This window comes from Mucilaginibacter aquariorum (assembly GCF_024498135.1).
Taxonomy (GTDB): Bacteria; Bacteroidota; Bacteroidia; order Sphingobacteriales; family Sphingobacteriaceae; genus Mucilaginibacter; species Mucilaginibacter aquariorum.
The window spans coordinates 57,672-115,342 of the sequence record NZ_JANHOH010000008.1; the positions used below are offsets into that span (position 1 = coordinate 57,672).

The window sequence follows — 57,671 nt, forward strand, 5'->3', positions numbered from 1 at the left end:
CAAGTTTAAGGTTGTGAATAAGCTTATAAATAAGCTTTATTTTAGAATATATATACTTTTCTATAAGGTAGTAAAAAACAATATAACTGGTGATAAAAGTAACCAGGAAGGTTATCATCATATCATACCATTTATGCTGAAAGTAATAGTTTACTGCCGATAGTGTTATGGCAACCGCGGCAGCGTTGATAAGGATTAGGACGCGCAATTTCATAGCATAAAGTTACTATTTGTAAATGGTTATAATTAATACAGAAGCAGGCTGCTGTGTTAATTAATTATTATCATTTAGCGCGGAAGGAGAAAGCAGATTATTTTGTTGCCTCGGCCTCAAAATTAATGGTAACCTCGTCGCCCATGGTCATGCTACCGCCACCTACGCCAAAATCTTTACGGTTAATTTTAAAACTGCCTTTAAATAAGGCCCCGTCGTTTATGTCGGTATAAGTAAAAGGCACATCAACAAGTTTTGTTTTTCCTTTTATGGTGATATTAAACTGGCCTGTGTAATTATTGCTATTTTTCTTTTTTAATGACACAGACGACAGGGTGATTTTAGGATAAGTATCCGCATTAAAATAATCTTCCTTTTTCAGGTGCTCGTCGCGCATGCTGTTATCGGTATTAATGGTAGTAGCATCTGCGATTGCCTCTATTTTGCTGGTTTCCAGTTTATTGGGATCAAAGCTGACAGTTCCCTGTACGCCACTAATGGTGCCGCCGGTTTTAATCCCCAGGTTTTTTATCTCGAAAGATATTTTAGACCGGGTTATACTGTTGTTAACCTGGGCAAATGCGCCCGTGCTTATTACTAATAAAGCTATAGCTGCGAAAATTATTTTCATGTTTGGGTATGACGCTTTTTACCGAGCGAGGTTTAATTTATTATGCAATTTACTTTTGCCGATATTAAAATTCTACGTGCGCCCTTAGCGAGAACACATTTACCGGCCCACGGTCGCGGTTGTAGGCCGGGTTGGCTATAAATTGATAATCGGGAGAGAGCCATAATTTATGCTGATATGCATTTAGTTTATAATATACTTCGGCTATCAGCTCGGTCGAGTAGTTTAGCCGGCCATCGCCAATAATAAAGCCATAACCACCTGCTGCCAGGTAATCTTTGTGGTCTTTTGAAATACCGTTGCCTACAAAGGCCAGTCCTAACTCGTCATCCTTACGGCTCCATGATGTTCCTTTTAACACCGCGCCTAAACTTAACGAGCGGTCAATTTCGGTAAAAGCCCAGGTTTCGGTTTTGCCATCGTTATAACTCGCTTTTGCAAACACGCCAAAATCATTTGTCAGGTATTGATCGGCGCTTATACCAAAACCATACTTATGCCTGCCATATGCCTGGGTAGCATCAACATCGGGCGCGGTAGGGTTTTGAGTTATGGCATCGCGATATACCCCCATTTTCCCATTGTTCCTGAAAGCCAATAACCGTAAGGTGCCTTTGTGGCCGCTAAGTTGATAGCGTTTTTCGTACTCTAATGATTGTGTGTTGGCATGGCCGATGCGCTCATCCCAAATAGCGCCATTGGCCGATGTGGTGGTCATGGTATAGCCAAAACGTAATGCCCAATTGGGTTGCCCCAGTTCTGCTACCGCCCCAAAAACATAACCCCGGGTATTGGCAGGGTAATCCCAGGCGGCGTTATCCATCAAGCTCCAGTTCATGAACTGCGAACGGGCATCGTGGCTAAATTCGTTACCATCAAAAAAATCGGCCATGCCAAATTTACCAACGGTAACTTTAAGGTAGCGCTTGCTTTTCCATCCGGCCAGTTGGTTTACATCATCTTCAATGTATGCTTTATCATTACCCCATTCAAAATTTTGGGTAAAATACAGTCGGGCTATATAAATTTTAGGTTCGGCGCCACCTACCCGGAAGGTTTCGCCATTTGGGAAACCGGCAATACCCAGTGTTTTGCTCAGGCCCGAGCCACCGCTCATTTCCGGGTTAAAATAGGCCTCCATACCTTTCCATAAACGCGCGCCGCCAAAAAGTGTAGTGGTTAACGATGTTTGGGTTTCCTCGCCGGTAAGCAAACTGTTGTTGCCGGTATAAGGGGCGCTAAAGCCGGGCTTATATTGTGTAATAACCGTTTGCTGGAAATGAACATTAAAACGCTGGTTTTTAACAGTATCCTGCGCAGTAGCGAATTTGGTTACAGTAAATAATATAGCTAATGAAAGTAGAGGTTTTTTCATGCTCTTAAAACGGGATGATAAATATTTAGTTTACTATACCTCCGAATAAAACTGCTCTAAATAGCTTTCCATAAAGTTATGGCGTTGCAGGGCAAGCTGTTTACCGGTTTGGGTATTCATCTTATCTTTTAACAACAGCAGTTTTTCGTAGAAATGATTAATGGTAGGGGCGGTAGTGTTTTTGTATTCTTCCTTATTCATGTTAAGGTTGGGCTTAATATTAGGGTTGTATATTTCCCTATCCTTAAACCCGCCGTAAGTAAAGGCGCGGGCAATGCCAATAGCGCCAATGGCATCCAGCCGGTCGGCATCTTGTACAATGGCTAATTCTTTTGAGTGGAAGGTTGCTTTATCAAAACTGGCTTTGAAACTCATGTGCCTGATTATTTGTTGCACATGGACAATGGTATCGGCATCTATATTAATGCTTGTTAAAAATTTACCCGCCGTGGCAGGGCCAATTTCTTCGTCGCCATTATGAAATTTACTATCGGCAATATCATGCAATAAAGCGGCAAGTTCAACCGTAAGTATATCGCAATCTTCGGTACGGGCTAATAGTTTGGCATTGGTCCAAACACGTTGTATATGCCACCAATCGTGTCCTCCCTCGGCGTTTTTTAGGGTTTCTTGAACAAAGGTTACGGTTTTTTCAATTATAGCGGCCTGATCCATATCTGCAATTTGGGTGCAAATATAACAGGTATACTAATATTCCCCTGATTTAAGTTGATTAGGCAGCTTCAGCCTTTTCTACGTTTAATAGTTCAACTATTTCGGTTTCTAATATATCCGCGATCTGAAAAAGCCGCTCCACCGTTATTTTTGTGTAGCCTAATTCAATTTTACTGTAGGCGTTTTGTGATATATTTAGTTTTGCAGCAAGGTATTCCTGCGTATAATTTAATTCGATGCGCTTGCTGCGAATATTAGCCGCAACCGCTTTGGCCCTATAATTAAGCATATTATTATATATATTATTATAATTCTTTACAATTGATAATGATATACTTACGATATTGTTTGCGGCTTGGATGTAAAAAAAATAATTTAAAAGTAATTTTTTTGCGTTAATAATACTATTAGTGCAATATTAAATCCGTGCAGATAGATTATTTCATTATAAAACCCATTAAAATGGCCTGTGTATAAACAACAAAGCCGGCATTAGCCGGCTTTGTTGTTATTCCTGAAACGAGTAGAAAGATTACTGGATATCGTATTTTATTACAACTGTTGGCAGTAATGTGGCTGCGTTTAGTGGTATTTGGTCTGTTGCTACAATTGGCCTGCGGCGTTTATAAAACTCGTAGGCCGCCTTTTGTACCTCGGCCCCACCGGTAGCCGGGTTATTAAAGTTGATAGAGAACGGGATAATAAAATCATGAAACTTCTCCTTATTAGGGATGATCCATTTTTTAGTCGATTTTTTTAGGGCTTCAATCACAGGGATGGTCAATAGGTAATCATCGGCATAATAAATTACGAATTTTTGAATATTACCTTTAATATCAGCCGTGAATTTTATTACCGCTACCCCGGCAGCTTTTTTACTAATAATATCCTGGCTCACTACAAGGCTATCTTTAAAAAAGCGTGTCATAACGGGGTTACCCCCTTGAAAAGGAAAAGCCAGGTCTTCCTGCGCTTTGCAATAAAAAGAGGAGGATAATAATAATGCAGCTATGATGAGTTTCTTCATTCTGTTTCTTTTGGTTCGCGTTTGCTGCCTTCATACAGCTCGTATTCAAATAAGCGGCAATCTAATTTGCCATTATAAAATTCAACTTTGCGGGCCGCCCTTAAACCTATCTTTTTAGCCAGATCGGGGTTGCCGGTAAATACATAACCACGGTAGCCTAAACATTTCTTTTTCAGGAAATCGCCAACACGTTTGTAAGTTATCTCCAGTTTGGTGTGTACGCCTAAACGTTCGCCATATTCGGGGTTAAACATTACAATGCCTGGTTCGGCAGGTACTTCGGTATCTTCAAAGTCACAAACGTAAAATTCTATTAAATGTTCTACACCGGCTGTATTTGCGTTCTTGCGGGCAATGTCTACAGCGTCTTCAGAAATATCTGTAGCGATGATTTTAAAGTCGACCGCTTTCTTGGCTTTATCCTTTAATTTACGGCGTTCAACAAAAAATTCCTGTTCGTCGTAACCCATAATATGCATAAAGCCATAGTTCATCCTAAACAAGCCGGGGTGTTTATCTGTAGCCATTAAAGCAGCCTCGATAGCCAGCGTGCCCGAACCACACATGGGGTTTATGAATGTGCTGTTCCTGTCCCAGTTGGTTGCCATAATGGTTGATGTGGCCAAAGCTTCCAGCATGGGCGCCTTGCCAGGTATTTTACGATAGCTGTGTTTAGCTAAGGTTTCGCCTGATGTATCTATATAGATATCGGCTTTGTCATCCTGCCAGTAAAGGCTCACAACTGTTTTATTATTATCGGCGCCAGAGTTAGGGCGGATGCCTTTTTTCTCCTTTATCCGGTCAACAATAGCATCTTTTACCTTAACGTTGGCAAACAGCGGCGTAAGTATATGCTCGTTATTTACGTTTGAGGTTACCGAAAAGTAGCCCGAAAAATCGATATACTCTTCCCATTCAATCTGTACCAGCTCGTCGTACAGTTGTTTTGGGTCGGCAGCTGTAAAGCTTTTTAACAAATAAAGTACCTGGCTTGCGCAGCGCAGGTTAAGGTTTAGCGCAATGGTATCGGTAACGGTACCCATTAGCTCAACGCCGGTTTGGAATACGCGTGTGGGTTTAAAGCCTAATGCTTCAACCTCTTGCTGCAAGTAAGGCGAAAGCCTTTTGTTGCAGGTGATAATGATCTTACTCTCAGTGTGGAAAACTTGCATAATTATTTTGCGAATTTATGAATTAAATACGCCGCTATTTAATTTCATACTATTAACTTTACATTTTAAATATTTTCTGAAACTATGGAAGTCAAAGGTAAGGTACATGAAGTGTCGGCAACCCAACAGGTTACCGAGTCACTAAAGAAGAGAGAATTAATACTTGAATACATCGAGAACCCACAATATCCCGAGTATTTAAAGTTCGAAGCTATACAGGATCGTTGCAATTTATTGGACAATGTTAAGGTTGGCGATGATATTGAAGTGTTTTTTAACCTGAGAGGCCGTCCATGGACAGATAAGGCAGGTAAAAAAACTTATTTCAACTCTCTGCAATTATGGAAAGTTAATATGTTAGGCGCTGCAGGCAGCGGTTCTGCCCCAGAATATGCACCCCCTGCTGATATCAGTTCAGCGCCCGATGATGACGATTTGCCGTTCTAATACAGTTGGCAGTTGCCGGTAGGCAGTTTGCACATGGTAAGAAATACAAAAGCCCTTCTAAATATTTAGAAGGGCTTTTTTTATGCAAACTGCAAACTGTCTACCGCAAACTTATTCCTTAATTATCTTTTTTACCGCTGTGTTTGCGCCTTGCTTTACTTGCAGGTAATAAACACCATTTACCGGTAAGCTAATTTTTTTGCTAAAAGTTCCGGCTGATGCTTTATCTGTCCATAAAACTTTGCCTTCGGTATCGGTAAATTTTACATCGGCAGTGGTTTTTGCAGGCAAATTAAACGATAACGTGGTTTTACCGGTAGAAAACTCCGGAACCAGGTTTAGGTCGTTCAATACCAGTTCGGCTTTTTCGGTACCGGCAATGCGTTTTAACTTTTCTTTTGATGGCTCAGAAACCCGGAAGCTGATATTGGTGCTGATGCCGTCGTTATCGGTATTGGAATAATTAAAGGTTTGGCTGTTGCGGCTGCTAAACTCAAAGCCTTGTTTATGGCGAGGCATGTTAAAACTAAACGTTTTCATACCCATCTCCGGTAAGTCGGTGTCAAAACGGTAGGTGAAGGCTTGTACGCTATCGGCGCCTTTAAGTCTTTTTAAACGTACCCTAACATCTTTACGGGCGCTGTCTTTAGTATCAAATTCGGCAATTAATGGCTGGTCGTTGCCATCGGTCATACTTCTTTCAATAATGATGTTGTTTTTTTTGCCGTCGGTATTTACCCGCTTTTTAATAATTATCCTGTTGCTGGCTTTACCACCATCGTTTAACATGGGCGTTTGCGGCAGGTTGTCCATTTCGGCAAGGGCATCTTTACGCTCCTGTGCCGATAGCTTTTTAATATCTTTACCATTAATGGTGGTATCGCCGTTAACTATCTTTATTTCTATGTTTTTTTGTGTTTGTGCCAGCACCAAAGGCGGCAACCCAAGTATGGCTATTAAACTAACCGAGAAGATAAACTCGAAGCCGGGTTTTATAAACTTTTTCATGATGTATGCTGATTTAAGTTTGAAGAGCAAATTTAGGAAACTCTTATTAATCAATATATTAAAAGCTTAAAGGTAAATTGTTAAAAATTGTTAAAAGCAACTATTCTCATATTATTTAAAATATTTTTGTTGTTGGTATGAAAAGAAGAAGCATAGGGCTTATCATTGGTTTAATGGGGTTTGCACTTTTGGGTGTGGTTGTTATGCAATTGTACTTTTTGCGGCAATCGTACCAAATGCAGTCCGAGCTTTTTAACCGGTCGGTTAACGAGGCATTGAACAATGTTGTGGCAAAAGTTACCAAGCAGGATGCCCTTAATTTTTTAAACGCTAAAACCAGGGAAACGCATAAAGTTAGAGATACTGAAACATTTGACAAAAAGAGTGAAATAAGCATTAACGGCAGCAAAAGCATTATTGGCGATGCCCTGGTTATCAAGAAAAAACAAACCAAACGCGAGCGTAAACTGGCCATTCTGCGCGATAGTTTGAAGCGCATGATCCTTCATAAAAAGATGGATGATGATCTTAACGCAATGATACAACAGGGTTCGCTTAACCTGCGCATCCGTATTGAACAATACACAGATGAGTTTGGTGAGGTGCACGGGCGTTTTATCCCCGAGTTTGTAAAGACACCTGCCCGGCCGCCTGTTAAACAAAAACTGCATAAATACGACACCCTGCGATATACCTACGTTGACCCGCAATTTGGCCCGCAGGTTATGTCTGTGCGTAACCTTAACCCCGAATGGGTAAAGGAACAGGAGCGTATTCAAAAAGAAAGGCAGTTTAAGCAGGTGAAAAAATGGCTGGTGACCGACTCCTTAGAAAACGCGCCGCATAATACCCAAAAGCCAAATGTAATTGAAAACCTGGCCGAGGAATACCGGAAATCTAACGAGCCGCTTAATAAACGCCTCAATAATTTTTGGATCGATTCCTTACTTCGGTTCGAACTGCATAACCGCGGGATATTTTTGCCCTTTAGTTATGAGGTAAGCACCGCCAACAGCGATTCGCTTATATTTTCGAGCGCTATGGATACAAAAGGTATTAAGCCCGAATTTATCCCTGCAAATACGTATCAAAAGGCTATCTTTAGCAACGAACTGATCAACGACCCGGGCAAGATCAAAATATCCTTCCCACAAAAAAACTCCTTTATTTTAGGCAACATGACGGCTACCATGGGTACAACGGCCGGTTTGTTATTTGTGCTGGTATTTTGTTTCGGTTATACCATTTTCTCTATCCTTAGGCAAAAGAAAGTTTCTGAAATGAAGATAGACTTCATTAACAACATGACCCACGAGTTTAAAACCCCGGTATCAACAATAATGATAGCCAGCGAGGCTTTAAAGGATAATGAAATAGCCCAGGATAAAACCCGCGTTGCCCGCCTGGCAAATGTTATATATGAAGAGAATGTGAGGCTGGGCAGCCATATTGAAAGGGTGCTGAATATTGCCCGGATAGAAAAGGATGACTTTAAGCTGGATAAAAAACCGCTTGATGTAAACGAAATGATAACTATTGTGCTGGATAGCGTGCAGCTAAAAATGCAAAAATGCAACGCGGTTACCACGGTTAACCTTGACGCGGAACGGGCCGTTATTATTGCCGACGAACTGCATTTTAGTAATGTGATATTCAACCTGATAGATAATGCTATAAAATACAGTACCAATGCACCTGAAATTGCAATTAGTACGTTAAATAAAAATGGCCATGTGTTGATACGGGTTGCCGATAAGGGAATAGGCATGAACCGCGATCAACAAGCCAAAATATTTGAACAATTCTACCGTATACCCACCGGCAACCTGCACGATGTTAAAGGTTTTGGGCTGGGGCTAAGCTACGTGAATACTATTGTTAAAAGGTTAGACGGCACTATAAGCGTTAAATCTGAAAAAGAAAAGGGCTCGGAGTTTGAATTGAAATTTCCTGTTGTGTAACCTATTATGAAAAAAATATTACTTGTAGAAGATGACCCGAACCTTGGCTTGCTGCTACAGGATTACCTACAGCTAAAAGGGAAATTTGACGTTGTGCTTTGCAAGGATGGCGACGAAGGCCTGCGTGCTTTTACCAAACAAAATTACGACCTGTTAATACTGGATGTAATGATGCCCAAAAAGGATGGCTTTACATTAGGGAAAGAGATAAGAAAGATAAACGCCCACGTGCCTATCATCTTTGCTACGGCTAAGGCAATGATAGAAGATAAAACGCAGGCCTTTAACCTGGGCGGCGATGATTATATTACCAAACCTTTCCGTATCGAAGAACTTCTATTGCGAATAAATGCTTTGCTAAAAAGATCGGATGTTACCGAGAAAAAAGGTGATGACAGCCCGTCACAATTTAAACTGGGCAGTTACAACTTTGATTATACATCGCAACTGATAACCCATGGCGATGTGCTGCAAAAACTATCTACAAAAGAAGCTGAATTGCTGCGTTTGCTTTGCATCAAAAAGAACGAAGTGCTTACCCGCGAAGAAGCCCTGCTGAATATTTGGCACGACGATAATTACTTTAACGGCCGTAGCATGGATGTGTTTTTAAGTAAGATCCGCAAGTATCTAAGGGACGATCCATCGGTTGAGATCATTAACGTGCACGGCCGGGGATATAAGCTGCTGATTAATTAACATAGTTGTAGTTTCGATCAAGCAGTTACCAAACTATCATTAACCAACCTAATCATCAGCAATGACTTGCGCTATAAAAAATCTTTTCAGACCTGCTCTCTGCCTTACAATATTCCTTAATAGCAGCGCAGTTGACGCACAAATTTCCTCTATTCAAAACTTAATTGATAAGGTTGAAAGCCATAAGAACTTTAGCTATCAATCCATAAGTAAACTAAGAGACATGAGCGCCGACACCATAATTGCGCTCAATACGGAATTATTTTTAAAATCGGCTAATGACAAGCCATTTGGATACCTCTACAGTATAGAACGCGATTGCAAAACGGAAACGTTTCATAGAATAGATATGTATAATGGAGAAAGTGTAAATATTTTATCACCTGAAGACAGTACATATTTCCCGGAGAAAGGGCCTTATATTGCCTATAGCAAATCACTCATCGGCAATCTGAAATTTTTGAAAGATCGCTACACTAATAAACCATTTAAGATAACAATGCTTAAGGACACCGTCATCAATGGTGTAGCCAATTCGCATTTTATTGCAAACGTGTATGACACGCTCGACAATAATGAGCATCTGTATTCAAATAGAGACTATTACATTGATAAACAAACAGGCTTACCCGGCTTGGTGATAATTAGGGGGAGGTATAAATATAACGGACTGGTAAGTGAGTATTATGACGAGACTAAGTATTTTAATTATAGGCTGGATAGAGCGGATATTACCGATGCAAGTTTCGTTATACCAAAAAGCTTTAAGCCCCGTAAGAAACAAGCCGCACCACCGGCTGTATTAGCTCCCGGCACTACCGCACCCGACTGGACGTTATATGATGTAAATGGAAAAAAGGTGTCGTTAAGTCAACTAAAGGGTAAAGTAGTATTGTTAGATTTTTACTTCATTGGGTGCTCAAACTGCATGCAGTCGCTAAAACCACTGAATGCTATTTATGAAAAGTACAAAAACAAAGAATTGGTTATTGCAAGCCTAACTGAAAGGGATAGTAAGAAGGCTGTTCTCGACTTTGAGAAACGTTATAAGATCAAATATACAGGCTATATCAATGCCGCCGACGTTGTGAAATCGTATCATGTCACAGGCTTTCCCACTTTTTATTTTATTGATAAAGAAGGAAAAATAGGAAATGTATTTGTTGGCTATAATGATGATTTTGAAGATAAAGTAACCTCGGTGATTAATGACCTATTAAGTAAGAAATAAAGAGAAATTTCCTTAGATGTAGGCAAACCCCAGCCCATCATTCAAGCCCACCCCGCCCATTCAAGCGTCCACGCTTGAATGTTAAACAACGTAAGCGTCCACGCTTACGGCAGCGAGGACGCTGCCAATCTTGTTAGTTCAAGCGTTGACGCTTGAACCGGCGGTTTATTTAATCTTCATCTTCACCAAAGTGGATAATGTTGCCATCATTATCTAATATGCTGAATTGGCGCATTCCCCAGGGCATGTCCGTTAAATCGCCATTGGGGTGAACGATGCCTTTCTCTTTTAACTCGGCGTACAGTTTATCAACTTCGGTTACATGGATGTAACAGCCGGTTACTTTTGGGTGCTCGGGATCTTTAGTGGGCCACATGTGGATAAAAACACCGTCGCGACTAAAAATCAAATATCCATCCCAGCTGGAATGGAAGGTAAAACCCAGTTTTTCGGTATAAAACTTAACACTGGCCTCCTCATTTAACGAGGCTAACATGGGTACGGCTGATTGTAACATATTATGAATTCAAATTTTCCAGTTCATCCAATCTTTTGGCCTTCCATTATCTGGCTCTATAACTGAAAGCTGTTTTATCCATTTTGGGTGGATTATTTTCAGGATAATTATAAGCGATGCTGTTTAAATAATTAGCAATCCGAAGTCTATCCTGCCAGGTCAATGTTCGGAAATAACCACCTTCATTTCCGCATTGCTTAGCTTTTTGTATGTGATAGGCTGCCCAGTGTAGCTGATATTCTCTCATATTCAAGATCTAAATTTAAAACTAATATCACTTGTAACAACTTTGTTAAATCGTTGCTAAAGAATTTATAAGACAAATTAGATAAGTTTGCTTTAAACTAACTGACTCATTATGAAATTAAAATTACTTTACACCTGTATGGCCATTACGGGTTTAGCAGGAACTGCATTTGCGCAGGAGACTGTTGACCAGGCCGCCACCCAAAAAATTCGCGAGGAGGGTTTAAACCACTCCAAGGTAATGGAAACCGCTTTTTACTTAACAGATGTTTCTGGTCCGCGTTTGGCAAATTCACCCGGACTAAAAAAAGCACAAGCTTGGGCTGTTAACCAGTTAAAAAGCTGGGGCTTATCAAACTCTAAATTAGAGCCATGGGGCAAATTTGGTAAAGGCTGGGAAGTTCAAAAAAACTACGCCGCTGTTACGCTGCCTTATTACCACGCTATAATTGCTATCCCTAAAGCCTGGACACCGGGTACTAACGGCGCTATTAAAAGCGAAGTTGTTTTGGTGAAAGCTGATAGCGTAGCCGAACTGGATAAATACAAAGGCAAACTGGCTGGTAAAATTGTAATATTTGATACACAAAACACTTTAAAACGTATAACCAAGCCCGATCTGGAGCGTTATACCGATGAGCAATTGGCCGAAATGGCTGCTGCTAAACCGGCGGCAGCTGGTCAGCGCAGGGCATTTGACCCTAACTCACCGCAGTTTGCTGCCATGCGTAAGGCAAGGGCAATGCGTACTGCCATAAGCCAGTTTTTGGTTGACGAAAAAGTTGGCCTGATCATAAGCCAGGGCCGGGGTACAGATGGTACCACCTTTACTACAAACGGTGCTTCGTATGCAGATACAGCCAAAGCGGTTGCGCCAGAATTAGAAACAAGCGGAGAAGATTATCTGCGCATTTTACGTTTGGTAAAAGCCGGCCAAAAAGTTGAAATGGAGGCCGATATTAAAACTCAGTTTATTACTGATGACCTGCAAGGTTACAATGTTGTAGCTGAGATACCGGGCACAGATAAAAAACTAAAAGAACAGGTTATAATGATAGGTGGCCATCTTGATTCATGGCATGGTGCAACCGGTGCAACTGATAATGCAGCGGGTAGCGCGGTAATGATGGAAGCTATGCGCATCTTAAAAGCCATTGGTTTTAAACCGAAACGTACCATTCGTATCGCTTTATGGAGCAGCGAAGAGCAGGGCTTATTTGGCTCGCGTGGTTACGTGGCCGCCCACTTTGGCGATCCTAAAACCATGGAGTTAAAACCAGAGCAAAAAACATTAGATGCTTACTATAACCTTGATAACGGTACCGGTAAAATACGCGGTATTTATTTACAGGGTGATACAGCTGCCGGCCCTATATTTCAGGCTTGGTTAGCGCCATTTAAAGATCTGGGCGCTACAACGGTTACTGCAAGCAATACCGGTGGTACAGATCACCAGTCGTTTGATGCGGTAGGCTTGCCGGGCTTCCAGTTCATTCAGGATGCTATGGATTACGGTACCCGTACCCACCACAGCAACCAGGATACTTACGACCGCCTGAGCGAAGACGATTTGAAACAAGCCGCTACCATCGTAGCATCGTTTGTTTACAATACATCAGAACGTAAGGACATGATCCCACGTAAAGCATTGCCAACTCCTCCGCCTGCTGCAACAGGAACGAGGTAACGCACCAAAACCTCAAAAAGAAAGCCGGTTGGATATCCCAACCGGCTTTCTTTTTATCTAAAATTTAACCTACTTACGAGGCTATAATATGTGTATTGTCTCTTTTAATAGCAAACTTTTTAACCTGTGCTGTTATGCCGTTGGCATCGTAACCACATTCGGCCCAAAGCTCGGGTTGTTCACCGTGTTCTACAGCATGGTCCGGGATACCTAAGCGGCTTACCTGTGCTTTGTAATTATTATCGGCCATAAACTCTAACACAGCGCTGCCCATGCCACCTTCAAGGCAACCATCCTCAACCGTAACAATGTGGTTGAATTTTTTGAATACCTCGTGCAATAAAGTTTCATCAAGCGGTTTCACAAAGCGCAGATCGTAATGTGCGGGGTAATAACCTTCGGTATTTAAATTGGCGATAGCTTTTACGGCTTCGTTACCAATTGCGCCTATGCTTAATATAGCAACTTCTTCTCCATCGCAAACCATGCGGCCTTTACCAACCGGGATAGCCTTCATTGGGCGTTGCCAGTCGACCATAACACCGTTACCACGCGGGTAACGTATTACAAACGGGCCCATGTTGTCCTGCTGTGCAGTGTACATCAGGTTACGCAGTTCTTCCTCGTTCATTGGTGCCGATACCGTCATGTTGGGTATACAGCGCATGTAAGCAAGGTCATAAGCGCCGTGGTGTGTTGCTCCGTCGGCACCGGCAATACCGGCACGGTCAAGGCAAAAAACAACGTTTAGCTTCTGTAAAGCCACATCGTGTATCACCTGGTCATATGCCCTTTGCATAAAGCTGGAGTATATGTTACAGAAAGGTATTAAGCCCTGTGTAGCCAAACCAGCCGAAAAAGTTACGGCATGTTGCTCTGCAATACCCACATCAAACGCGCGGGTAGGCATGGCCTTCATCATCAGGTTTAATGAACAACCCGATGGCATGGCGGGGGTAATTCCCATTATTTTAGGGTTAGCCTCGGCCAGTTCAATTATAGTATGGCCAAACACATCCTGGTATTTAGGAGGCTGCGGCTTTTCGTGTTTTGTCTTTTTTATTTCGCCGGTTATCTTATCAAATAAACCGGGAGCATGCCACTTGGTCTGGTCTTTTTCGGCCAGTGCATAGCCCTTGCCTTTTACAGTAACGCAATGCAGCAATTTAGGGCCGGGGATATCGCGCAGATCGCGCAGTAGTTTAACCAGGTGTTTTACATCATGGCCGTCAACCGGGCCAAAATACCTGAATTTAAGCGCCTCAAAAAAGTTGCTGCGTTTAAGCAGGGTGCCTTTTATGCTTTTTTCTATCTTCTTGGCAATCTTAAAAGCATCGGGCCCCATTGATGATATTTTAGCCAGTACAGTAGCAATATCATCACGGAAACGGTTGTATGGTTTTGATGTGGTTATATCAGTCAGATACTCTTTAAGCGCGCCAACGTTAGGGTCTATCGACATGTTATTGTCATTCAGTATCACCAGCAGGTTAGAGTTTTCGATACCGGCGTGGTTCAATGCTTCAAAAGCAAGGCCGGCTGTCATGGCGCCATCGCCAATAACGGCTACGTGCTGCCTGTCGGTTTCGCCTTTATATTGCGATGCGACAGCCATACCCAGTGCTGCCGATATAGACGTAGAAGAGTGGCCAACGCCAAAGGTGTCATACTCGCTTTCGCTGCGTTTTGGGAAACCACTTAAGCCTTTGTAAACCCTGTTGGTATGAAAATCTTCGCGGCGGCCGGTTAATATTTTATGGCCGTAAGCCTGGTGCCCCACGTCCCAAACCAGTTGGTCGTAAGGGGTATTTAATACATATTGAAGGGCTACAGTAAGCTCTACCGTGCCAAGGCTGGCCGCAAAATGGCCACCGTTTACCGATACTACATCAATAATATACTGGCGCAGCTCGTTGCAAACCTGTTCAAGTTCAACTTCCTTAAATTGCTTTAAATCAGAAGGATAGTTAATGCGTTTTAAAAAATTACCGGCGGGTACCTGCATGTATGATCTTCACTCTATTTTAACTTACAAAGTAAGCTATTTAATTACTAATAATTGTAATATATTAAAGTCATTTATTGTTTTGAAATTAAAAATTTATAAAATTTTAATTGTAAATAGCTGTATTTTTGGCACATGACCGAAGATGGGTTCTCCATAAAGTTATCGCAGTTTGAAGGCCCCTTTGATCTTTTGCTGTTTTTTATTGAGCGGGATGAGCTCGATATTCACGATATACCCATTGCTAAGATCACCGACGACTTTCTGCACTACATACACCAGATGACGGTGCTGAATATGGAGCTGGCCAGCGAATTTATTTTTGTTGCCGCCACCCTGATGCGTATAAAGGCTAAAATGCTGCTGCCGCGATACAATGCCGATGACGAAGAAAACGAGCTGGATACAAAAGAAGGGCTGATAAGGAAGCTTATAGAGTACAAAAAGTTTAAAGTATTGTGCGATGAGATAAGGCCTTATGAAGATGAACGCTTTAAGCAGGAGAAACGGGGCAATATTAAAACAGACCTGGAGCAGGTAGAAAAGGTAACGGTACCTGGCGAGGAATTATCCGAACTAAACCTTTACAAGCTGATGATGGTGTATAACCGTATGATGCGCCAGTACATGACCCGTACCGAAGAAGTGCACCATACGGTTGAGCAATATCCTTATACTATCGAGAAACAAAAGGAAGCCATTAATAATCTGCTGCGCATTAACAAAAAAATGGACTTTAAGAACATTGCCGGTAATAGCGAGAATAAGGTGCACTTTGTATATAATTTTTTAGCCGTGCTGGAAATGCTTCAGCAGGAAATGATAGATATAACGATTGGTTTAGGATTTAATAATTTTTGGATAAGCCCAAGAGAGATATGAGATGTTAGATTTGAGACATGAGATAAATACTACAAGTTGAGTAGCAATTTTCAATCTCACATCTAATATCTCACATCTAATATCTAATTTAGCGCCGTTTTACACACAACAATGAAAAGAGACAAATTAATATTCAAGCTGTTAGACGAAGAGCAGCAACGCCAGGAGGAAGGAATTGAGCTTATTGCATCAGAAAACTTCGTAAGTAAGCAGGTAATGGAAGCAGCAGGTTCTGTTGCAACCAATAAATATGCTGAAGGCTTACCGGGCAAGCGCTATTATGGCGGCTGCCAGGTGGTTGACGAAATTGAAACCATTGCTATTGAGCGTGCCAAACAATTGTTTAACGCAGAATGGGCTAACGTGCAGCCACACTCTGGCGCGCAGGCTAACGCGGCAGTAATGCTTGCCGTATTAAACCCCGGCGATAAAATATTAGGCTTTGATCTCTCTCATGGCGGTCACTTAACGCATGGTTCACCGGTTAATTTTTCCGGTAAATTATACGAGCCGCACTTTTATGGTGTTGTAAAAGAAACCGGCCTTATTGACTACAAACAACTTGAAAAAGTTGCTTTAGAGCGAAAACCAAAACTGATCATTTGCGGTGCTTCGGCATACTCGCGCGATTGGGATTACGAGTTCATCCGTAAAGTGGCCGATAAAGTAGGTGCTTTGGTACTGGCAGATATAAGCCACCCTGCGGGCTTAATAGCACGTGGTTTATTAACCGATCCGCTTCCGCATTGCCATATTGTTACCACCACTACGCACAAAACACTACGCGGCCCACGTGGCGGCCTTATTTTGCTGGGTAAAGATTTTGCGAACCCATGGGGCTTAAAAACACCAAAAGGCGAAGTGAAAATGATGTCGGCTTTGTTAGATATGGCTGTTTTCCCGGGTACACAGGGTGGCCCGCTGGAGCATATTATTGCTGCTAAAGCAATTGCATTTGGCGAAGCACTATCTGACAGCTACATGAAATATATTACCCAGGTAAAACTGAACGGCGCGGCTATGGCCAAAGCGTTTACCGATAGGGGATATGACATTATTTCGGGCGGTACCGATAACCATTTGATCCTTATTGATCTGCGTAATAAGAACATTACAGGAAAAGCAGCCGAAAATGCATTGGTTAATGCAGATATCACCGCAAACAAGAACATGGTGCCTTATGATGATAAATCACCTTTTGTAACTTCGGGCATACGTGTTGGCACCGCCGCCATTACCACCCGGGGCTTAAAAGAGAAGCACATGGAAACTATTGTTGAGCTGATTGATGCTGTTTTAGTTGACCCTGAAAATGAAACTTCTATCAAGAAAATTCGTAAAAGGGTACACAAGTTGATGGAAGATTTTCCATTATACAAGGATAAAGACTGATATTAATAAATGGGGATAAAGCAGGCATACTCTTTTGATATTGAAGACAAGCGTTTAGAAGCGCTAAATTCATACGACGTACTTGATACGTTGCCCGAGAAAGAGTATGATGCAATAACCCGCCTGGCATCCTATATATGCCAGGCGCCCATTGCCCTTATTAGCTTAATTGATAACGATAAGCAGTGGTTTAAATCAAAAATAGGGCTTGATATAAACGAAACACCCCGCAACGACGCGTTTTGTAATTATACTATACAAGGCGACGAGATTTTTGAGGTGCCCGATGCTTTACTAACCGAGAATTTTAAAAGCAACCCTTTAGTTGATACTACCGATGGCATACGCTTTTATGCCGGCGCACCTTTAATTGACCGCGACGGTTATCGCCTTGGGGCACTTTGCGTAATTGACCTTATACCACGCACCCTTACCAACGAACAGCGCGATGCCCTGCGTACACTGGCCGACGAGGTGATGTCGCACCTTACGCTGCGCAAGCAGAAAAAAGAACTCGAAAAAAGCCTTGAGGTACATAAAGAGTTTTCCAACCTGTTCAATAGCTCATCTGAGATCCATTTTATTGCCGGTGCCGATTCTAATATCGAAATCATAAATAATGCGATTTTAAATATTTTAGGTTACACTCCCTCAGAAGCCATAGGCAAATCCTTATGGGATTTTGTTGCCGGTAAAAATAGGGAGATGTATGTCCCCATGATTGAGGCAGCCCTAAAATCGCAAAAACCATTTGAGCTGGAAACAAAAGCAGTAACCCGCGATGGCCAGCTAAAACACATCAGCTGGACCGCCATTAATAAAGCCGGCAAATGGTACGCCAGCGGCAGGGACACCACCTATCAGCAAAAACTTATTGAAGAAACCCGGCAACTATCAATAGTGGCCAGTAAAATACGAAATGGCGTTGTTATAAGTACTGCTGATGACCGGGTTGTATGGATAAATGAGGCCTTTGAAAATATTACAGGTTATAACCTGCAGGATGTTGAAGGGAAGTTTTTAGGCCAGATTTTACAGGGTAAGCCAAAAGATGCCGAGACGGAGGCAAAATTAATTGAGGCGATAGAAAAAAAGTTGCCTTATGAGGTTGAACTATCTTTGGTAGGGAAGGATGGCCGGGCTTTATGGATCCTGGTGACCAATACTATTATCTACGATGCCAATGGGAACTTAGAAAAATACATCCGCATCATAACCAATATTACCGCCCGTAAACGTGCCGAAAGCGATGTGGAAATACTATCATTTGCCGCGCGTAAATCTCCAAGTGGTATTATGATACGCGACATGAAGGGCGGGATCATTTGGATGAACGAGGCCATGGAGCATATTATTGGCTATACGCTGGAGGAGTTGAAAGGGCAAAGCGTTGGTGACAAGCTGGTAGGTGAAGATACCGACATGGAGGTTTTTAAGGGGGCGGTACAGGCTGTTAAAGAGAACAAGCCTTACGAGATCGAAATAAAAATATACAAAAAGGATGGCTCCACTGCCTGGGTATTTATATCAAACAGCCCGCTATTTAATGAGGTTGGCGGCATTGAGCGCCAGATAGGCGTGATGGTGGATATTACCGAGCGCAAAAAAACCGAAGAAGAGTTAACAATGTTATCTCTGGTTGCCAGTAAAACTACCAGCGGTGTGGTGATAAATGATAGCGAAGGCAAAGTAGAATGGGTAAATTCCGCATTTGAACAAATAACAGGGTACAGCCTAAACGATGTTAAAAACAAACACCTGGGCGATTCACTGAAAGGTGAGTTAACAGATGTTTCCATCATACAAAAAGCACGTGAGCTTTCGGAGCAAAAGCAGTCTTTTGAGGTTGACCTGCTTATTTATCGTAGGGATGGGCAGCCGTTGTGGATCTCGGTGATCAATTCGGTAATAATGGGCGATAACGGCAGGGTTGATAAATATATAGAGACCATTATAGATATTACCGCTAAAAAGAAAGCCGAACTGGAACTGATATCTGCCAAAGAAGAAGCGCTGCAGCTTAGCCGCGCTAAAGATATGTTTATGGGGGTGATGAGCCACGAGATACGCACACCGCTGAACGCGGTGATTGGCATGTCGCACCTGTTGCTGAATGATAGCCCGCTTGAATCGCAAAAAGAAAACCTGGGTATACTTAAGTTCTCTGCCGAGAATTTAATGACCTTGATAAACGATGTGCTCGATTTTACAAAGATAGAGACCGGTAATGTAGAGCTGGAAATAGCACAGCTTGATATTCGGGATATGGTACAGAGTATCATAGGCTCTATGAAATATAAGGCGAACGAGAAAAACATCTATCTCACCAAAAGCATTGATGAGGCTATCCCTGCTATTGTTATGGGGGATAGGGCAAGGCTGGTTCAAATTTCATTGAATTTGGTAAGTAATTCTGTTAAATTTACCAGTCAGGGCGGTGTAAATATAGATCTAAAAGTTATTGAACAAACCAAAGATACCGTACGCATACGTTTTGGCGTATCAGATACCGGAATTGGTATTGCAGAGAACAAATTAAACACCATATTTGAATCTTTTAAGCAAGCCGAAGCCGATACCACCCGGCATTATGGTGGAACGGGCCTGGGTTTGGCAATTAGCAAACGCTTAATTGAACTGCACGACTCCCGTATAAACGTAGATAGTGTATTGGGGCATGGCTCAACATTTTGGTTTACAATTACTTTTAAAAAGTTAATTGACCATACAGTTAATAATAACAACAAAGTGGAAACAGGACTAAATATTAATGTACTCGTAGTTGATGATAACCAGATAAACAGACTGCTTATTAATAAGGTACTAAAAAAATGGGGCGCTACTGCCGATTTCGCCGAAAACGGCCAGGAAGCCATTGATAAATTAGAACTGCACAAAAACTTTGATGTTGTATTAATGGATATCCATATGCCGTTAATGGGCGGGTTGGAAGCCACCGGCGTTATCCGTTCCAAATCAGAGCCTTATTTTCAAAAATTGCCTATTATCGCACTAACCGCATCTATGCTGAGTAATCAAATGGGCCAGATAGAAAGCGCCGGTATGAATGATTACATACTGAAACCATTTGACCCAACCACCCTGTTCGAAAAACTAAGCAGGTATCAGAAACAGTAGTTGGTGAGTAGAGAGTAGTTGATTGGTGAGTAGTTGCCTGTCTCACTACCTGTCATGCTTGTCTAAGCATCTATTCGCCTACATACTATCAAGCAAGCAAATCAGAATCCCTTAATCAGTAAAATCTGCTTAATCCCGGTCCTATTCCGCATAAGCTATCGTAGCTATACTCAATTTCAATCCGGGCACTTTTAATAATTCTATTCCACAAGCCTCGAGGGTTGAGCCTGTAGTTATAATATCATCAACCAGCAGCACATGTTTGTTTACTAAATTTTCGGGCCGGGCTACTGCGAATACTTCGTGCATATTCTGGAACCTTGCAAACCGCGATTTATGCGTTTGCGTTTTGGTTGCAATGGTCCGTATCAAATTGTCTGTTTCTACAACTGCATTTAATTGGGAGGCCAATCCATCGGCAAAACAGGCGCTTTGATTATAACCGCGCGTTTTTAACCGCTTTTTATGCAGGGGTACCGGGATGATATAATCTACCGTATTAAATACAGGGTTTTGTAATAACTGTTTACCGGCAATAGTACCCAGCAAGTTGCCGATCCGTTGCATGCCGTTATATTTAAACTCGTGCACCATGTTTTGCACCTTGCCGCCCTTATTAAAGTAATACAGGGCATAAGCAGCTTCTATATTTAGTTTACCCCAAAATTGGCGGGCAACAATATTATCGGGCTGCTGATGAAAATTGGTGAAGGGCAGGTTATAAAGGCAATCGATACATAAAATATCCTCGTTGGCCATTAGGCTGGCGCGGCATGCCGGGCAAAGTTGCGGGAATATAAGCGAAACAAAATCGGCAAGGTAGGTGCGGAGCAATTGCATGGGTTTAAGGTAGGTAGAAATTGTAGGATTTTTAAACTTTGCCATTGGCGATTTACTCACCCCGACATCGCTTCGCTTGTTGACCCTCTCTGCTGCGCAAAGAGGGTGAAAAAAAGGAATAAAAAAGAACCCCCTCTTTGCGCAGCAGAGAGGGGGCGGGGGTGAGTTAATCACCAATATGTTTCTTATCACCCTCTCCAAAGGAGAGGGCCGGGTGAGGCTTACTCCGTAACGCCTTCTTTTTCTTTCTCGTTAATAGCTAATTGCCCACAGGCGGCATCAATATCTTTACCACGGCTGCGGCGCAGGTTGGTGTTAATGCCCTGGCTGCGCAGATAATCGGCAAAGGCTTCTACCTTATCTTCGCCTGCATTTATAAAGCTGGCCATTGATATGGGGTTATATTCAATAATGTTAACCTTACATGGCAGGTGTTTACAAAAACGGGCCAGTTCAATAGCATCCTGTATGTTATCGTTTACGCCGTCAAAAATTATGTACTCGTAAGTTACCGCGTTTTTGGTTTTGGCGTAGTAATATTTCAATGCTTCTGCTAATGCCTTTAATGAGTTTTGCTCGTTAATAGGCATTATAGTATTGCGTTTTTCGTCGTTAGCGGCGTGCAGCGAAAGAGCAAGATTAAACTTAACCTGGTCATCGCCCAGCTTACGGATCATTTTGGCTATACCAGCGGTAGATACCGTGATACGTTTCGGCGACATGTTCAGCCCGTCCTCGGCGGTAATTCGCTCTATCGACTTCATTACATTGGCGTAATTAAGCAAAGGTTCGCCCATGCCCATGTACACAATGTTTGATAAAGGGATGCCGTAATTTTCGCGTGCTTGTTTGTCTATTAATACTACCTGATCGTAAATTTCGTCGGGGTTAAGGTTGCGTTTTCGGTCCATATAACCGGTGGCGCAAAACTTACAGGTAAGGCTGCAGCCCACCTGAGATGACACACAAGCCGTCATTCGGTCGGTTGTTGGAATTAAAACGCCCTCAATTAGGTGAGTATCATGTAATATAAAAGAATTTTTTATAGTTTTATCAGCACTAATCTGTGAAGTATTTATTTTAACATTGTTAATTACAAATTTCTCACCAAGTTTAGTACGAAGTTCTTTTGAAATATTGCTCATTTCATCAAAAGATATGCATGATTTTTCCCAAAGCCATTCATAAACTTGTTTAGCCCTAAAGCTTTTTTCATCTATACCGATGAAATGCTGCTGTAAGGCTTCAAGGCTTAGGCTGCGGATATCTATTTTATCTTTTTTGTTATTCACAATGCAAAAGTACTTAAATTTAAAAAATCTGTTCTTTTTTTTAAGTCATTCTTTTCTAACATTAAAAACAATAACTAAAAGTTAATTGTATTTTAGTAGATGGATTGGGTTTAAAAAAACATTGCTGATGCTAAGTTATATTTAATGAAAAGTTTTAAAGCCGATTACGTTTTTCCCGTTTGTGCCGATCCGATAAAGAATGGAGTTGTTACTGTGGATGATCTTGGAAAGATCATTTCCGTTACCGATGACAAGGCGCAGCCATCTCCAGACATCCCCATTGAACAAGTAAGCGGCATAATCGTTCCCGGATTTATAAACACCCATTGCCATACCGAACTATCGCACATGAAGGGTAAGATAGCCTCGGGCGGTGGATTGATCGACTTTATAAAAGATATATTATCATTCAGGGCGGCCGAAACCAGCGAGATACTAGCAGCAGCCGAAGCGGCAGATCAGGAGATGTATGTTAATGGAATTGTGGCCGTGGGCGATATTTCAAACAATAGCCTTACCGCGCCATTAAAAGCTAAAAGCAAATTATACTATCATACTTTTGTTGAGATATTAGGCTTTTTACCCGAAAGTGCCGAAGGGCTTTTTAACAAAGCGCTGGAAACTGTCGGGGAATTTAAGCCGCAATCAACCTCGATAACCGCGCATGCACCCTATTCGGTTTCAAAAGAGTTATTTAAACTCATAAAAAGATATAGCGATACAGGTACAAACCTGCTTAGTATACATAACCAGGAGTGCGAGGACGAGAATAAATTTTATCGCTATAAATTAGGCGGCTTTATTGATCTGTATAAACACCTGGGTGTTGATATAGGCTACTTCCGCCCGCAGGCGCGTAATTCCCTGCAATCCATTATTCCGCTTTTAACAAACAGGCAAAAAATATTATTGGTGCATAACACCTGTACCAATTTAAAGGATATCTATTTTATTAAACGGTTCGACCGTAAGATAAACTGGTGTTTTTGCCCTAACGCGAATATTTACATCGAAAAACGTTTACCAAAGATAGATCTGTTTGTGAACCAGGGGCTTAATATCACCTTAGGTACCGATAGCCTTGCATCAAATAGTAAACTGTGCATTTTAAGCGAAATGCTTACGCTTCAACAAAACTTCCCAACCCTAAGCTTTGATACTCTGTTAAAATGGGGAACCATTAACGGGGCCCAATTCCTGGGCATTGATGAAGAAAAGGGAACCATTGAGGTTGATAAAACCCCCGGCCTAAATCTATTAACTGGAGTGGACGGCTTTAAACTAACTCCCGATACAAAAGTGAAAAAGTTGATTTAATAGTTGATTAGGTTGATTGAGTTGGATTGACGTATTTTGCATCCAATAAATATTAGGTGTTTGCGTTTTATAAACCATTCACTAATAAATATCATCAACTACTCATCAGTAAATGAAACATCTTGATATAACGGTAAAAGGCAAAGTACAAGGCGTATCTTTCAGGGCAGGGGCAAAAGCTGTTGCCGACCAGTTGGGTGTGCGTGGCTTTGTTAAAAACGAACCGAATGGCGATGTATTCATAGCCGCCGAAGCTGACGACACGATGCTGGAAATGTTTTTGGAATGGTGTCATGAAGGTGCCGAGCATGCTGTGGTTACCGGCGTAGAAACCCATGAAGGCGAATTAAAAAACTATCGTAATTTTGAAGTTGTAAAAAAGAGTTTATAAATCCTTATACTTTCCTAATTGTCAACTGCTAAAAAATTTGCCGGGCAAACTGCCATTTATGGTATAAGTACCATGGTTTCCAGGCTTATCGCCTTCATCCTTACCCCATTGTATGCGCGTGCATTACCTGTAACAGGCAATGGTGTACTTACAGCTATGTATGGTTACGCATCTGTAATAAATGCTGTGTTGGCATTTGGCATGGAAACCACCTTTTTTAGATACCTTAATAAACACGAGAATAATAAACAACAGGTTTATAATAATGCATTTGGAGCGATTATAGCGCTTTGTATCGTTTTTCTTGTATTCTCTCTGCTTTTTTTGGATAGTATTATCAATTTCTTATTGGCAGGTGCAGCTAAAGACCATGCAGATTATAGCTTTTATGTAAAATGCTTTCTGTTTATATTAATAACAGATGCTTTTTGCGTAATACCGTTTGCTAAGATCCGTGCCGATGGAAAACCTTTGAGGTACGGTATGATCAAGTTCCTTAACATTATTTTGGTGTTAAGCTTAAACTTGTTTTTTTTATTTGCGATACCTTATATATTAAAGCATGAATTGCCAGGTTACCAATGGTTTGCAAGCTGGTATAGGCCAAAATGGGTGGGTTATGTTTTTTTATCAAATACATTTGCCAGTATTGCTACCATTTTTTTATTGCTGCCCGAAATATTAAAGCTAAGATTAAAATTTAGCATGGCTATGTTTAAAGAAATGTTTGTTTACAGCTGGCCTGTACTTATTGCAAATATTTCATTTATCGTAAATGAATCTATTGATAAGGCAATGCTAAAACAAATGCTGCCCGCAAACATTAACGACCACGAAGTGGGGATCTATGGCATGTGTGCTAAGATAGCCTTGTTCCTGAGTATTTTTGTTCAGGCGTTTCGTTTGGGGGCCGAGCCTTTCTTTTTTAGTCATGCCAAAAATAAAAACGCGGGCGAAACCTATGCCCGTATTATGAACTATTTTGTAATTACGGTTTCCATTATATGCGTTGCATTGGTTGCCAATGTGGATATACTGGCTTATATAATTGTTGGCAAACACACCGCTATAGTTAATAACCATATTGTAGAGAATGCCTATTGGTCTGGTATTGGTGTAGTACCACCATTGCTTTTTGGGTACCTAAGCCTGGGTATTTACATGAACCTATCTATCTGGTATAAACTATCCGATCAAACAAAATATGGCCTTTACATATCAGGAATAGGTGCAATTTTAACCATTGTATTAAACTGGATCTTTATCCCCAAATATAGTTACATGGCATCGGCATGGATCTCATTTGCGGCTTATGCCCTCATGATGATCTTATCGTACCTATGGGGGCAAAAAAATTATCCTATCCCCTATAATTTAAAAAAGAACCTTACTTATATTATTATATCGGGGGCGCTCGTTTATTTATCATTCAGCGTGTTTAAGCGAAATATATTTATTGGCAATGGGTTGTTAATTTTATTTGGATTAGGGGCAATATATGCCGAGCGAAAAGAACTAAAAGTTATATTTAGCAGATGAACATAAAAATTATAAACCGATCAAAAAATACCTTGCCGGCTTATGAAACTTTACATGCCGCGGGTATGGACATGCGTGCCGATCTGGAAGCGCCTGTAACCCTAAAACCGCTCGAACGTAAGCTGATACCAACCGGCCTTTTTATTGAATTGCCCGAAGGTTACGAAGCACAGATCCGCCCGCGAAGCGGGTTGGCATTTAAGCATGGCATTGGCATAGTGAATTCGCCGGGTACTATTGATGCCGATTATCGCGGGGAGATAAAGGTATTACTGGTTAATTTATCTGCCGAAGATTTTGAAGTAAATACCGGTGATAGGATAGCCCAAATGGTTGTAGCCAAACACGAACAGGTGCAGTGGCAGGAAGTTGAAGAATTAGGCGAGACAACGCGTGGTGCCGGCGGTTATGGGCATACAGGGGTAGGATAACATCGACATGAAATTAGCGGCGGTATTAATATTATTTACAGGTATATCAACCATTGGTTTTGCACAGAACAAGACAGGGAAGAATAATGCCGCTATAGTAATTGCCGCGAAACCCATGACAGCCGCCGATAGTGGCATGGTAAAACAGCTTTTCTTTTCGGCCCTGCGCGAAAAAACCATCGAGAACACTAAACTGGCCTCTGAGCTTTTTAACCGGGTGCTACAGATCGATCCCACCAATGATGCCAGTATGTTTGAACTGGCCGGCCTGGAAAAGGCACGAAATAATAACCCTGTTGTACAATCATTACTGGAGCGTGCGGTAACCGTAAACCCTAATAACGAATGGTATTGGATAGCGCTTGCGGGCAGCTACGAAAAAAGCAATGACCTTAGCAAATTGGAGAACGTTTTTAACGAACTTATTCGCCTTAACCCAAGCAAAGCAGACTACTACTTTGATAAAGCCAATGCCTTAGCTATTCAAAAACGGTATAACGAAGCTTTAAAATTGTATGATAAAGTAGAGGAACTGTCCGGCCCAAGCGAGGACTTGCTGATAAACCGTCAGAAAATTTATATCAGGCAAGGCGATGTTAAAAAGGCGATAGCTGCTTTAGATGAGCTGATAACAGCCAATCCAACGCAGGTAAAGTATTACATGATGCAGGCCGAGATCTACAACTCCAATAATTTAAATGATAAGGCATTGGAGGTGCTCCAGAAAGCAAAAAATATCGACCCGCAAAATGGAATAGTACATTTGGCCCTTGCCGATATTTACCGCGAACGAAAGAACACCGAAGCCAGCTACGACGAGCTGGAAATAGCCTTTGCCAACCCAAACGTAGATATAGACCAGAAACTAAGAATAATTTTAGGCTATGTACCACAATTCCCCGAGCCAAATGCCAGGGCAAGCGCGCTGGAACTTAGCCGTATACTAACTGTTGCACACCCGGCCAATAGCAAGGCGTTTGCCATATACGGCGATATGCTGCTGCAAAGCGAAAAAGCGGCAGAGGCTAAAATCGCTTATAAAAAAGCTATCAGTCTAGATGAGCAGGCTTATAATGTTTGGGAGCAACTGGTAAGGATAGATCTGAGCGAAAACGATGTGGATGCCGCTATTAAAGACGGTGAAACCTCTTTGTCGTTTTTCCCCAACCAATCATGGATGAACTATATGGTAGGGGTGGCATGGCAGCAAAAAAACGATTGTAAAAAAGCCATAAGTTATTTAAAAAACGCGGTATCGTTAGAAACACAGGATAAAGACCTGTTAACACAAGGCTACTCGGCCCTTGGCGATTGCTACCATTCAATTGGTGATATCAAAAATTCTGACGGATCTTATGAAAAGGCCCTTGCTATAAATCCGGATAATGCTTTTACGCTGAACAATTATGCCTACTATTTGTCGTTAAGGAATGAGCAATTAGACAAGGCGGCGCAAATGTCTAAGCATAGTAACGACTTGCAAGCCAACAACGCATCGTTTGAAGATACCTACGCCTGGATCTTGTTTAAGCAAAAAAAATACACCGAGGCTAAACTATGGATCGAAAAATCGCTCTTACATGATAAAGGGAACAGCCCTGTAAAAACAGAACACTACGGCGATATCCTATTTTTTTTAGGGGATACCGATGCTGCCGTGCAAAATTGGACAAAGGCAAAAGCACAGGGAGGCAAATCGCCGGTTTTAGAACGTAAGATAAATGAAAAGAAATATTTTGAATAAAATAGCAATCGTTTTTTGCCTTTTGGCTTTAGTAGCCTGTAAGTCTAAAAAATTGGTTGTTGTTAATCGCCCCACCACCGCTGTAGATTCTGCAGCTATTAAAGAAAACAGTATCCGCGCCAGGTTGGATGCTATCAGATCAAAGCAGGTTACTTTTAATACCTTCTCTGGCAAAGCAAAAACCAAGCTGGATATCAACGGCAACAGTAATGATGTTACGCTAAACATCCGCGTTGCGCGCGATCAAAAAATCTGGATCTCGGTAACCGCCATAATTGGAATAGAAATTGCCCGCGCTCAAATAACACCCGATAGCATTATAGTGGTAAACCGCCTGCAAAGCGTTTACCTTAAAAAGCCATTTAGTTATGTGTATACCTACGCAAGTAGGCAAATTAATTTTAAAACACTGCAGGCATTATTGATAGGTAATGCCATCCCCGAATTACTGAATCCTAATACCAACTTTGAAACCCAGGGAAATAATACCGCGCTCAGCGGCAATTTGCAGGACCTGATATATAAACTTTTGTTGGGCCCGGATATGAAGGTTACACAAACAAACCTGTCTAACCAGTTTGGGGGCAAATCATTACAGGTTGCCAATAATGTTTTTATACAGGCCAGTAACAGGGTTATTCCTTCGCAGGTAGATATTTCTTCAACCGCGGGCGATAAAAAGATACAACTTAATCTGCGCTACACACAGGCAGAATTTGATAAGCCGCTCGAATATCCTTTTAGTATCCCAAAAAGTTACGAAGCTGCCAATTAAATTATATTTTTGATGGATGAAATTTTTTAGAGCAGCACTATTTCTTTTTTTTGTATTTGCAGCTTCGGGTGTTTTTGCACAAAGCAGTGCCGAGCTTAAACGCAGGCGCGATAAATTAACAGAAGAACTGGAACAGCTAAACCGCGAGTACCAGGAAACAGCGAGCAATAAGAAAGTATCGTTAAAGCAGCTTAACATACTAAAGGCGCAAATAAACCTGCGCGAAGAAAAGATAACCAACATTAACTCCGAGGTAAGAAATTTAAATAATCAAATCTCTGAGAGCAATAATACCGTACATAGTTTACAAAACCAGTTAGATCAGCTTAAAAAGGAATATGCCGGCATGGTGCTTTTTGCATATCGTAACCAAAGCGCCTATAATAAGCTGATGTTTATTTTTGCAGCTAAAGACTTTAACCAGGCATACAGGCGTTTAAAGTATTTACAGCAGTTTGGTACTTATCGCGAGCGGCAGGCCGGGTACATACAGGGCACACAAAAAGACCTGCATGTTAAGATAGTTGAGCTGGATAAGGATAAGAAACAAAAGAATGACCTGTTGCAAAGCCAGGAGAAGGAAAAAGAAGAGTTAGGCAAGGCTAAAAACAACCAGGTAAAAGTAATAGTCGACCTGTCTAAACACCAGGGAGAGTTAAAACAACAACAGCGTGATGTTCAAAAAAGGATAGCACGTAATAATAAAGAAATTGTAAATACAATTAAACGCGAGATAGAAGAAGCAAGGCGCAAGGCCGAAGCAGAAGCCAGGGAAGCGGCAAGGATAGCAGCAGCCAAGGCAAAGGCAGAGAACCGCGAGGTGGTTGCCCCAACTAAAAAAGCGATAACCAAAAGCTCTACTAATAGCGAGATCTTAAACTCAACCCCCGAAGCGGCTAAATTATCTAACAGCTTTTTAGGTAACAAGGGGCGTTTGCCGTGGCCGGTAGCAACGGGCCAGCTGGTACACGGTTTTGGAACTTACAATGATGCTGATGGTATCCGTAATGATAATGCCGGGTATGAAATACGTACCAGTACAGGCGCGCCGGTACGATCGGTATTTGATGGCACAGTAAGCCGGGTACAGGATATTGCCGGAGCCTATCTGGTTATTATTTCGCATGGCGAGTATTTTACGGCTTATCAAAATCTGAAGTCGGTAAATGTGGCAGTTGGGCAAAAAGTGGCTACCAAGCAAACTATTGGTACGGTAGCGCTCGATCCATCAACCGGCGATGCTACTACAATTTTTACCTTATCAAAAGGCACAACATTTGTTGATCCAAGATTATGGTTGGCACCAAATTGATTTTAAGCCTTATATGTTGTAAATGTTTATATTTGTAACCTTAATTTAATGCAGATGTTAAGTTCAGTCTTTTTATTTTTGAATATAGGTAGCGGCGAAATGGTGCTGATACTGTTTGCGGCGTTAATGCTTTTTGGCGGAAATAAGCTGCCGGAGCTTGCGCGTGGGTTGGGAAAAGGTATCCGCGATTTTAAAGATGCATCTGAAGATGTTAAGCGCGAGATAAACAATCAGATAAATAATTACGAAGATAAGAAAGCCGAAAAAGAGGTTGAAGCCGAGGCTAAACCAGCACTTGAGCATACTTATGAGCCTGTAGCAGGTACCGTACCTGCATTTGAAGGGCATCCTGTTGCTACAGATGCTATTGAAGAGCCGGAAGTTGTACCTGCCGAAGTTACTGCCGAGGATGTTACTTTTGAGCATCAGCCCGAAGAATTAAAACACCCGGTAGCAGATACTAATACAAGCGGCGGTATCAATTTAACCAAAGCCGAAGAGCCGGTTAAAAAAACAACAGAAGAACAATATAAATAACAACAACAAAAATATTTAACATAACATAAAACTTAAAAATCATGGGTGGATTAGGCGCACCAGAAATTATTCTGATCATCGTTGCAATATTAATTATGTTCGGCGGTAAAAAAATCCCTGAACTAATGAAAGGTTTGGGCAGGGGCGTTAAAGAATTTAAAGACGCACAAAACGGCGAAACCAATACTGCAAATACTACATCTACAGAAGATAAAACTAAGGTTTAATTTTCTGCCTTTTATTGGTACAGTTAAAGATAACTGTTTAAACGTATAAACTTATCTGTTGAAATATTTATGCTTCAACGGATAAGTTTTTTATTTTAGGCCCATGGCTAAAAACTATTCCTCTTATATAGAAATTAAGAGCGGGTTGACAAGTGGGGAGATCACAGCTGAAGGCCTGGTAAAGGGTTACCTTCAGCAGATAAAAGCAAACGCACATCTAAACGTTTTTAACGAGGTTTTTGAAGATGAGGCGCTGGCCTCTGCAAAAGATATCGATGCTCGTATAAGCAATGGCACCGCCGGTAAACTTGCCGGTATGGTTATAGCCATTAAAGATAATATATGCTACAAAGGGCATAAGGTTTCTGCTTCATCCAAAATTTTAGAAAATTTTACTTCTATATATTCATCAACAGTAGTTGAACGCTTACTGGCCGAAGATGCCATTATAATTGGCCGTTGCAATTGCGATGAATTTGCCATGGGTGCCGCTAACGAAAATTCTTTTTTTGGCCCGGTAAAAAACCATGCCGACGAAACCCGGGTATCGGGTGGTTCATCGGGTGGTTCGGCAGTTGCGGTGCAGGCAGGCATGTGCCATGCAGCTATCGGTACAGATACCGGAGGCTCGGTAAGGCAACCCGCTGCATTTTGTGGGGTTATTGGCTTAAAACCAACGTATGGCCGTATCTCGCGCCATGGGGTTATATCCTACGCCTCGTCGTTTGATCAGGTAGGCCCTTTAACAAAATCAGTTTCTGATGCTTCCCTTTTACTCGAAATTTTAGCCGGTACAGATGAGTATGATAGCACACTATCGCAAAAACCTGTTCCGCAGCACCGGGATTTTAAGAAAGATACCGGCAAAAAAAACATCGCTTATCTGCAGGAGGCTTTATCAAGCCCCGGTGTTGATGCCGATGTTAAGGCTACGCTTACCAGTTATATAGAAAAGCTGCGTGCCGATGGCCACACGGTAAAGCCCATATCATTTGAGTATTTAGAATACCTGGTGCCAACTTATTACATACTGGCAATGGCCGAGGCATCGTCAAACCTTGCCCGTTACGACGGTGTTCACTATGGTTACCGCAGCCCCAACGCTACCGATCTGGAATCTACCTATAAACTGTCGCGCTCAGAAGGTTTTGGGAAGGAAGTAAAACGCCGTATTATGCTGGGTACATTTGTACTAAGCGCCGGTTATTACGATGCCTATTACGCCAAAGCCCAAAAAGTACGCAGGCTTATTCAAAATAAAACCAACGAAATTTTAGCCGATTTTGATTTTATATTGACACCAACCGCTCCAGAGCCTGCATTCCCGTTAGGTGTAAAGGAAAAAGACCCGGTAGTAACCTATTTGCATGATATTTTTACCGTGCAGGCATCGTTGGCTGGGATGCCCGCCATCTCGCTTCCGGCAGGCAATAATAGCAAGGGATTGCCGTTAGGATTACAATTATTAGCCAAAAGCTTTGCCGAGCAAGAATTATTAAATTTCTCTGAATATTTCCTGCAACTATAAAATTTAATATATTAGTAAATAATTGTCAAAGCTTTTTGAGAGTTAACCCTAAGATATGAAGAAACTGTGCAGTTTTATTATTTGTGCGTTGTCGTTACAAATAGCTAAAGCAGATATTAAAGCCGAATTAGCGATGCCTTCGGCAGAGGTGGTTCAACAAGATACCAACGTGCTTTTACCGGTTGTGGCCCCGGTATCTATTTACCAGAACAATATTTTTAAACGCCGGCTGGATAGTATTCAAAAGGAAGTGCCTTTAGATTATAACGGATACGTACAGGCCTATATTGATAACTACACCCGCCGTAAAGACGAGATGGGCCGCATGCTGGGCTTATCAAGATATTACTTCCCTATTTATGAGAAGGCTTTCCAGGAAGCCGGTATCCCCGAAGAAATAAAATACCTTTCGATAGTGGAATCGGCACTTAACCCAAATGCCATTTCAAGGGTAGGCGCTGCTGGTCCGTGGCAATTCATGTCAGAAACAGCGAAAATTTACGGCTTAAGCATGACAGATTATGTTGATGACCGCCGCGACCCTGTACGGGCAAGTAATGCCGCCGCTGCATATTTAAAAGATGCCTACCAGCAATTTGGCGATTGGCTGCTGGCCATTGCATCATACAATTGCGGTAAAAGCAATGTAGAGCATGCGCTGGAAAAAACCGGCACGCACGATTATTGGTCGATACGTGAACTGCTGCCTGCCGAAACACGCGGATATGTGCCGGCATTCATCGCTATCAACTATGTGATGAAATATCACAAAAACCACTACATAACCCCGCAAACGGGCGACCTGGCTATTGCTACAGATACGGTAATGGTAAATAAATTTGTACCGCTTAGCCGCATATCGCAGGCCCTGGGTATGACGCTTAGAGATATTTGTGTTTTAAACCCATCATACAGGCAGCAAGTGGTTAACGGTACGGCGGCTGTTCCGCGTAAAATTGTTATACCACTGGTGAACGAAGAAAGGCAATCTATTTTACGTGATGCCATAACCGACTTAAACGCGCCAATACGCAATCCTAAACCTATCCAGTATGTTGCTATAGCGCCGCCGGTACAGGCAAATGCTCAGCAGGGTGCCGTGGCGGGAAGCGGTGCGGTTGCGCCGGCCATTCATATCACCCAAAAAGGAGAAACTTTGGCCGCTATTGCTGCCAGGTATAAAGTTAATATAGCCGATCTGCTGCAATGGAACAAAGCATTGGGCACAAATACAACCCTCCCTTTATTGCCGGGGTTAACCGTAAATATAGGCAGAGGATAAAAGAAATTTGAAAAGCCCGGTTTTGATGTATTTCGAAACCGGGCTTTTTTTATTAGATAGTTCAGGAAAACTAATTGTAATTTTGGACGCTTGAATTTTTGAGACCATGAATAAACCCAATCGTAAACAGGAAGCCTTAAATTATCACTCAAAAGGGCGCCCTGGTAAAATACAGGTAGTACCAACAAAACCTACCAATTCCCAGCGCGACCTTACTTTAGCATACTCGCCGGGCGTTGCAGAGCCATGCCTGCGCATTGCTGATAATGTTGAGGATGTATATAAATATACCGCGAAGGGTAACCTGGTGGCTGTTATAAGCAACGGTACCGCGGTGCTTGGCCTGGGCAACATTGGCCCCGAAGCAAGTAAGCCGGTTATGGAGGGTAAAGGCCTTCTGTTTAAGATCTATGCTGATATTGATGTATTTGACCTGGAAATAAACGCCAAAACGGTTGATGAATTTGTAAACATAGTTAAAGCGCTTGAGCCAACTTTTGGAGGTATCAACCTGGAAGATATATCGGCACCAACCTGTTTCGAGATAGAGACCAGGCTAAAGGCCGAAATGAAGATCCCGGTAATGCACGATGACCAGCATGGTACGGCCATTATATCTGGCGCGGCATTAATGAATGCCTGCGAGATCCAGGGTAAAAAACTCGATAAAATTAAAATGGTAGTGAATGGCGCCGGTGCGGCTGCTGTTTCCTGTACAAAAATGTACCTGTCGCTGGGTGTTAAAAAAGAGAACCTGGTAATGTTTGACATTAACGGTTTATTGACCCCGGAGCGTACCGATTTGGACGAAATGCGCCTGCAATTCGCCACAAACCGTAAGGATATTACTACCCTTGCCGATGCCATGAAAAACGCTGATGTGTTTGTTGGTTTATCTGCAGGGAATGTGGTTACTCCTGCAATGTTGGTTACTATGGCTAAAAACCCTATCGTTTTTGCCATGGCCAACCCCGAGCCCGAAATTAATTACGACCTGGCAACTGCCGCCCGTAAGGATATTATTATGGCGACAGGTAGGTCAGATTTTCCTAATCAGGTGAATAACGTATTGGGTTTCCCTTATATATTCCGTGGTGCGCTGGATGTAAGGGCAACCGCCATTAACGAAGAAATGAAGATAGCGGCGGTAAAGGCCATAGCCGAAATGGCTAAAAAGCCGGTACCCGAGGCTGTGAACTTAGCGTATGGTATTACCAACCTGAAGTTTGGCCGCGATTACATCATCCCCAAACCAATGGACCAGCGACTGATCACCGAAGTATCTTCGGCAGTTGCAAAGGCGGCTATTGATTCTGGTGTGGCGCGTAAAGCTATTACCGATTGGGATGCTTACCACGAAGAACTGCTATCGCGACTGGGTAACAACAATAAAATACTGCGCGATGTTACCAACAAAGCCAAGCAAGACCCTAAACGTGTGGTATTTGCCGAGGCCGATACTTATAAAATATTACGTGCTGCCCAAATTGTTAAAGACGAAGGTATTGCCATCCCGATACTTTTAGGTAACGCCGATAGGATCAAAGAGATCATTCGCGAGAATGAGCTTGACCTGGAAGATATAAAGATCATTGATCCTAAAAAAGAAACCGAACGCTCGTTAGAGTTTGCACAGTTTCTGTTCCAGAAACGCCAGCGCAAAGGTGTTACCTTGTTCGAGGCGCAGAAAATGATGATAGACCGTAACTATTACGGTGCATGCATGGTTCATTTTGGCGAAGCCGATGCCTTAATATCCGGCTTAACTAAAGACTATGCAACTACTATTAAACCTGCCCTGCAAATTATTGGTACCGAAGAAGGCGTAAACCGTGTTGCGGGTATGTACCTGATGATAACTGAAAAGGGCCCTGTTTTCTTCGGTGATACTACCGTAAACATAAACCCTACCGCGCAAGAGCTGGTGGATATTACCGTGCTGATGGAACGCTCGGTTGCACAGTTCAACATTAAGCCGCGGATAGCTGTGTTGTCTTACTCTAACTTTGGTTCAAACGAAGGCGACATTCCTGAAAAAACAAGGGAAACAGTACGCATACTTCATGAAAAATACCCTAATATAGTTGTAGACGGTGAAATGCAGGCCAACTTTGCATTAAACTCCGAGCTATTAGCCGATAATTTCGAGTTTTCGGTGTTAAACGGCAAACCGGCTAATACCCTAATTTTCCCGGGCTTGGCATCAGGTAACATAGCTTACAAACTACTGCAGGAAATTGGCGGTGCCGAAGCCGTTGGCCCTATTTTGCTGGGTATGAAAAAACCGGTGCACGTATTACAGTTAGGAAGCTCCGTTCGCGAAATCGTGAACATGGTTACCATAGCCGTAATTGATGCCCAGGTAAAATGTGCCGAAGCCAATGCCAAACCATCAAAAAATCGTAAAGCTAAATAAATAAGTATGTACGATTATATTGATGGCAAGTTAGCTTTTAAAGGTGCGGCCCATGTTGTGATTGATGCCGGCGGTGTTGGTTATCATATCAATATCTCATTAAATACTTACTCGCAGATCCCTGAGGGGGAACGTTGCAAACTATTTGTATGGCTGCATGTGAAAGAAGATGCCCATACTTTGTACGGTTTTGCCACCGAAGGCGAACGCAGACTGTTTATGCACCTGATATCCATATCGGGTATTGGGCCAAATACGGGCCGCATGATGTTATCATCAATAACACCTGCCGAGATCCAGGCAGCCATCGTGCAGGGTAATGTGGCGGCAATACAGCGTATAAAAGGCATCGGCCCAAAATCGGCCCAGCGGGTGATTTTAGAGCTGCAAGACAAGCTACGAAAAGAGGGACCAGACACATTAACTGTTATGCCAGGGTTAAAAACGGCAAAAGATGAAGCTCTTTCTGCCCTTGTAATGCTTGGATTTGTTCGTAACGTTGCAGAAAAAGTTTTGGACCAGGAAATAAGCAAAAATAGTGGAGTTTTAACTGTTGAACAACTTATTAAATCTGCTCTAAAAAGCTTATAATTACTCTGCAATAATTTAACACTTGATTAGAATTTTTACTACTAAGCTTTTTGTAGCTATACTCTTTGTATCTGCTTTTAGCGGGGTAGGAAAGCTATTTGCACAACAAACCCCCATTCAAAAACCTGTACAACCACAATCTACACCACAACAGTCTGGGCAACAGGGGCAAACGTTTCCAAATCAACAACAAACACAACAGCAGCAACAACAAATTCCGGGGCAACAAACTCCTCCGCGCCAGCCTGCACAACAATTGCCACAAACTAACACACCTGCTGCTGCACAGGTAGATACAAGCATAAAACTTGGGCCTATCAATCTTAAGGAAGCGAACTCCAAAAGGCAGCGCTCGGGCATATTTTTTACCGACCCTCCGGGGCTGGTACGCACTATTGAATATGACGCGGCCACCAACAAATATATTTTATACGAACGGGTGGGTAACCTGCTTTACCGCGCGCCCCAATACCTAACGTTTGGGGAATACCTGCTGTTGCAGCAAAGAGGTGTAAAACGCGAGTACTTTACACAACTGGCGGATAACTACGCCTACGAATCGCAGCAGCCGGGCTTTATCCCGCAGATGAAGATCAGGAGTAAAACTTTTGAACAGATCTTTGGCAGTTCTAATATCAACATCCGCCCGCAGGGTTCGGCAGAGGTGATATTGGCCGGGCAAATAAATAAGAACGAAAACCCGCTGTTTAATACCCGCCAGCGTAACCAGTTCAACTTTAACTTTGATCAGCGGATCCAATTGAATGTTACCGGTGAAATTGGCGATAAATTAAAGATCACCACCAATTACAATACCGAAGCGCAGTTCCAGTTTGAGAACCAGATAAAACTGGACTATACCGGCCACCCGGATGAAATTATCCAAAAAATAGAGGCGGGTACAGTTAGTATGCCTTTAAATACTACGCTGATATCGGGGAGCCAGGCATTGTTTGGGGTAAAAACCAAGTTAAAGTTTGGCAAGCTGGATGTAACTAGTATTTTTTCGCAACAGCGTTCGCAGGCAAAAAACATAACTATTACCAATGGGGCGCAGCAGCAAAACATAAATATAACCGCTGCCGATTATGAAAGTAACAAACACTTCTTTTTATCGCAATACTTCCGTAATAATTATAACAACGCGCTGAAAAATATCCCTATCATCAGCTCTAATGTAAACATTACAAAAATTGAGGTTTGGACAACAAACCGTACCAATGTAACAACCGATTCGCGCGATATATTAGCGTTTATAGATCTGGGCGAGAACAGGCCTTTTAATACTTCATTAGTACAGGGAGGCCCGGGCTTTAGTGGGTTACCGGCAGGTTTTAAAGGACCAGGGTTTACACAACAATCCAACTCACTATTAAATAATCTACCGTCTACGGCGCGTAATACCAACTCAAACGATGTTGCCAACTATTTTAGGGCAACCGGCGCTACAGATAACTACGCCAAGCTAACCTACGCCCGCAAGCTAACTGATAAGGAGTTCACCTTACATCCGCAGTTAGGTTATATATCGCTTAATTATCCTTTAAATAACGATGAGGTTTTGGCTGTTGCTTATCAATATTCAGTAAATGGCGTGCAGTACCAGGTGGGTGAGTTTTCGAGCGATAGGGCGGTAGACCCTAACACACCAACTGTATTGTTCACAAAACTATTAAAGAACGAGCTGCTTAAAACCAACCTGCCAACCTGGGACCTGATGATGAAAAACATCTATTCGTTAGGTGCATACCAGATCAGCTCTTCCAACTTTAAGTTGAATATTTCCCGTTTGGATGATAAATCGGGCATCGAGAAAACCATAATGGACGAGGGGCAAAACACCAAAAGTAAACGCTGGATGCAAATTACAGGTGTAGATAACCTCGATCAGCAAAATGATAAACGCCCCGATGGTTATTTCGACTTTTTAGAGGGTGTTACTATTGATTCCCAACAGGGGCGCATTATGTTCCCGGTGCTGGAACCCTTTGGCAGCGATCTGGCTAAACAGTTCACAGTAAGCGAGCCCGACCTGGTAAGCAGGTATGTATACCAGCCTTTGTACGATTCTACAAAAACCATTGCGCAGCAATTTTTCCCTAAACTAAACCGGTATTTAATAAAGGGAACCTACACCTCGCAAAGCGGATCTGAATATCAGCTGAATGCGGTGAATATCCCGCAGGGCTCTGTAGTAGTTACCGCAGGTTCAGTAAAATTACAGGAAGGGGCGGATTATACCATAGATTATAGTGCCGGCCGGATCCGTGTGCTTAACCAGGCTTTATTAGCATCGGGCCAAACTATTAATGTTAAATTAGAGAACAACGAACTTTTTGGGGTACAGCAAAAATCGTTGTTTGGGTCGAGGTTAGATTATCACTTAAGCGATAAACTGGCATTGGGCGCCACCATAATGCACCTAACCGAGCAGCCAATTACTCAAAACGAAATTGTGGGCGAGGAATCTATCTCCAACACTATTTGGGGCTTTGATGCCAATTATAGCTCGTCATCGCGGTTTTTAACCCGGTTGGTTGATAAGATCCCGTTCATTAACACAAAAGCGCCATCAACCATAAATTTTAGCGGTGAGTTTGCCCAGTTAAGGCCGGGTAGTCCTGGTGCCCTGAACTTCGCAGGCTCTAAAAACGGTACTTCTTACCTGGACGATTTTGAGAACAGTCGCTCGGTTATCGATATAAAAAGTGCGATTAACTGGCAAATATCGGGCACGCCGCAAATGTTCCCCGAATATGATAGGTTTGACGACCTGAGTTATGGATTTAACCGTGCCCGCCTGGCGTTTTATAACATCGACCCTATATTTTACACTAATTCGGGCACCGCGTCGGTATCGCGTACCGAGCTTTCCAACCATTATGTAAGGCAGGTTATCGAGCAGGAAGTATTCCCTTACAAGCAATCAACCACGGGGCAGCCTTTAAGTTTGGCTACCCTAAACATGGTGTTTTATCCAAACGTGCGCGGGCCATATAACTATACTACCACCGGCATTAATAATGATGGTACGCTGCAAAGCCCAAGAAACAAGTGGGGTGGTATTTTCCGCAAGTTAGAAACCAATGATTTTGAAGCGTTAAACGTGGGATACATTGAGTTTTGGATGATGGATCCGTTTATCTACAAACCAAACTCGGCAGGGGGCGACCTGTATTTTAACCTGGGTAGTGTATCTGAAGATATTTTGAAGGATGGCCGTAAGAGTCTGGAAAATGGCTTGCCGGTTGATGCAGCGGGTGCTGATAAGGTAGACGAAACTAATTGGGGCAGGGTATCAAAACTGCAACCGGTTATTAATGCTTTTGATAATGATCCGGCTTCGCGTAAACTGCAGGATATTGGTTTAGATGGATTGAATGATGGTGACGAGAAAGCAAAATTTGCTCCTGTTGTACAGCAGGTACAGGGGCAGTTAAATCCGCAGGCAGCCGCCGCGTTTTCAAGTGACCCCTCGTCTGATGATTATCAGTACTACCAGGGCGCTGCGCTTGATCAGGCAAACGCCGGGATCTTAGACCGCTACAGCAAATACAACGGTACCGAGGGCAACTCTAAAACCGCCGAGCAATCGCAGGCAGAACTGGGCATCCAAACATCGGCATCAACATCACTGCCGGATGGGGAGGACATTAACCGTGATAACAACATGAGCCAAACGGACGAGTACTTTCAGTACAGGGTATCGATTAGGCCGCAGGATATGGTTATCGGCCAAAACTATATCAACGATAAAATAACCTCAAATGTAAAACTACCAAACGGTACAACGCAGGCAGTTACCTGGTACCAGTTTAGGGTGCCTATAACAGATTACCAGAGCAAGGTTGGTAACATACAAGATTTTAAGGCCATCCGCTTTATGCGGATGTTTATGACAAACTTTGCCGATACCTCTATTTTACGTTTTGCTACCCTGCAATTGGCAAGAAGCGAATGGCGTACCTTTAATAACGAGGATAACCCACTAAACGTTATTGCCGATCCGGCTATCACCAACCCGGTTGTAGATGGTTCTACCCTTGATGTGCAGGCTGTAAATATTGAAGAGAACGGTAACCGCTCGCCGATACCTTACGTGGTGCCGCCGGGTATTAACCGCCAGCGTAACTACAATAACCTGCAAACAGATACCAAGCTAAACGAGCAATCGCTGTCGTTAAACGTAGCTAACCTGCGCGACGGGTATTCAAGGGCAGCGTTCCGTACTTTCTTTAATGACCTGCGATCGTACAAACGGATCCAGATGTTTATTCACGCTGAGGGAGAGCAGCTAAAGGATAAAGACCTGAGTGGTTTTGTGCGTTTGGGTGTTGATTACCAGGACAACTATTACGAGTACGAAGTGCCTTTGGCTGTTACCCAGTCCGGCACCCGCGACCCGGGTGCTATATGGCCGGCAAATAACGAGCTCGACCTGCAGCTTTCTATATTGATTGATGCCAAACTTGCCCGTAACAATGCCAAATTAAACGGGCTACCATGGCCGTTCACAATTCCCTTTGTTTATACCGATGGGCTCAATAAGGTAACTATTAAAGGCCAGCCTGACCTGAGCCGCCTGCGCACTATAATGCTGGGGGTACGTAACCCTTATAGGGGCAGCTCGCCTGGCGGTGACGATGGTTTGAATAAAACCGGAACGGTTTGGTTTGATGAGTTGCGCCTTACTGATTTTGACCAGCGTGGTGGTTGGGCCGCTACCGCAAGGGTGGATGCCGCATTAGCCGATTTTGCTAACATCACCGTAGCGGGAAGTAAAAGTACTATTGGCTTTGGTACGCTGGATTCAAGGGTGAGCGACCGTAACCGGAGCGATAACCAGTCTATTGATGCATCGGCAAGTATAGAGTTAGGTAAGTTTTTCCCGGAGAAAAGCGGGATCCGGATCCCGGCTTACGTAAATATATCAACGCAGATAAGCACACCACAATATGATCCTGGTTCGCCTGATGTGGAGCTGAAAAAATCGCTTGCGGCTGCACCAACAAGCCAGGCGCGCGATTCAATAAAAAGAGTAACGCAAGATTTTACTACACGCAAAAGCATCAACTTCACCAATGTGCATAAAGAGCGGATGAATACATCGGCGCCGGTACATGTTTGGGATATTGAGAACTTTGCCGCCACCTATGCCTATACCGAGTATCAGCATCACGATTTTATAGTGGAGAATGATTTCGCGAAAACCTATCGCGTAGCGCTGACTTATAATTATAATAAAGAACCCAAATATTACGCGCCTTTTGAAAAAGTAATAAAGAGCAACCTGCTTGCACTGGCGCGCGATTTCAATTTTAGTATACTACCATCAAGGTTAAACTTTAGTATCAACTTTGACCGTTATTATTCAGAAAATACCCTGCGTAATAACGACCCTAATAACTTTATACCTATCCCGACAGCGTTTAACAAAAGCTTTAATATTACCCGGGTTTATGGCATAGGCTGGAACTTATCAAAATCTTTAACAATGGATATTGATGCCACTAACCTATCGGTAGTGGATGAACCTGCCGGGCGTATCAATGGCTTAAAACGCGATACACTTTGGGAAAACCTTTGGAAACTGGGCCGTACCACAAATTACAACCACACCATTAACTTTAACTATACAGCGCCAATAAATAAGATCCCGGGTCTGGATTGGACAGCCTTAACCGTACGTTACAGCACCAACTTTAACTGGCAATCGCAACCGGAATTTGCTATAAATGACCCTACTTACGATGTAGGTAACAGTATACAAAACGCGCGTACTATACAGCTGAACCCAACACTTAATTTTACAAACTTTTATAATAAGTTTAGTGCTCTGCGTAAAGGTAAAGATGAGAAAACAGGAGCGGCTAAATTCTTTTTAGGAATTTTAACCGGGATCAAAAACATCAGCGGTACCTATACGCGTACCGAGGGAACTTTCCTGCCGGGATATTTGCCGCAGTCTAATTTCTTTGGGCAGGATGTAAATTATAATGCGCCAGGCATCGGTTTCTTATTAGGCAGCCAGGCCGACCTGCGCGATAAGGCCGTAGCTAATGGGTGGATAACAAAAGATACATTACAGAACCAACTGTATATAAAATCGTTTAACGAGGATATACGCCTGCGCAGTATTATAGAGCCCATATCTGATCTGCGTATCGAGTTGATAGCCTTTAAAACGCAGGACCGTAATTATCAAACCAACTTTAAGTTCCTGGCCGAAACCAATAGCATTGAAAATTTAAGCCCGGTAACATCAGGTACCTATAGCATCTCGTATATGTCGCTGGCTACTGCTTTTTCTAAGTCGGGTGGTGTAAATAGCACTTCGGCTACCTATCAGAAATTCCTGGACAACCGCTCCATAGTTTCGCAAAGGCTGGGCCGTACTAATCCAAATTCGGGGGGTGCTGCGGGTGGCTTTGCAGATGGTTATGGGCCTAACGCGCAAAATGTTCTGGTCCCGGCATTCCTGGCCGCATATTCTGGTAAAGATGCCGGCTCATCAAGTACAAGCCAGTTCCCTAAAATCCCGATCCCTAACTGGCAAATATCTTATGCCGGTTTAGGTAAGATGCCGTTCTTTGCAGATCTGTTCGATTCCTTCGACCTTAAACACGGCTACCGTTCATCGTACAATGTGAGCAGTTATACTACCTTATTGCAATACCAGGAGAATAGCGCCGGCGTAACTTCAAGAGATTTTAATAATGATTTCCTGCCCTTTTACCAGTTCTCGCAGGTGGCCATATTTGAACAATTTGTGCCATTATTAGGTGCCGATGTACGTTTCAAAAACAGCATGACCGCTAATTTTGAATACCGCAAAACTCGTTCGTTAAACTTAAGTTTATTGAATAGCCAACTGGCACAACAGGACGAAAATATCCTTGTGTTTGGATTTGGCTATCGCCCAAAAAACTTCAGGATGCCGTGGGGTTTGTTCGGCACCGGCAATAAGACTAATAACGATATTAACTTTAAGCTGGACGTTGCTGTGCGTGATAATAAAACACTTATCTACCGTGCCGATGTACCTGCCGCCGAGGTATCATCGGGCGCGCAAAACATCACCATGCGCCCATCTATTGATTATGTGATAAACCAGCGCTTTAACCTGAACCTGTTTTACGATAGTAATATCACCAAGCCTTATACTTCGCAGGCATTCAATACCTCGTTCACTAATTTTGGTATTAACTTGAAGTTGTTGTTGCAGTAAGGAAAACCTTGCGCAATGACGGGTTTGTATTAACCCTCCATATTAAGCACTCGTCGCAGACGAGCGCAAGTTGTTTTTGATTTAATGGTGGCATTGTTTTGTCAGTGCCTTATTTTTTAAAACTTTTATTACCAGTTATTTATGCGTTCATGACGGTGTTCACGGCCGTGAACGTGAACGCTTTTTATTTAATTCTTCTTCCCCTCTTTCTTTTCCTTCACTTTCTCTTTAAATTTCTTATCCTCTTTTTCCTTTTCTTTTACGGCTTTTTTAACAATTTTTTCCAGTTCCTTTTTGTCATCGGTATCAGTTTGCTGACTAAGCTTTTTCTCCTGGGCCGGGCCTATGCCCGCACAGTTTTTTATGCCGTTGAGCAGTACATGCCAAACTGTTTTAAAAAACGCGAAGTTTGCAGGGCGGATGTATACAACATTGGCCAGTCTGGGTGTTTTGTCGCCATCATCCGGGTTGTCGTGTTTTAAAATTACGGTATTGGCGAGGGCACTGATCAGGGTTTTTTTGGTGTAATCAGGTCGTAATACATCAACGTTCAGGTCTTTATATAAAAAGGATACGGTTCCTTTAGATACCCTTTGGGTGCTGTGAACATCAAAATCAAAGCTGCTTACCCTACCCGACGTCATCCTAACCATTGACAGGGGCAATAGAACGGGATTAATATCGCTTAAGTTCATTGGGGCAAGATGGCCTTTGTAGGCGTAATTGTAAGTAGCATCGTTAAGGTTAAACACAAAATGCAGATCGAACTTTGCCTTGCCCATAAAATAACTGGTAATATTTGCGGTGGCCAGGTTGTTCTTCTTCAGGTCTTCCTTGCGATTGGTTAGGTTGCGGAATCTACCGCTTATATTATCAAATTTTAAATGCCCAAACTTTTTCGATGTTTTATTAAGCTGCGAATACATAAAGTTCATGCGCTTCAAGTCGAGCGTGTCAATATTTAGGGTAGTTTTAATAGCATGGCGTATGGCCCAGTGCGGGAAGGTTACCAGCCTGTCGGTAGTTTTAAGCCGGCCATTATAGTTGCTGAACACTTCAAAAAATCCTTTATCTATCACTATCTTTTTGATATCAATATTTTGCGATTTTTGATAGGTGATATAATCGAAATTATTCAGCGTTATGTTTTCAAGATGCAGGGTGAAGCGATCTTTTTTGCTTTTCTGAAAGAACACAGTGCGGTCTGCTGGTTTTAGGTCTAACCCGGTTATGGTAAGCTTTTTTGTTTGGGTAGATAGTTTGGCGGATTTAACCTTAAAAGTATATAGGCCGCTGGCGGCTTTACTGCTGTAGTTTTTTAATTCGGTAGTAATGTCCTTACAAAATAAAAAGCGCGAAGTATCTGTTTGTGTAGCCGAATCTATCAGCAAATCTGTAGCCTTTAAATCCATTTCCCTTAGTTGAGATACAGCAACTTTTGGGCCTGTATAATCCCTCTGCTTATAATTTATATCGGTTAAAAGTATCTCGCCTACATGCACCAGCTTTAAGCTTTTTGAGATCTTTTGGTAAAGGGTGCGTTTGTCTTTTTTAGCTGTATCGGTATCCTTGTCCGAATACTTGCTGATCTGTATTTCGGGAGAGTTTAAAGTGATGCGACCAATATTTAGCTTCTTTTTAAAATACAGCTCAAATGCCCGCGCGTTTGATATGTACAGGCGCTTTACATGCAATTCATATAAATTATTTGGCGCTGCGCCCCGCTTTTTCAGCTGTTTATAAACAGCTGTATCAGGCTTAAATGTAATATCATAAAGGACTGCTTTGCCCTGCAATACATTCAGGTCAAGATCGCTGTAGTTGATGGTGTAAAGGCTATCAGTTCCCTTTAAAACAGCCTCTTTTACTTTGCCCGAAAGCTTTGGGGCTAAATAGCTATTAAGAAATAATGCGGGTATCAGTATTATTATAACCAATACACCCAGTACAATGAGCAGTATTCTTTGCCACCTGTGCTTTAAAAATTTAACAGCCATTATTTATTCTCATAATTATTTGTTTTTAAGCAACCATATGGTGGCCAATCGTTTATTGTAACAACAAAAACCAAAAATTGTTAAACGCTGACAAACTGTCACATCATTATATAAAAATTATGTATTTTTGCTGTTCAATTTTTTAGATGACAATGGATTTGCTTATTCCGGATAAAGTGCATGATGAGAGCAGGCAGGGCGAGGCTTTAGTATTAGAGCCTGTTGGTAAACATAATGGCCGTAAGCTTTATATTGAAAGCTATGGCTGTGCCATGAACTTCTCTGACAGTGAAATAGTAGCTTCGATATTAGCCGAGAAAGGTTTTGAAACCACATCAGATTTTAATAATGCCGATGTGGTATTTATAAATACTTGTTCCATTCGTGAGAATGCTGAGGTGCGCGTACGTAACCGGTTAAAAGAATTTGCCGGTGCTAAATTTAGAAACCCAGGTATGGTGGTTGGCGTATTGGGCTGTATGGCCGAGCGTTTAAAAGCCAAATTTTTAGAAGAAGAAAAACTGGTTGATGTTGTGGTTGGCCCTGATGCCTACCGCGATCTGCCAAACTTAATAGAACAGGTTGATAGTGGCCAGCGTGCGGTTAACGTATTGCTTAGCCGCGAAGAAACCTATGCGGATATTAGCCCGGTTAGGTTAAACAGCAATGGCATTAATGCCTTTGTATCTATTATGCGTGGTTGCGATAATATGTGCTCGTTCTGCGTGGTGCCATTTACCCGCGGCCGCGAGCGTAGCCGTGATGCTTATTCTGTTGTAGCAGAGTGTAAAGATCTTTTTGATAAGGGCTACCGCGAAGTAACCTTGTTGGGTCAAAATGTTGATTCATACAAATGGAGCGGACAATTAGCCAAAGGCGGTGAAGCTTTAGCAGTTGGCGATGAAATTACCGTTGTAAACTTTGCCAACCTGTTAGAGATGGTTGCATTGGTTAGTCCGGAGCTGCGTGTGCGTTTTTCCACATCACACCCTAAGGATATAACCGACGAAGTTTTGCATACCATTGCTAAATACGAGAACATTTGCAATTATATACACCTGCCGGTGCAAAGCGGTAACAGCCGTATACTGGATATCATGAACCGTACTTATGACCGCGAATGGTACATGAACAGGATAGATGCTATCCGCAGGATAATCCCTGAGTGTGCTATATCAACGGATGTGATCACCGGTTTTTGCACCGAAACAGAAGAGGAGCATAACGATACCGTAACCATGATGGATTACGTAAAGTATGATTTTGCTTACATGTTTAAATATAGCGAAAGGCCGGGCACTTTAGCGGCTAAACGTTATGCAGATGATATCCCTGAAGATATTAAACAACGCCGTTTAGCACAAATTGTAGCCAAGCAGCAGGAATATTCTTTTTACCGGATGCAGGCACGAATTGGCAAAATAGAGAAGGTGCTGATAGAAGGATACTCTAAAAAATCTGACAAAGATTATTGCGGCCGAAGTGACCAGAATGCGATGGTGATATTCCCGGTAAGTGAAAATTACAAGCCAGGGCAATATGTAAATGTATTGGTGGAGAGGACTACCTCGGCAACGTTGATAGGTAAGATAGTTTAGCCCCCAGCCCCCTGAAGGGGGAGCTTTTGATTAACAAAGCTGGGGCATATAAATAAAAAATTATAAACACAGTTCCCCCTTCAGGGGGTTAGGGGGCTTATGGATATTCAAGAAATTAAACAACGTTTTGGCATCATCGGTAATTCGCCGTTGTTGAACAGGGCTATAAATATTGCGAACCAGGTTTCGCCTACTGATATCTCGGTATTAATTACCGGCGAGAGTGGTAGCGGCAAAGAGGTTTTTTCGCACATCATTCATCAGATGAGTCCGCGTAAGCATGGGCCGTTCATTGCGGTTAACTGCGGCGCTATCCCTGAGGGTACCATTGATTCGGAACTTTTTGGTCACGAAAAAGGTGCTTATACAGGCGCCATCGGCGAACGCAAGGGTTATTTTGAAACCGTTAATGGTGGTACCATATTCCTCGATGAGATTGCCGAAATGCCCCTGGGTACGCAGGCACGTTTGCTGCGTGTTTTAGAATCGGGCCAGTATATAAGGGTGGGTTCATCAAAGGTAGAAAAAACTAACGTACGTGTTATCGCCGCAACCAATGTTGATGTTTACGATGCTGTAAAAGCAGGCAGGTTTAGGGAGGATCTTTACTATCGGTTAAATACCGTTCCATTACGGATCCCGCCACTGCGCGACAGGAAAGAAGATATATTTTTGCTATTCCGTAAATTCACGGCAGATTTTACTGATAAATACCGCACCCCGCCCATCCAGCTGGACGACGAGGCACAGCAGGTGCTTATCAACTACTCGTGGCCGGGTAACGTTCGCCAGTTAAAAAACATGGCCGAGCAGTTAGCCGTTTTAGAGCGCGACCGTGTAATAACAGCAGCAACCTTGCTAACCTATATCCCGCATGAAGCCAGCAGGAGCAACCTGCCTATGCGCCTGGATAATCAACCAAAAGAGGATTTTTCTGAAAGGGATATCCTGTATAAAGTACTGTTTGATATGAAACGCGATATGGTGGAATTGAAGAAGCTGGTTGCTGATATTATTGAGCATGGCGGCGTCAGCACAAACTATCAGCATAACTCGCAGGCCATAACCCAACTGTACCGCGATATTGAATTGCCAACTACTAATCACGATACACAATTTACCCTGCAGCAGCCCGTTAACAATAACGCGGGCAATAGTAATACAGATTATAACTTAACGCAAGAGGCCGAAGAGGTTGAAGAATCGTTATCGCTGATCGAAAAAGAATCTGACCTGATACGTAAAGCGCTTAAAAAGCATAAGGGCAAACGCAAGCTTGCCGCCAATGAGCTGGGTATATCAGAAAGGACTTTGTATCGCAAAATAAAAGAATTAGATTTATAGATATAAATGAGGAGAAGGCAATTTTTAAGTCTGGTAACTGCGGGTACCGGTAGTGTATTTCTGGCATCGTGTGCGTATAAACTTTCACTTAACGGCGCATCTATACCCCCCGATCTGAAAACAATAGATATACAGTTTTTTGAAAATAATGCACCGCTTGTAGTGAGCACTTTAAGCCAAACATTTACCGAAGCATTAAAAAACCGTATCCGTACGCAAACCAATATAAGCATTGTACGTGGCGAAGCAAACGCTACCATGAGCGGAGCTATCATCGGCTACAGTATAGCGCCGGTTTCTATACAGGCTACAAATAATAACGCCCCGCCAATTGCAGGGGCAAGCCGTTTAACCATAACGGTTAACGTAAAATATGTATACGAAGCCGATAAAAAGCTTAGTTTTGAAGAGCCGTTCACTAAATACAAAGAATTTACAGGCGAAAGTACAGCACAGGAACAGAATTTGATACAGGACATAGTTAAGCAGTTAACAGACGATATTTTTAACAGAGCCTTTGCCAATTGGAATTAATAGGCAATTATTTTTAACAACCAGGTGGATCAATACTTAGATAACAGGCAAAAAGAAATTTTATGGGACTTGCTGGCCAATCCGGCCGACACAGGTTCGTCATATACCCAAAGCCTGGAGCGTTTGGTTCTTGATAATCCGCAAAGCGGGGTATTACAGGTGTTGCTTGCCCGCGCAGGCAATAAGCAGCAATTAAGCAAGGCCGCGGTTTATTATAACCCACGTACCCTGCACAAACTGATTAACCACCCCGAAGACCTGGCGGTAGTTAACAACGCGAGCATCCTCCCTTTGGCAGATAACATCTACATCAATCACCAAAACAATAATAATACGCAGGAAGAAGTTATTGTAGCCGACGAGCCACAAACGGAGACGGTGCAAGACGCGTATCAGGCTGAAGCTTACGAAGAGGTAACAGAAGCGCCGGTAATTGAAGAGGCTGGTAAAGAAATAACCGAACCGGCAGAAGTTAATAACGAAACCGAGGAAGTTAAAACAGGAATTGTAATTGAAGAACCGGTTAGTGAGTATTACCCGGCTAACGAACAGGCGCAAATAGTTGAAGAACCTGTTACTCAAGACGAGCCGGAGGCAGAAAACTTATCACCAGAGCCGGAATATCCGCATCATGATATTGAGGATGAGGTTTATGACGAGATAGTGAGTATAGAAGATATTGGTTTTGAGGCTATCGCGAGCGAAGAATATACTGCCCCTGCCGAGCCTCTTACCGAAGCAAGATTTAGCGACCCTAATGTTGTAATGGGCCCCGAAGAAGAAGAGGCATCGTTTGTATTGTTCCATCAGCCGGAAGCTGCTCCCGAGCCTGTTCAGCCAGCCGAAAGAAGTATTAACGAACAGGAAGAGCGCCTTATATTAGGGGGTATAGTGAATGCTGATTATTTGAGGTTTGATAAAAAACTTGATGAATTGCGTAATGCTAACGCATCTGCAGAGCCATCAAACACAGCAGAGCAGCCGCAAACCGTAACCGGGCCAGCTGCCGAAACGCAGGAAGTTTCGCGTTACGATGATGATAAAATGCCTTATACCTTTATGTGGTGGCTTAATAAAACCCGTAAAGAGCATGCCGGTACTTTTCAGCCTTACGCAGATAAAGCTGATAACTTTGTTGGAAACGAAACTGCCATCCCTTCAAAAATGAGTACTGCTGATGAATTGCAGCAACAGTATTACGAAAATATATTCAGCCTTACATCGGCAGGTGGTGTGGATAGGGATGCCGACGCTAAGGTAGAATTTGACCACAGTAAAAAAGAAGATATCATTATAGAACGTTTCATACACACCGAACCGCAGATAAAGCCCCTGTCGGCAGATAAGCTGGATAATGAGAATAAAGCAAAGAAAAGCTCGGAAGACCAGGACGAACTGGTAACGGAAACACTGGCCCGTATATATACTGATCAGATGCTATATCATAAAGCGATAGCCACTTATAAAAAATTGGTATTGAAATTCCCGGAAAAAAAGCTTTACTTTGCTGCCCAGATTGAACAGTTAGAAAAGAAAACCAATTGATATAATAAGAAATGTATTTAGTTTTAATCATCATCACGATCATTTTATGTGTCCTTTTAGGGCTGATCGTATTAATCCAAAACCCTAAAGGCGGCGGTTTAGCATCAAATTTTTCGGGTTCGTCACAATTAATGGGCGTACAAAAAACCGGCGATTTTTTAGAAAAGGGTACCTGGGTGCTGGCTATCAGCATTATGGTTTTATCGCTTATTATTAATGTATCTGTTAAAGGTGGTGCGCAAAAAAGCGAGGATCCTCAATTAATGGAGCAAATTAAAAAAGCGTCTAAACCATCTGCAACCCCGGCAACGGCACCATTAAACACGCCTGCAACCCCAACACCAACCCAGAAAAAACCGTAAGTTGTTTTTAAGAATATTTAAAAAGGCTTTGGACTACTCCAAAGCCTTTTTTGCTGAAAATGCCGTTACTGACATGATGGCACTCGTGCATTAAGTTCATATTAGCATGTTGTAACGTCACCCAAAAAAGGTGACAATAAAACAGTAAACATGCCAATACATAAAAATTTTGCTGCTTGGCATAATTGATGTGAAAAGCATTAACGAAAACTTAAAATTATAAAATCAAAATAGTATTACTATGTCATTAAACATTAAACCAAGTGCAGACAGAGTGGTTGTTGAAGCTGCTGCTGCAGAAACCAAAACCGCTTCTGGTATTTACATCCCGGAAACAGCACAGGAGAAACCACAAAAAGGAACCATCGTATCTGTTGGCCCTGGTAGGTATGCCGATGCATCAGGCGCCCTTATCCCTATGACCGTTAAAGTTGGTGACGAAGTTTTATATGGTAAATATGCAGGTACCGAGATCACCATCGATGGTAAGGAATACCTTATCATGCGCGAATCTGACATTTACGCAGTATTAAACTAATTAGTGAATTAGTGAAGGAATGAATTAGTGATTTATTCTTTCGGCGATTAAAAACGAAACTTAAAAAACAAAACAAACAATTATTGGGAACGTGAAAAAGTAAATCGCTAATTCACTAACTCAATAATTCAATAATTAAAAAAAACATGGCAAAACAAGTTAAATATAATGTTGAGGCACGTGACGCTTTAAAGCGTGGTGTTGATATTTTAGCTAATGCGGTTAAAGTTACATTAGGTCCTAAAGGCCGTCACGTAATTATCGATAAAAAGTTTGGTTCACCAGCTGTTACTAAAGATGGTGTTACTGTAGCTAAAGAAATTGAACTTAAAGACCCTATTGAAAATATGGGTGCACAAATGGTTAAAGAAGTTGCATCAAAAACTGCTGATATTGCAGGTGATGGTACTACTACTGCCACCGTTTTAGCGCAAGCTATTGTTACTGCAGGTATTAAAAACGTTGCAGCCGGTGCAAACCCAATGGATTTGAAACGCGGTATTGATAAAGCGGTTGCAGCAGTAGTTGCAAACTTAAAAACGCAATCACAAACCGTTGGCGAAGACAACAACAAAATAAAACAAGTAGCTGCTATATCTGCTAATAACGATGAAGTTATTGGTGCGTTAATAGCCGAAGCTATGGCTAAAGTTGGTACATCAGGTGTTATCACTGTTGAAGAAGCAAAAGGTACCGAAACTGAAGTTAAAACTGTTGAAGGTATGCAGTTTGACCGTGGTTACCTTTCTCCGTACTTTGTTACCAATTCAGATAAAATGGAAGTTGAGTTAGAAAACCCATACATCCTTATCTACGATAAAAAGATCTCTTCAATGAAGGAATTACTTCCTATCCTGGAGAAACAAGTACAAACAGGCAAACCACTTTTAATTATTGCTGAAGATTTAGACGGCGAAGCATTAGCTACTTTGGTAGTTAACAAAATTCGCGGTTCGCTGAAAGTTGCTGCTGTTAAAGCACCAGGCTTTGGCGATCGCCGTAAAGCAATGTTAGAAGATATCGCTGTTTTAACAGGTGGTACTGTAATATCTGAAGAGCGTGGTTACAAATTAGAAAGCGCAGACCTTTCGATGTTAGGCCAGGCAGAAAAAATCACTATCGATAAAGATAACACTACCCTGGTTAACGGTTCTGGTGATCATGATTTGATCAAAGGCCGTGTTGGCGAGATCCGTGCGCAGATCGAAACTACTACATCTGATTACGATAAAGAAAAACTTCAGGAACGTTTAGCCAAATTATCTGGCGGTGTTGCAGTATTATACATTGGTGCTGCTTCTGAAGTTGAAATGAAAGAGAAAAAAGACCGTGTTGACGATGCTTTACATGCAACCCGTGCGGCTGTTGAAGAAGGTATTGTTGCAGGTGGTGGCGTTGCCTTCATCCGTGCGGTTGCTGCTTTGGCAGATCTTAAAGGTGCTAACGAAGATGAGAACACTGGTATCCAGATCATCCGTCGTGCTATTGAAGAGCCATTACGTCAGATCTGCGATAACGCGGGTATTGAAGGTTCAATAGTTGTACAAAAAGTTAAAGAAGGTTCTGGTGACTTTGGTTACAATGCACGTACTGATAAATACGAAAACTTAATTGGCGCGGGTGTTATCGACCCTACTAAAGTAGGCCGCGTAGCATTAGAGAACGCAGCTTCTATCGCGGCTATGTTGTTAACCACCGAGTGTGTGTTGGCAGACGAGCCAGATGACGACAAAGGTGGCATGCCACCAATGGGCGGCGGCGGCATGGGCGGTATGATGTAATACCCCTCATATAATATCAGGAACCCCTGTCTATTTTTATAGACAGGGGTTCTTTGTTTATAAACCCCTTCCCTTTTTTCTGGATAGTGCGGTGGGGTTTAAAATCGAATAATTAGCATTTAGTTAACCGTTATCGGCGCTTATATTAATTTTATGTAACATTATTATCGTTTGGGCGAATAGGCACAGCATTTGATTATATGCTGGCATGAAACAGATAGTAAAAAACAGGAAGCACATACACAGCCGCATTGTAGAGTGGGTTTTGTTTAAAGGCCCCGAGCTGTTTGTAACCCTGTATAGTTAATTAAAAAATCTTAATTTTGGCTTCTATCTATGGAGCTTAAAGAATTTTATCATACCCTTCACGTTTGGCTAGTAAATAATGGGCCGCGTTACCTGTTCGGAATAATCCTTTTTTTCTTCGGCCTTTGGGCTATTGCATTCATTAAATCGAGCCTTACCCGGCGGATGAGTAAAAGGGAGATCCATTCATCTTTACAGCCATTTTTTCTAAGCCTGTCTATCACCGCCTTATATGCGGTATTAATTATAACCGTATTTAATGTTGTAGGCTTTCAGCTTACATTTATCAGTACAGTTATTGGTGCCTTAAGTGTGGCTGCAGGTTTGGCATTATCAGGCACATTGCAAAATTTTGCAGGCGGGGTGTTGATTTTACTGTTAAAACCATTCGAGATTGACGACCATATAATTGCCCAGGGGCAAGACGGCCGCGTACAGGCTATACAGCTGTTTTATACCGAAATACTTACTGCTGATAATAAAACCGTTATCATACCAAACGGTAAGCTGTTTAACGAGGTAATAACCAACATCACCCGCCAGGGTAAACGCCGCCTTGATGTAGATTTTAAGCTGGGTTTTGCTGTAGATATTGAGCAGGTAAAAGGCATTTTAGCAAATGCCATAAAACAAACTCCTAATGTTTTAGAGGAACCCGCTACCCGGGTAGGTGTATTGCTGCTGGAAGCCGATGGCATGCGTTTTACCGTAAGGGTATGGGTTGACCCTGCAAATTTTTTGAATACCAAAATAGTACTGCAGGAGACAATAGTTAACGACTTAAAAGCCGCCGGAATAAAACTGCCGGGGATGTAAGTAAACTGCAAATCTCTGCGCTCAATTGCGTAATTTTACCAATATCGTATCGCTAATATCCAATCTCTAAAATTGATGCAACAACGAGAGCAAATTTCTGTATTTGATATGTTCAAGATAGGCATAGGCCCATCAAGCTCACATACGCTTGGGCCATGGCGTGCCGCGCAGCAATTTGTTGATCTGTTGCAGCAGCAAGAGGTATTGCCACTCGTTGTCGAAATAAAAATACTCCTGTATGGCTCGCTCGCTAAAACAGGCAAGGGTCACGGTACCGATATTGCCATACTGCTTGGCCTTAGCGGCGACGACCCGGTAACCTTTGAGGTGGATAAAATAGACACCAAAATAGCCGGTATAAACAATACCCATAAACTGCTTTTAAACGGAAGTAAAGAGATTAGTTTCTTTGCTGAAGATGATATGCTATTTCTGTTTACCGAGAGCCTGCCTTACCACCCAAACGCGGTAACCTTCCAGGCTTTTTTGAGTAACGAAACCGCTGTATCGGCCACGTTCTATTCAATAGGCGGCGGATTTGTGGTAAAGGAAGGCGTGCAGAGCCATCATAAAATCGAAGTTGACCTGCCGTTCCCAATTGATACCGCCGGTGACCTGCTGCACTGGTGCATAAAAACGGGCCTCAAAATATCCGAGGTGGTGATGGAGAATGAGCTTGCCTGGCGATCTGAACAAGAAACCCGCAGCGGCGTGCTCAATATATTTAAGGTAATGCGCGAGTGCATGTACCGGGGTTGCCACACCGCGGGGAACCTTCCCGGCGGTCTTAATGTTGCCCGCCGCGCATCGGCATTAAACAAACGCTTGTTAAAAAATCAAACGTATACCAACTATAACGAATGGGTACAGGCCATGCGCCAAACCGGTAACAGTTTTCAGAATATATTAGATTGGGTAAGCTGTTTCGCGCTGGCTGTGAACGAAGAGAATGCCTCTTTTGGCCGTGTAGTAACGGCACCAACCAATGGTGCTGCCGGTGTTATACCCGCGGTGCTGCAATATTATATATCCTTTTGTGATGGCTTTGATGAGCAAAAGATAATCCAGTTCCTGTTTACCGCATCTGAAATAGGCAGTATCTTTAAAAAAGGTGCTACCATATCCGCGGCGATGGGTGGCTGCCAGGCCGAAATTGGCGTATCATCTGCTATGGCAGCGGCAGCACTTACTGAGTGTTTAGGCGGCAGTCAGCGACAAGTACTAATGGCAGCCGAAATAGCCATGGAACACCATCTGGGCATGACCTGCGACCCTATTGGCGGCCTTGTACAGGTGCCCTGTATAGAACGTAACACCATGGGGGCTATAAAAGCTATCACCGCGAGCCAGTTGGCCCTGCAAAGCAACCCGGATAAAGCCAAGGTAAGCCTTGATGCCGTAGTGCGCACAATGTGGCAAACTGCCCAGGATATGAACTCCAAATACAAAGAAACATCAGATGGTGGGCTGGCAATAAATATCCCTATCAGCTTACCGGAGTGTTAGGAGCTTACTTAAGCACTTTATCTATAAGTTCTTGTAAAACCAAAGCGTGGTTATGTTGCTCGTCGTGGGCGGCGTAGAGCAAGGTAATTGTTTTGTGCTTTTTTACAAGATCAAGCAGGTTTTTGACCGCATCATTTTGCGTAAGCTCATGCGTATACTTTAGTTGGAACTCGTCCCATTTGGGCTTATCGTGATTAAACCATTTTCGCAATTCGGTAGAAGGGGCAATTGCTTTCATCCATTCATCAAGATGAGCTGTTTCCTTCTTTACGCCGCGCGGCCACAAACGGTCAACCAATATCCGCACGCCGTCCTGCTTATCAAAGGGCTCGTAGATCCGTTTTATTTTTACTGTTCCCATGATGGTTGGTAATTATTTTAAAGATAAGCATCCGGATTAAATGTAAATTCTAATATTTCACCTGTGAATTTACCACTGGCAGCAACTGGTTTACCCACAAGCTATACATGCGGCCGGCTGGGTGCAGGCCATCGTTAGCAATCAAGCTGTAGTCGTTTACCGCCTGGCGAGACGAAGGGGTAATATCTACGTAAGCTACGCCTGCGGCCTCGGTTTCCTGCTTATTAATGGCATTAAACAGGTCTATCTCGGTACTTGCTTTGTTAAGGTCAAACCCATTGGCCTTGGCAAAGGGGGTAGCACTCCAGTCGGGTATGGATAGAACAAATACATGTTGCTTGTTGCCGCCCGCATAGCTAATGGCCGTATTTAATAGCTCAATAAATTCGGTACGGTAATCTTCCTTACTATAGCCGCGGTACTGGTTGTTTACACCTATAAGCAGGGTTACTATATTATATTGGTGGTTTTTTAAGTCGCGGGATGTTATACCTTTTTTAAGGTCGCCGGTGGTCCAGCCGGTTACGGCTATGATCTCGGGTTTCTCAACAAAATGATTGGTTGCATTAAGGCTATGCACCAATTGATAGGGGAAGGATTGCTCCTGCGGAACGGCTTCGCCAATGGTGTACGAGTCGCCCAGTGCCAGGTATGTTAGTGAGTCGGAAATGGGCATATGGTTATCAATGGTTTTTACCGTGGGTTGCTGGCTTGGTGCTTTTGTGCAGGCAGCCGCCAGAGTGCCAATCAAAAATAATATTGTAATTATCCTCATTAAATCATCTCCATACCAAAAAGTACGGAAATATGATGTTTTAGGATTTCTTTAACTTCGTTTATATCAACCTTTTGGCCCAGTTCCAGTTCAATTGAGGTTACCGCCTTATCATCAATACCGCAGGGAACTATGTTCTTAAAATAATCAAGATCGGTATTTACGTTAAATGATAGCCCGTGCATGGTAACCCAGCGACTACAGCGTACACCCATAGCGCAGATCTTTCGGGCGTTATCGTTATCGGCATCAAACCAAACGCCTGTATAGCCGGGGTAGCGCTCACCTTTAAGGCCATAATGGGCAAGGGTAAGGATAACGGCTTCTTCCAGCGTGCGCAGGTAAAGGTGTATATCGGTAAAAAAATTGTCGAGGTCTAAAATAGGGTAGCTCACTAGTTGGCCGGGGCCATGGTAGGTAATGTCACCGCCACGATTAACGGGATAATAAA

At 42.5% G+C, this 57,671-nt stretch carries 48 protein-coding genes (2 of these 48 cut by a window edge); 31 read left to right on the top strand and 17 right to left on the bottom strand.

The window, feature by feature from the left end:
- From NPE20_RS21255 to NPE20_RS21285, 7 genes are all read right to left on the bottom strand, one after another.
- Window positions 1-214, bottom strand: the start of a protein-coding gene (locus NPE20_RS21255; RefSeq protein WP_256540717.1) for a sensor histidine kinase. It extends 851 nt beyond the left edge of the window; the window shows 214 of its 1,065 coding nt (coding positions 1-214); it begins with the start codon at window positions 212-214; its stop codon lies off the left edge, out of view.
- Window positions 215-311: 97 nt separating this feature from the next.
- Window positions 312-845 (bottom strand): YceI family protein, encoded by a 534-nt coding sequence (locus NPE20_RS21260; protein ID WP_256540718.1) that lies wholly within the window; start codon window positions 843-845, stop codon window positions 312-314.
- A gap of 64 nt (window positions 846-909) precedes the next feature.
- On the bottom strand, window positions 910-2,220 hold the full coding sequence (locus NPE20_RS21265) for a carbohydrate porin (protein WP_256540719.1): 1,311 nt from the start codon (window positions 2,218-2,220) through the stop codon (window positions 910-912).
- Between the two features lie 33 nt (window positions 2,221-2,253).
- Window positions 2,254-2,895 carry an HD domain-containing protein gene (locus tag NPE20_RS21270; RefSeq protein WP_256540720.1) on the bottom strand — a complete coding sequence of 214 codons (642 nt, stop codon included), beginning with the start codon at window positions 2,893-2,895 and terminating at the stop codon, window positions 2,254-2,256.
- Between the two features lie 58 nt (window positions 2,896-2,953).
- Complete coding sequence (locus NPE20_RS21275; RefSeq protein ID WP_256540721.1) at window positions 2,954-3,184, bottom strand: helix-turn-helix domain-containing protein; 231 nt, start codon at window positions 3,182-3,184, stop codon at window positions 2,954-2,956.
- Between the two features lie 243 nt (window positions 3,185-3,427).
- Window positions 3,428-3,922 carry a hypothetical protein gene (locus NPE20_RS21280; RefSeq protein WP_256540722.1) on the bottom strand — a complete coding sequence of 165 codons (495 nt, stop codon included), beginning with the start codon at window positions 3,920-3,922 and terminating at the stop codon, window positions 3,428-3,430.
- On the bottom strand, window positions 3,919-5,094 hold the full coding sequence (locus NPE20_RS21285; RefSeq protein ID WP_256540723.1) for a THUMP domain-containing class I SAM-dependent RNA methyltransferase: 1,176 nt from the start codon (window positions 5,092-5,094) through the stop codon (window positions 3,919-3,921). Before NPE20_RS21285 ends, NPE20_RS21280 begins: the two co-directional genes overlap by 4 nt.
- 84 nt (window positions 5,095-5,178) lie before the next feature.
- Here NPE20_RS21285 and NPE20_RS21290 point away from each other — a divergent pair, with 84 nt between their 5' ends.
- The gene (locus tag NPE20_RS21290; RefSeq protein ID WP_256540724.1) at window positions 5,179-5,541 is read left to right on the top strand and encodes a DUF3127 domain-containing protein; all 363 of its coding nucleotides are present in this window, start codon (window positions 5,179-5,181) and stop codon (window positions 5,539-5,541) included.
- Window positions 5,542-5,652: 111 nt separating this feature from the next.
- Here the strand turns inward: NPE20_RS21290 and NPE20_RS21295 are convergent, their stop codons facing one another.
- A complete protein-coding gene (locus NPE20_RS21295) occupies window positions 5,653-6,549 on the bottom strand; it encodes a T9SS type A sorting domain-containing protein (protein WP_256540725.1) in 897 nt (298 codons plus the stop codon).
- Between the two features lie 137 nt (window positions 6,550-6,686).
- Between NPE20_RS21295 and NPE20_RS21300 the strand changes: the two genes are divergently transcribed.
- The 3 genes from NPE20_RS21300 to NPE20_RS21310 all read left to right on the top strand — a co-directional run bounded on the left by NPE20_RS21300 (window position 6,687) and on the right by NPE20_RS21310 (window position 10,440).
- The gene (locus tag NPE20_RS21300) at window positions 6,687-8,510 is read left to right on the top strand and encodes a sensor histidine kinase (RefSeq protein WP_256540726.1); all 1,824 of its coding nucleotides are present in this window, start codon (window positions 6,687-6,689) and stop codon (window positions 8,508-8,510) included.
- A 6-nt stretch (window positions 8,511-8,516) separates the two neighbouring features.
- Window positions 8,517-9,209 (top strand): response regulator transcription factor, encoded by a 693-nt coding sequence (locus tag NPE20_RS21305; protein ID WP_256540727.1) that lies wholly within the window; start codon window positions 8,517-8,519, stop codon window positions 9,207-9,209.
- A gap of 223 nt (window positions 9,210-9,432) precedes the next feature.
- Complete coding sequence (locus NPE20_RS21310) at window positions 9,433-10,440, top strand: TlpA family protein disulfide reductase (RefSeq protein WP_256540728.1); 1,008 nt, start codon at window positions 9,433-9,435, stop codon at window positions 10,438-10,440.
- A gap of 169 nt (window positions 10,441-10,609) precedes the next feature.
- Here NPE20_RS21310 and NPE20_RS21315 read toward each other — a convergent pair whose 3' ends face one another.
- Both NPE20_RS21315 and NPE20_RS21320 read right to left on the bottom strand, forming a co-directional pair.
- The gene (locus NPE20_RS21315) at window positions 10,610-10,957 is read right to left on the bottom strand and encodes a bleomycin resistance protein (RefSeq protein WP_256540729.1); all 348 of its coding nucleotides are present in this window, start codon (window positions 10,955-10,957) and stop codon (window positions 10,610-10,612) included.
- Between the two features lie 46 nt (window positions 10,958-11,003).
- Window positions 11,004-11,204 carry a hypothetical protein gene (locus NPE20_RS21320; RefSeq protein WP_256540730.1) on the bottom strand — a complete coding sequence of 67 codons (201 nt, stop codon included), beginning with the start codon at window positions 11,202-11,204 and terminating at the stop codon, window positions 11,004-11,006.
- 111 nt (window positions 11,205-11,315) lie between these two features.
- Between NPE20_RS21320 and NPE20_RS21325 the strand changes: the two genes are divergently transcribed.
- A complete protein-coding gene (locus NPE20_RS21325) occupies window positions 11,316-12,890 on the top strand; it encodes a M28 family metallopeptidase (protein WP_256540731.1) in 1,575 nt (524 codons plus the stop codon).
- A 73-nt stretch (window positions 12,891-12,963) separates the two neighbouring features.
- Here NPE20_RS21325 and dxs read toward each other — a convergent pair whose 3' ends face one another.
- Window positions 12,964-14,895, bottom strand: coding sequence for a 1-deoxy-D-xylulose-5-phosphate synthase (gene dxs, locus NPE20_RS21330; protein WP_256540732.1), 1,932 nt, complete (start codon window positions 14,893-14,895; stop codon window positions 12,964-12,966).
- A gap of 135 nt (window positions 14,896-15,030) precedes the next feature.
- Between dxs and NPE20_RS21335 the strand changes: the two genes are divergently transcribed.
- The 3 genes from NPE20_RS21335 to NPE20_RS21345 all read left to right on the top strand — a co-directional run bounded on the left by NPE20_RS21335 (window position 15,031) and on the right by NPE20_RS21345 (window position 20,307).
- Window positions 15,031-15,777, top strand: coding sequence for a segregation and condensation protein A (locus NPE20_RS21335; RefSeq protein ID WP_256540733.1), 747 nt, complete (start codon window positions 15,031-15,033; stop codon window positions 15,775-15,777).
- A 111-nt stretch (window positions 15,778-15,888) separates the two neighbouring features.
- Complete coding sequence (gene glyA / locus NPE20_RS21340; RefSeq protein ID WP_256540734.1) at window positions 15,889-17,169, top strand: serine hydroxymethyltransferase; 1,281 nt, start codon at window positions 15,889-15,891, stop codon at window positions 17,167-17,169.
- Window positions 17,170-17,178: 9 nt separating this feature from the next.
- Entirely contained in the window at window positions 17,179-20,307 is a 3,129-nt protein-coding gene (locus NPE20_RS21345) for a PAS domain S-box protein (RefSeq protein ID WP_256540735.1), read from the top strand.
- Between the two features lie 141 nt (window positions 20,308-20,448).
- On the opposite strand, the gene NPE20_RS21350 is transcribed toward NPE20_RS21345, so the two are convergent.
- Both NPE20_RS21350 and rlmN read right to left on the bottom strand, forming a co-directional pair.
- A complete protein-coding gene (locus NPE20_RS21350; RefSeq protein ID WP_256540736.1) occupies window positions 20,449-21,192 on the bottom strand; it encodes a ComF family protein in 744 nt (247 codons plus the stop codon).
- A gap of 176 nt (window positions 21,193-21,368) precedes the next feature.
- Entirely contained in the window at window positions 21,369-22,439 is a 1,071-nt protein-coding gene (gene rlmN, locus NPE20_RS21355) for a dual-specificity RNA methyltransferase RlmN (protein WP_256540737.1), read from the bottom strand.
- Window positions 22,440-22,583: 144 nt separating this feature from the next.
- Here rlmN and NPE20_RS21360 point away from each other — a divergent pair, with 144 nt between their 5' ends.
- From NPE20_RS21360 to sov, 14 genes are all read left to right on the top strand, one after another.
- Window positions 22,584-23,756: an amidohydrolase family protein gene (locus tag NPE20_RS21360; protein ID WP_256540738.1), complete on the top strand. Its 1,173-nt coding sequence runs from the start codon at window positions 22,584-22,586 to the stop codon at window positions 23,754-23,756.
- Between the two features lie 112 nt (window positions 23,757-23,868).
- Window positions 23,869-24,147, top strand: a complete 279-nt coding sequence (locus NPE20_RS21365) for an acylphosphatase (RefSeq protein ID WP_256540739.1) — start codon at window positions 23,869-23,871, stop codon at window positions 24,145-24,147.
- Between the two features lie 18 nt (window positions 24,148-24,165).
- Window positions 24,166-25,686, top strand: coding sequence for an oligosaccharide flippase family protein (locus NPE20_RS21370; RefSeq protein ID WP_256540740.1), 1,521 nt, complete (start codon window positions 24,166-24,168; stop codon window positions 25,684-25,686).
- Window positions 25,683-26,117: a dUTP diphosphatase gene (gene dut / locus NPE20_RS21375; protein ID WP_256540741.1), complete on the top strand. Its 435-nt coding sequence runs from the start codon at window positions 25,683-25,685 to the stop codon at window positions 26,115-26,117. The genes NPE20_RS21370 and dut overlap by 4 nt, the downstream gene beginning before the upstream one ends.
- Window positions 26,118-26,124: 7 nt before the next feature.
- The gene (locus NPE20_RS21380; RefSeq protein WP_256540742.1) at window positions 26,125-27,861 is read left to right on the top strand and encodes a tetratricopeptide repeat protein; all 1,737 of its coding nucleotides are present in this window, start codon (window positions 26,125-26,127) and stop codon (window positions 27,859-27,861) included.
- The gene (gene lolB1, locus NPE20_RS21385; RefSeq protein WP_256540743.1) at window positions 27,839-28,636 is read left to right on the top strand and encodes a lipoprotein insertase outer membrane protein LolB1; all 798 of its coding nucleotides are present in this window, start codon (window positions 27,839-27,841) and stop codon (window positions 28,634-28,636) included. The genes NPE20_RS21380 and lolB1 overlap by 23 nt, the downstream gene beginning before the upstream one ends.
- A 16-nt stretch (window positions 28,637-28,652) precedes the next feature.
- On the top strand, window positions 28,653-29,948 hold the full coding sequence (locus tag NPE20_RS21390) for a murein hydrolase activator EnvC family protein (protein ID WP_256540744.1): 1,296 nt from the start codon (window positions 28,653-28,655) through the stop codon (window positions 29,946-29,948).
- Between the two features lie 54 nt (window positions 29,949-30,002).
- Window positions 30,003-30,485, top strand: a complete 483-nt coding sequence (locus NPE20_RS21395) for a Sec-independent protein translocase subunit TatA/TatB (protein WP_256540745.1) — start codon at window positions 30,003-30,005, stop codon at window positions 30,483-30,485.
- A gap of 41 nt (window positions 30,486-30,526) precedes the next feature.
- Window positions 30,527-30,712: a Sec-independent protein translocase subunit TatA/TatB gene (locus tag NPE20_RS21400; RefSeq protein WP_256540746.1), complete on the top strand. Its 186-nt coding sequence runs from the start codon at window positions 30,527-30,529 to the stop codon at window positions 30,710-30,712.
- Window positions 30,713-30,815: 103 nt separating this feature from the next.
- A complete protein-coding gene (gene gatA, locus NPE20_RS21405; RefSeq protein ID WP_256540747.1) occupies window positions 30,816-32,240 on the top strand; it encodes an Asp-tRNA(Asn)/Glu-tRNA(Gln) amidotransferase subunit GatA in 1,425 nt (474 codons plus the stop codon).
- A 55-nt stretch (window positions 32,241-32,295) separates the two neighbouring features.
- Window positions 32,296-33,522: a lytic transglycosylase domain-containing protein gene (locus NPE20_RS21410; protein ID WP_256540748.1), complete on the top strand. Its 1,227-nt coding sequence runs from the start codon at window positions 32,296-32,298 to the stop codon at window positions 33,520-33,522.
- A gap of 106 nt (window positions 33,523-33,628) precedes the next feature.
- A complete protein-coding gene (locus NPE20_RS21415; RefSeq protein WP_256540749.1) occupies window positions 33,629-35,938 on the top strand; it encodes an NADP-dependent malic enzyme in 2,310 nt (769 codons plus the stop codon).
- A 6-nt stretch (window positions 35,939-35,944) separates the two neighbouring features.
- Window positions 35,945-36,529, top strand: coding sequence for a Holliday junction branch migration protein RuvA (gene ruvA, locus NPE20_RS21420; RefSeq protein ID WP_256540750.1), 585 nt, complete (start codon window positions 35,945-35,947; stop codon window positions 36,527-36,529).
- A gap of 256 nt (window positions 36,530-36,785) precedes the next feature.
- On the top strand, window positions 36,786-43,757 hold the full coding sequence (gene sov / locus NPE20_RS21425) for a T9SS outer membrane translocon Sov/SprA (RefSeq protein WP_494337229.1): 6,972 nt from the start codon (window positions 36,786-36,788) through the stop codon (window positions 43,755-43,757).
- Between the two features lie 188 nt (window positions 43,758-43,945).
- Here sov and NPE20_RS21430 read toward each other — a convergent pair whose 3' ends face one another.
- A complete protein-coding gene (locus tag NPE20_RS21430) occupies window positions 43,946-45,754 on the bottom strand; it encodes a hypothetical protein (RefSeq protein WP_256540752.1) in 1,809 nt (602 codons plus the stop codon).
- Window positions 45,755-45,906: 152 nt separating this feature from the next.
- Between NPE20_RS21430 and miaB the strand changes: the two genes are divergently transcribed.
- From miaB to NPE20_RS21475, 9 genes are all read left to right on the top strand, one after another.
- Window positions 45,907-47,352 carry a tRNA (N6-isopentenyl adenosine(37)-C2)-methylthiotransferase MiaB gene (gene miaB / locus NPE20_RS21435; RefSeq protein ID WP_256540753.1) on the top strand — a complete coding sequence of 482 codons (1,446 nt, stop codon included), beginning with the start codon at window positions 45,907-45,909 and terminating at the stop codon, window positions 47,350-47,352.
- A gap of 99 nt (window positions 47,353-47,451) precedes the next feature.
- Window positions 47,452-48,696, top strand: coding sequence for a sigma-54 interaction domain-containing protein (locus NPE20_RS21440; protein WP_256540754.1), 1,245 nt, complete (start codon window positions 47,452-47,454; stop codon window positions 48,694-48,696).
- Window positions 48,697-48,702: 6 nt separating this feature from the next.
- Window positions 48,703-49,230, top strand: a complete 528-nt coding sequence (gene lptE / locus NPE20_RS21445; RefSeq protein ID WP_256540755.1) for an LPS assembly lipoprotein LptE — start codon at window positions 48,703-48,705, stop codon at window positions 49,228-49,230.
- 24 nt (window positions 49,231-49,254) lie between these two features.
- Window positions 49,255-50,775 (top strand): hypothetical protein, encoded by a 1,521-nt coding sequence (locus tag NPE20_RS21450; protein ID WP_256540756.1) that lies wholly within the window; start codon window positions 49,255-49,257, stop codon window positions 50,773-50,775.
- A gap of 11 nt (window positions 50,776-50,786) precedes the next feature.
- A complete protein-coding gene (secG, locus tag NPE20_RS21455) occupies window positions 50,787-51,137 on the top strand; it encodes a preprotein translocase subunit SecG (RefSeq protein ID WP_256540757.1) in 351 nt (116 codons plus the stop codon).
- A 241-nt stretch (window positions 51,138-51,378) separates the two neighbouring features.
- Window positions 51,379-51,675 carry a co-chaperone GroES gene (locus NPE20_RS21460; protein ID WP_256540758.1) on the top strand — a complete coding sequence of 99 codons (297 nt, stop codon included), beginning with the start codon at window positions 51,379-51,381 and terminating at the stop codon, window positions 51,673-51,675.
- 146 nt (window positions 51,676-51,821) lie between these two features.
- On the top strand, window positions 51,822-53,456 hold the full coding sequence (groL, locus tag NPE20_RS21465; RefSeq protein ID WP_256540759.1) for a chaperonin GroEL: 1,635 nt from the start codon (window positions 51,822-51,824) through the stop codon (window positions 53,454-53,456).
- Window positions 53,457-53,792: 336 nt separating this feature from the next.
- Complete coding sequence (locus NPE20_RS21470) at window positions 53,793-54,578, top strand: mechanosensitive ion channel family protein (RefSeq protein ID WP_256540760.1); 786 nt, start codon at window positions 53,793-53,795, stop codon at window positions 54,576-54,578.
- A 75-nt stretch (window positions 54,579-54,653) separates the two neighbouring features.
- The gene (locus NPE20_RS21475; RefSeq protein ID WP_256540761.1) at window positions 54,654-56,084 is read left to right on the top strand and encodes an L-serine ammonia-lyase; all 1,431 of its coding nucleotides are present in this window, start codon (window positions 54,654-54,656) and stop codon (window positions 56,082-56,084) included.
- 4 nt (window positions 56,085-56,088) lie between these two features.
- Here NPE20_RS21475 and NPE20_RS21480 read toward each other — a convergent pair whose 3' ends face one another.
- The 3 genes in view from NPE20_RS21480 to lipB are tightly spaced (at most 49 nt apart) and all read right to left on the bottom strand, a layout consistent with a single transcriptional unit that may run on beyond the window.
- On the bottom strand, window positions 56,089-56,445 hold the full coding sequence (locus NPE20_RS21480) for a DUF488 domain-containing protein (protein WP_256540762.1): 357 nt from the start codon (window positions 56,443-56,445) through the stop codon (window positions 56,089-56,091).
- Window positions 56,446-56,494: 49 nt separating this feature from the next.
- Entirely contained in the window at window positions 56,495-57,220 is a 726-nt protein-coding gene (locus tag NPE20_RS21485) for an SGNH/GDSL hydrolase family protein (RefSeq protein ID WP_256540763.1), read from the bottom strand.
- Window positions 57,220-57,671 carry the 3' portion of a lipoyl(octanoyl) transferase LipB gene (gene lipB / locus NPE20_RS21490; protein ID WP_256540764.1) on the bottom strand. 277 nt of this gene lie beyond the right edge of the window, so only the last 452 of its 729 coding nucleotides appear in the window; its start codon lies off the right edge, out of view; it ends in the stop codon at window positions 57,220-57,222. Before lipB ends, NPE20_RS21485 begins: the two co-directional genes overlap by 1 nt.

Coding starts and splice junctions, on each gene's coding strand:
- NPE20_RS21260 (WP_256540718.1), bottom strand. CDS start 845: ATGAAAATAATTTTCGCAGCTATAGCTTTATTAGTAATAAGCACGGGC.
- NPE20_RS21265 (WP_256540719.1), bottom strand. CDS start 2,220: ATGAAAAAACCTCTACTTTCATTAGCTATATTATTTACTGTAACCAAA.
- NPE20_RS21270 (WP_256540720.1), bottom strand. CDS start 2,895: ATGGATCAGGCCGCTATAATTGAAAAAACCGTAACCTTTGTTCAAGAA.
- NPE20_RS21275 (WP_256540721.1), bottom strand. CDS start 3,184: ATGCTTAATTATAGGGCCAAAGCGGTTGCGGCTAATATTCGCAGCAAG.
- NPE20_RS21280 (WP_256540722.1), bottom strand. CDS start 3,922: ATGAAGAAACTCATCATAGCTGCATTATTATTATCCTCCTCTTTTTAT.
- NPE20_RS21285 (WP_256540723.1), bottom strand. CDS start 5,094: ATGCAAGTTTTCCACACTGAGAGTAAGATCATTATCACCTGCAACAAA.
- NPE20_RS21290 (WP_256540724.1), top strand. CDS start 5,179: ATGGAAGTCAAAGGTAAGGTACATGAAGTGTCGGCAACCCAACAGGTT.
- NPE20_RS21295 (WP_256540725.1), bottom strand. CDS start 6,549: ATGAAAAAGTTTATAAAACCCGGCTTCGAGTTTATCTTCTCGGTTAGT.
- NPE20_RS21300 (WP_256540726.1), top strand. CDS start 6,687: ATGAAAAGAAGAAGCATAGGGCTTATCATTGGTTTAATGGGGTTTGCA.
- NPE20_RS21305 (WP_256540727.1), top strand. CDS start 8,517: ATGAAAAAAATATTACTTGTAGAAGATGACCCGAACCTTGGCTTGCTG.
- NPE20_RS21310 (WP_256540728.1), top strand. CDS start 9,433: ATGAGCGCCGACACCATAATTGCGCTCAATACGGAATTATTTTTAAAA.
- NPE20_RS21315 (WP_256540729.1), bottom strand. CDS start 10,957: ATGTTACAATCAGCCGTACCCATGTTAGCCTCGTTAAATGAGGAGGCC.
- NPE20_RS21320 (WP_256540730.1), bottom strand. CDS start 11,204: ATGAGAGAATATCAGCTACACTGGGCAGCCTATCACATACAAAAAGCT.
- NPE20_RS21325 (WP_256540731.1), top strand. CDS start 11,316: ATGAAATTAAAATTACTTTACACCTGTATGGCCATTACGGGTTTAGCA.
- dxs (WP_256540732.1), bottom strand. CDS start 14,895: ATGCAGGTACCCGCCGGTAATTTTTTAAAACGCATTAACTATCCTTCT.
- NPE20_RS21335 (WP_256540733.1), top strand. CDS start 15,031: ATGACCGAAGATGGGTTCTCCATAAAGTTATCGCAGTTTGAAGGCCCC.
- glyA (WP_256540734.1), top strand. CDS start 15,889: ATGAAAAGAGACAAATTAATATTCAAGCTGTTAGACGAAGAGCAGCAA.
- NPE20_RS21345 (WP_256540735.1), top strand. CDS start 17,179: ATGGGGATAAAGCAGGCATACTCTTTTGATATTGAAGACAAGCGTTTA.
- NPE20_RS21350 (WP_256540736.1), bottom strand. CDS start 21,192: ATGGCAAAGTTTAAAAATCCTACAATTTCTACCTACCTTAAACCCATG.
- NPE20_RS21360 (WP_256540738.1), top strand. CDS start 22,584: ATGAAAAGTTTTAAAGCCGATTACGTTTTTCCCGTTTGTGCCGATCCG.
- NPE20_RS21365 (WP_256540739.1), top strand. CDS start 23,869: ATGAAACATCTTGATATAACGGTAAAAGGCAAAGTACAAGGCGTATCT.
- dut (WP_256540741.1), top strand. CDS start 25,683: ATGAACATAAAAATTATAAACCGATCAAAAAATACCTTGCCGGCTTAT.
- NPE20_RS21380 (WP_256540742.1), top strand. CDS start 26,125: ATGAAATTAGCGGCGGTATTAATATTATTTACAGGTATATCAACCATT.
- lolB1 (WP_256540743.1), top strand. CDS start 27,839: ATGAAAAGAAATATTTTGAATAAAATAGCAATCGTTTTTTGCCTTTTG.
- NPE20_RS21390 (WP_256540744.1), top strand. CDS start 28,653: ATGAAATTTTTTAGAGCAGCACTATTTCTTTTTTTTGTATTTGCAGCT.
- NPE20_RS21395 (WP_256540745.1), top strand. CDS start 30,003: ATGTTAAGTTCAGTCTTTTTATTTTTGAATATAGGTAGCGGCGAAATG.
- NPE20_RS21400 (WP_256540746.1), top strand. CDS start 30,527: ATGGGTGGATTAGGCGCACCAGAAATTATTCTGATCATCGTTGCAATA.
- gatA (WP_256540747.1), top strand. CDS start 30,816: ATGGCTAAAAACTATTCCTCTTATATAGAAATTAAGAGCGGGTTGACA.
- NPE20_RS21410 (WP_256540748.1), top strand. CDS start 32,296: ATGAAGAAACTGTGCAGTTTTATTATTTGTGCGTTGTCGTTACAAATA.
- NPE20_RS21415 (WP_256540749.1), top strand. CDS start 33,629: ATGAATAAACCCAATCGTAAACAGGAAGCCTTAAATTATCACTCAAAA.
- ruvA (WP_256540750.1), top strand. CDS start 35,945: ATGTACGATTATATTGATGGCAAGTTAGCTTTTAAAGGTGCGGCCCAT.
- NPE20_RS21430 (WP_256540752.1), bottom strand. CDS start 45,754: ATGGCTGTTAAATTTTTAAAGCACAGGTGGCAAAGAATACTGCTCATT.
- miaB (WP_256540753.1), top strand. CDS start 45,907: ATGGATTTGCTTATTCCGGATAAAGTGCATGATGAGAGCAGGCAGGGC.
- NPE20_RS21440 (WP_256540754.1), top strand. CDS start 47,452: ATGGATATTCAAGAAATTAAACAACGTTTTGGCATCATCGGTAATTCG.
- lptE (WP_256540755.1), top strand. CDS start 48,703: ATGAGGAGAAGGCAATTTTTAAGTCTGGTAACTGCGGGTACCGGTAGT.
- secG (WP_256540757.1), top strand. CDS start 50,787: ATGTATTTAGTTTTAATCATCATCACGATCATTTTATGTGTCCTTTTA.
- NPE20_RS21460 (WP_256540758.1), top strand. CDS start 51,379: ATGTCATTAAACATTAAACCAAGTGCAGACAGAGTGGTTGTTGAAGCT.
- groL (WP_256540759.1), top strand. CDS start 51,822: ATGGCAAAACAAGTTAAATATAATGTTGAGGCACGTGACGCTTTAAAG.
- NPE20_RS21470 (WP_256540760.1), top strand. CDS start 53,793: ATGGAGCTTAAAGAATTTTATCATACCCTTCACGTTTGGCTAGTAAAT.
- NPE20_RS21475 (WP_256540761.1), top strand. CDS start 54,654: ATGCAACAACGAGAGCAAATTTCTGTATTTGATATGTTCAAGATAGGC.
- NPE20_RS21480 (WP_256540762.1), bottom strand. CDS start 56,445: ATGGGAACAGTAAAAATAAAACGGATCTACGAGCCCTTTGATAAGCAG.
- NPE20_RS21485 (WP_256540763.1), bottom strand. CDS start 57,220: ATGAGGATAATTACAATATTATTTTTGATTGGCACTCTGGCGGCTGCC.